This is a genomic window from Streptomyces sp. NPDC126503 (assembly GCF_040302405.1).
Lineage (GTDB): Bacteria > Actinomycetota > Actinomycetes > Streptomycetales > Streptomycetaceae > Streptomyces > Streptomyces gulbargensis.
The window spans coordinates 1-49,098 of record NZ_JBEORS010000032.1; the positions used below are offsets into that span (position 1 = coordinate 1).

45 protein-coding genes are annotated in these 49,098 nt (G+C 72.6%); 16 read left to right on the top strand and 29 right to left on the bottom strand.

All coding sequences use genetic code 11. The features are described from left to right. Window positions 1–20: 20 nt before the first annotated feature. A complete protein-coding gene (locus tag ABTY40_RS28305; RefSeq protein ID WP_352062105.1) occupies window positions 21–296 on the bottom strand; it encodes an MbtH family protein in 276 nt (91 codons plus the stop codon). A gap of 169 nt (window positions 297–465) precedes the next feature. Next, window positions 466–1,194 carry a DUF6333 family protein gene (locus ABTY40_RS28310; RefSeq protein ID WP_352062106.1) on the bottom strand — a complete coding sequence of 243 codons (729 nt, stop codon included), beginning with the start codon at window positions 1,192–1,194 and terminating at the stop codon, window positions 466–468. Between the two features lie 153 nt (window positions 1,195–1,347). Here ABTY40_RS28310 and ABTY40_RS28315 point away from each other — a divergent pair, with 153 nt between their 5' ends. Further along, the gene (locus ABTY40_RS28315) at window positions 1,348–3,705 is read left to right on the top strand and encodes a hypothetical protein (RefSeq protein ID WP_352062107.1); all 2,358 of its coding nucleotides are present in this window, start codon (window positions 1,348–1,350) and stop codon (window positions 3,703–3,705) included. 82 nt (window positions 3,706–3,787) lie between these two features. Here ABTY40_RS28315 and ABTY40_RS28320 read toward each other — a convergent pair whose 3' ends face one another. The 15 genes from ABTY40_RS28320 to ABTY40_RS28390 all read right to left on the bottom strand — a co-directional run bounded on the left by ABTY40_RS28320 (window position 3,788) and on the right by ABTY40_RS28390 (window position 18,997). Further along, window positions 3,788–4,561, bottom strand: coding sequence for a hypothetical protein (locus ABTY40_RS28320; RefSeq protein WP_352062108.1), 774 nt, complete (start codon window positions 4,559–4,561; stop codon window positions 3,788–3,790). A 150-nt stretch (window positions 4,562–4,711) separates the two neighbouring features. Beyond that, window positions 4,712–5,260, bottom strand: coding sequence for a flavin reductase family protein (locus ABTY40_RS28325; RefSeq protein ID WP_352062109.1), 549 nt, complete (start codon window positions 5,258–5,260; stop codon window positions 4,712–4,714). Between the two features lie 11 nt (window positions 5,261–5,271). Then, on the bottom strand, window positions 5,272–6,474 hold the full coding sequence (locus ABTY40_RS28330; protein WP_352062110.1) for an ATP-grasp domain-containing protein: 1,203 nt from the start codon (window positions 6,472–6,474) through the stop codon (window positions 5,272–5,274). Further along, the gene (locus ABTY40_RS28335; protein ID WP_352062111.1) at window positions 6,471–8,054 is read right to left on the bottom strand and encodes an AMP-binding protein; all 1,584 of its coding nucleotides are present in this window, start codon (window positions 8,052–8,054) and stop codon (window positions 6,471–6,473) included. Before ABTY40_RS28335 ends, ABTY40_RS28330 begins: the two co-directional genes overlap by 4 nt. Continuing rightward, entirely contained in the window at window positions 8,051–8,950 is a 900-nt protein-coding gene (locus ABTY40_RS28340; RefSeq protein WP_352062112.1) for a hypothetical protein, read from the bottom strand. Before ABTY40_RS28340 ends, ABTY40_RS28335 begins: the two co-directional genes overlap by 4 nt. Then, complete coding sequence (locus ABTY40_RS28345) at window positions 8,940–9,626, bottom strand: 4'-phosphopantetheinyl transferase family protein (protein WP_352062113.1); 687 nt, start codon at window positions 9,624–9,626, stop codon at window positions 8,940–8,942. Before ABTY40_RS28345 ends, ABTY40_RS28340 begins: the two co-directional genes overlap by 11 nt. Continuing rightward, window positions 9,623–10,741: an acyl-CoA dehydrogenase family protein gene (locus tag ABTY40_RS28350; RefSeq protein WP_352062114.1), complete on the bottom strand. Its 1,119-nt coding sequence runs from the start codon at window positions 10,739–10,741 to the stop codon at window positions 9,623–9,625. Before ABTY40_RS28350 ends, ABTY40_RS28345 begins: the two co-directional genes overlap by 4 nt. Further along, on the bottom strand, window positions 10,734–11,942 hold the full coding sequence (locus ABTY40_RS28355) for an acyl-CoA dehydrogenase family protein (RefSeq protein WP_352062115.1): 1,209 nt from the start codon (window positions 11,940–11,942) through the stop codon (window positions 10,734–10,736). The genes ABTY40_RS28350 and ABTY40_RS28355 overlap by 8 nt, the downstream gene beginning before the upstream one ends. Next, window positions 11,939–12,187, bottom strand: a complete 249-nt coding sequence (locus ABTY40_RS28360) for a phosphopantetheine-binding protein (RefSeq protein WP_352062116.1) — start codon at window positions 12,185–12,187, stop codon at window positions 11,939–11,941. Before ABTY40_RS28360 ends, ABTY40_RS28355 begins: the two co-directional genes overlap by 4 nt. 6 nt (window positions 12,188–12,193) lie before the next feature. After that, a complete protein-coding gene (locus ABTY40_RS28365) occupies window positions 12,194–13,480 on the bottom strand; it encodes a type III PLP-dependent enzyme domain-containing protein (protein ID WP_352062117.1) in 1,287 nt (428 codons plus the stop codon). Then, window positions 13,473–14,975, bottom strand: a complete 1,503-nt coding sequence (locus ABTY40_RS28370) for a class I adenylate-forming enzyme family protein (RefSeq protein WP_352062118.1) — start codon at window positions 14,973–14,975, stop codon at window positions 13,473–13,475. Before ABTY40_RS28370 ends, ABTY40_RS28365 begins: the two co-directional genes overlap by 8 nt. After that, window positions 14,972–16,162 (bottom strand): hypothetical protein, encoded by a 1,191-nt coding sequence (locus ABTY40_RS28375; RefSeq protein WP_352062119.1) that lies wholly within the window; start codon window positions 16,160–16,162, stop codon window positions 14,972–14,974. Before ABTY40_RS28375 ends, ABTY40_RS28370 begins: the two co-directional genes overlap by 4 nt. Further along, the gene (locus ABTY40_RS28380) at window positions 16,159–17,589 is read right to left on the bottom strand and encodes a TrpB-like pyridoxal phosphate-dependent enzyme (protein ID WP_352062120.1); all 1,431 of its coding nucleotides are present in this window, start codon (window positions 17,587–17,589) and stop codon (window positions 16,159–16,161) included. Before ABTY40_RS28380 ends, ABTY40_RS28375 begins: the two co-directional genes overlap by 4 nt. Further along, window positions 17,586–17,867, bottom strand: coding sequence for an acyl carrier protein (locus tag ABTY40_RS28385; protein ID WP_352062121.1), 282 nt, complete (start codon window positions 17,865–17,867; stop codon window positions 17,586–17,588). The genes ABTY40_RS28380 and ABTY40_RS28385 overlap by 4 nt, the downstream gene beginning before the upstream one ends. A gap of 185 nt (window positions 17,868–18,052) precedes the next feature. Continuing rightward, complete coding sequence (locus tag ABTY40_RS28390; RefSeq protein ID WP_352062122.1) at window positions 18,053–18,997, bottom strand: alpha/beta fold hydrolase; 945 nt, start codon at window positions 18,995–18,997, stop codon at window positions 18,053–18,055. A gap of 263 nt (window positions 18,998–19,260) precedes the next feature. Between ABTY40_RS28390 and ABTY40_RS28395 the strand changes: the two genes are divergently transcribed. The 3 genes from ABTY40_RS28395 (at window position 19,261) to ABTY40_RS28405 (ending at window position 23,433) form a co-directional block, all read left to right on the top strand. Further along, window positions 19,261–20,565 (top strand): ATP-grasp domain-containing protein, encoded by a 1,305-nt coding sequence (locus ABTY40_RS28395; RefSeq protein WP_352062123.1) that lies wholly within the window; start codon window positions 19,261–19,263, stop codon window positions 20,563–20,565. An 86-nt stretch (window positions 20,566–20,651) separates the two neighbouring features. Then, a complete protein-coding gene (locus ABTY40_RS28400; RefSeq protein WP_352062124.1) occupies window positions 20,652–21,965 on the top strand; it encodes an MFS transporter in 1,314 nt (437 codons plus the stop codon). 1,198 nt (window positions 21,966–23,163) lie between these two features. Beyond that, the gene (locus ABTY40_RS28405) at window positions 23,164–23,433 is read left to right on the top strand and encodes a GlsB/YeaQ/YmgE family stress response membrane protein (protein WP_352062125.1); all 270 of its coding nucleotides are present in this window, start codon (window positions 23,164–23,166) and stop codon (window positions 23,431–23,433) included. 211 nt (window positions 23,434–23,644) lie between these two features. Here ABTY40_RS28405 and ABTY40_RS28410 read toward each other — a convergent pair whose 3' ends face one another. The 7 genes from ABTY40_RS28410 to ABTY40_RS28440 form a co-directional block, all read right to left on the bottom strand. Further along, on the bottom strand, window positions 23,645–23,935 hold the full coding sequence (locus tag ABTY40_RS28410; RefSeq protein ID WP_352062126.1) for a hypothetical protein: 291 nt from the start codon (window positions 23,933–23,935) through the stop codon (window positions 23,645–23,647). 85 nt (window positions 23,936–24,020) lie between these two features. Further along, the gene (locus tag ABTY40_RS28415; protein WP_352062127.1) at window positions 24,021–25,271 is read right to left on the bottom strand and encodes an outer membrane protein assembly factor BamB family protein; all 1,251 of its coding nucleotides are present in this window, start codon (window positions 25,269–25,271) and stop codon (window positions 24,021–24,023) included. 584 nt (window positions 25,272–25,855) lie between these two features. Further along, on the bottom strand, window positions 25,856–27,073 hold the full coding sequence (locus ABTY40_RS28420) for an endonuclease/exonuclease/phosphatase family protein (RefSeq protein WP_352062128.1): 1,218 nt from the start codon (window positions 27,071–27,073) through the stop codon (window positions 25,856–25,858). A gap of 258 nt (window positions 27,074–27,331) precedes the next feature. Beyond that, entirely contained in the window at window positions 27,332–28,861 is a 1,530-nt protein-coding gene (locus tag ABTY40_RS28425; RefSeq protein WP_502990697.1) for an NHL domain-containing protein, read from the bottom strand. Between the two features lie 112 nt (window positions 28,862–28,973). Next, window positions 28,974–29,492: a PDZ domain-containing protein gene (locus tag ABTY40_RS28430; RefSeq protein ID WP_352062130.1), complete on the bottom strand. Its 519-nt coding sequence runs from the start codon at window positions 29,490–29,492 to the stop codon at window positions 28,974–28,976. Between the two features lie 444 nt (window positions 29,493–29,936). Next, window positions 29,937–31,778, bottom strand: a complete 1,842-nt coding sequence (locus ABTY40_RS28435; protein ID WP_352062131.1) for an FG-GAP-like repeat-containing protein — start codon at window positions 31,776–31,778, stop codon at window positions 29,937–29,939. Window positions 31,779–31,845: 67 nt separating this feature from the next. Continuing rightward, window positions 31,846–32,565: a hypothetical protein gene (locus ABTY40_RS28440; protein WP_352062132.1), complete on the bottom strand. Its 720-nt coding sequence runs from the start codon at window positions 32,563–32,565 to the stop codon at window positions 31,846–31,848. Between the two features lie 331 nt (window positions 32,566–32,896). Between ABTY40_RS28440 and ABTY40_RS28445 the strand changes: the two genes are divergently transcribed. Together ABTY40_RS28445 and ABTY40_RS28450 are read left to right on the top strand one after the other, a co-directional pair. Continuing rightward, window positions 32,897–33,991: a hypothetical protein gene (locus ABTY40_RS28445; RefSeq protein WP_352062133.1), complete on the top strand. Its 1,095-nt coding sequence runs from the start codon at window positions 32,897–32,899 to the stop codon at window positions 33,989–33,991. Between the two features lie 43 nt (window positions 33,992–34,034). Beyond that, on the top strand, window positions 34,035–34,538 hold the full coding sequence (locus tag ABTY40_RS28450) for a hypothetical protein (protein ID WP_352062134.1): 504 nt from the start codon (window positions 34,035–34,037) through the stop codon (window positions 34,536–34,538). A 144-nt stretch (window positions 34,539–34,682) separates the two neighbouring features. Here the strand turns inward: ABTY40_RS28450 and ABTY40_RS28455 are convergent, their stop codons facing one another. Further along, a complete protein-coding gene (locus tag ABTY40_RS28455) occupies window positions 34,683–34,988 on the bottom strand; it encodes an STAS domain-containing protein (protein WP_352062135.1) in 306 nt (101 codons plus the stop codon). A gap of 200 nt (window positions 34,989–35,188) precedes the next feature. Between ABTY40_RS28455 and ABTY40_RS28460 the strand changes: the two genes are divergently transcribed. Together ABTY40_RS28460 and ABTY40_RS28465 are read left to right on the top strand one after the other, a co-directional pair. Next, on the top strand, window positions 35,189–35,521 hold the full coding sequence (locus tag ABTY40_RS28460) for a helix-turn-helix transcriptional regulator (protein WP_352062136.1): 333 nt from the start codon (window positions 35,189–35,191) through the stop codon (window positions 35,519–35,521). Between the two features lie 283 nt (window positions 35,522–35,804). Next, complete coding sequence (locus ABTY40_RS28465) at window positions 35,805–36,380, top strand: DinB family protein (protein ID WP_352062137.1); 576 nt, start codon at window positions 35,805–35,807, stop codon at window positions 36,378–36,380. Here the strand turns inward: ABTY40_RS28465 and ABTY40_RS28470 are convergent, their stop codons facing one another. After that, window positions 36,381–36,503: a hypothetical protein gene (locus ABTY40_RS28470; RefSeq protein ID WP_352062138.1), complete on the bottom strand. Its 123-nt coding sequence runs from the start codon at window positions 36,501–36,503 to the stop codon at window positions 36,381–36,383. Between the two features lie 45 nt (window positions 36,504–36,548). Between ABTY40_RS28470 and ABTY40_RS28475 the strand changes: the two genes are divergently transcribed. From ABTY40_RS28475 to ABTY40_RS28485, 3 genes are all read left to right on the top strand, one after another. Continuing rightward, on the top strand, window positions 36,549–36,794 hold the full coding sequence (locus ABTY40_RS28475) for a DUF8825 domain-containing protein (protein WP_352062139.1): 246 nt from the start codon (window positions 36,549–36,551) through the stop codon (window positions 36,792–36,794). Further along, complete coding sequence (locus ABTY40_RS28480) at window positions 36,791–37,780, top strand: DNA polymerase Y family protein (protein ID WP_352062140.1); 990 nt, start codon at window positions 36,791–36,793, stop codon at window positions 37,778–37,780. The genes ABTY40_RS28475 and ABTY40_RS28480 overlap by 4 nt, the downstream gene beginning before the upstream one ends. 203 nt (window positions 37,781–37,983) lie before the next feature. Continuing rightward, window positions 37,984–38,322 carry a DUF6233 domain-containing protein gene (locus ABTY40_RS28485; protein WP_352062141.1) on the top strand — a complete coding sequence of 113 codons (339 nt, stop codon included), beginning with the start codon at window positions 37,984–37,986 and terminating at the stop codon, window positions 38,320–38,322. A 424-nt stretch (window positions 38,323–38,746) separates the two neighbouring features. On the opposite strand, the gene ABTY40_RS28490 is transcribed toward ABTY40_RS28485, so the two are convergent. From ABTY40_RS28490 to ABTY40_RS28500, 3 genes are all read right to left on the bottom strand, one after another. After that, on the bottom strand, window positions 38,747–39,943 hold the full coding sequence (locus ABTY40_RS28490; RefSeq protein WP_352062142.1) for a PP2C family protein-serine/threonine phosphatase: 1,197 nt from the start codon (window positions 39,941–39,943) through the stop codon (window positions 38,747–38,749). A 297-nt stretch (window positions 39,944–40,240) separates the two neighbouring features. Continuing rightward, window positions 40,241–40,378: a hypothetical protein gene (locus ABTY40_RS28495; protein ID WP_352062143.1), complete on the bottom strand. Its 138-nt coding sequence runs from the start codon at window positions 40,376–40,378 to the stop codon at window positions 40,241–40,243. Window positions 40,379–40,608: 230 nt separating this feature from the next. Next, window positions 40,609–40,902 carry a hypothetical protein gene (locus ABTY40_RS28500; RefSeq protein WP_352062144.1) on the bottom strand — a complete coding sequence of 98 codons (294 nt, stop codon included), beginning with the start codon at window positions 40,900–40,902 and terminating at the stop codon, window positions 40,609–40,611. Window positions 40,903–40,982: 80 nt separating this feature from the next. Here ABTY40_RS28500 and ABTY40_RS28505 point away from each other — a divergent pair, with 80 nt between their 5' ends. The 5 genes from ABTY40_RS28505 to ABTY40_RS28525 all read left to right on the top strand — a co-directional run bounded on the left by ABTY40_RS28505 (window position 40,983) and on the right by ABTY40_RS28525 (window position 48,986). Next, the gene (locus ABTY40_RS28505; RefSeq protein WP_352062145.1) at window positions 40,983–41,978 is read left to right on the top strand and encodes a helix-turn-helix transcriptional regulator; all 996 of its coding nucleotides are present in this window, start codon (window positions 40,983–40,985) and stop codon (window positions 41,976–41,978) included. A 690-nt stretch (window positions 41,979–42,668) separates the two neighbouring features. Continuing rightward, complete coding sequence (locus ABTY40_RS28510) at window positions 42,669–46,190, top strand: ALF repeat-containing protein (RefSeq protein WP_352062146.1); 3,522 nt, start codon at window positions 42,669–42,671, stop codon at window positions 46,188–46,190. Further along, a complete protein-coding gene (locus ABTY40_RS28515; RefSeq protein WP_352062147.1) occupies window positions 46,187–46,585 on the top strand; it encodes a hypothetical protein in 399 nt (132 codons plus the stop codon). The genes ABTY40_RS28510 and ABTY40_RS28515 overlap by 4 nt, the downstream gene beginning before the upstream one ends. A 134-nt stretch (window positions 46,586–46,719) precedes the next feature. Continuing rightward, window positions 46,720–47,220 carry a hypothetical protein gene (locus ABTY40_RS28520; RefSeq protein WP_352062148.1) on the top strand — a complete coding sequence of 167 codons (501 nt, stop codon included), beginning with the start codon at window positions 46,720–46,722 and terminating at the stop codon, window positions 47,218–47,220. Window positions 47,221–47,351: 131 nt separating this feature from the next. Further along, entirely contained in the window at window positions 47,352–48,986 is a 1,635-nt protein-coding gene (locus ABTY40_RS28525; RefSeq protein ID WP_352062149.1) for a trypsin-like serine protease, read from the top strand. Window positions 48,987–49,098: the final 112 nt, after the last annotated feature.

Here is a 49,098-nt window from a genome sequence, read left to right on the forward strand (position 1 = left end):
CCCGGTGTGGACGTACGCCGTCAACTCGCTGGTGGTGGCGGGGATCGCGGTCGCCGGCAACGTCGTCGGCGCCACCCTCGCCGGCTACGCCCTGGGCCCAGGCTCGACGGCCGCAGATCCGTCCAGTGCTCCTCCACGTACGCGAGGCACGCCTCCCGGCCGGAGGGGCCGTGGACGGCACTCCAGCCCGCCGGCGCCGGCACGGACACCGGCCACAGCGAGTGCTGCCCCTCCGCGTTCGACAAGACGGTGAAGGAGGCGTCCGGATCGTCGAAAGGGTTGGTCCTGTCGCGCACTTGAGCTCCTCAAGGTCGTCCGGAGACGACGACGGTAGCGGAGTCACCACCGGCTCGTCAGCAGGGCCCGGCAGGAGGCGGGCGGTGCCCTTGTCGGGGTCGGTGTCGCGGCGTCCCGCGCGGCCGTCGGCGAACCTGCCCCGCCCTCGTCGCAGAGACCGTCGCCGTACTACTCCTGGACCCAGTTCTCCTCCATCAGGTCCGTGGCGGCCCGGGTGTGGCGGACGCGGAAGACCGACGTCCGCACCCTTCGCCGGCGCCACGGGCGGTGCGGGCCGAGGATCAGTTCCCCGAGTCCGCCCCAGTAGGTCGAGGCGGGATTGTCGGGGTCGTACGCGACGTCGGCGTCCTCCGCCGTCCGGGCCGTCACTCCGCAGGCGTCCAGGACGGCCCGCGGATCGCCGCCCAGTGTCCACCGTGAGGCGTCGTCCTCGCCGGGCCAGCCCTCGGAGTGCACCAGCTCGAAGCCCGGAACCACCCACGCGGTCTCCTCGTGGGTCTCGCCCCGGTCCACCGTCGCACCGCCGACGATCTTGGCGCCCGGATACCGTGCCGCGAGGTTCCTGACCTGCTCCAGTACGGGCCACGCGTTTCCCCCGTCCGCCAGGGCGGGGTCCGAGATGCCGATCACGTTGCCCCACACGCCGACCTGGATCCAGTCGAGGTCGTCGCGGGTCCGGAGGGAGAAGCCGTCGCTGATGTTCCGTTCGCCGTGGTACTCCAGCACCTCGTCGATCGTGCCGAAGGACGAGGCGAACTCCCGCGCCTGATCAGGGTCGTTGGCCGGCCACTCCTGCGAGTGGTCGGGAAACGGCGGCAGCACCACCGTGATCGTGTAAAGGCCCGAACCCCGCACCCGCGCCTGGGGCGGGGACGTCCAGAAGCTGTTCTCCGTCATGACCGCCACCGTAATGCCACGATCCGGCAACACGCGCGCCAAACCTCGTGCGGCGACCTTGAGTTGGGGCCTACGGTGACACGGCCGGTGCCACCGACCACGGGGGCCACTGACACCGGCCATCCGATCCTGGCGCCCCCAGGAGAACACGACGTGAACCTATCCGTACGACCCTCGCGACGGCACGCCCGGGCCCGCGGCATCCTCGCCCTCGCCTGCGCACCTGTCATGATCCTGACCAGCCTGACGTCCCTCGACAGCGCCGAGGCCGCGCCGGCGCCGCTCAAGCCCGGCAAGCGCTGCGACGAACTGTGGGGCCTCAGGGGCACACCCACCAAGAGTCTTCCGCAGGGTGACGCCTCGCGCGCGAAGGACCTGTGGGACCAGTACGAGTACGTGAACCCCGGCATGGCGTTCGACGGGCTCAACCCCACCCAGGCGGAGCTGGACGCCGCCGGCAAGAACTACGAGAAGTACGGTCACGACGACCCGCGCCGCATCTACGCCCGATTCAACGCCCAGAACCGGTGGAAGAACTTCAACGACTATCTGCTCAAGCAGTACATCCCCAACCAGGGCAACGACCCGCGCGGGGACGCCTTCGAGAAGAAGGTCGTCAAGGACATGGGCCTGACCGGTCCCGACTGGATATGCCAGAAGGAGGTGTACTTCACCGATCCGGACACCGGTGAGCGTCGCAAGCGGGTCCTGGACGCGTACAACAAGAAGACCCGCGAGATCGTGGAGATGAAGTCCAACGGCAAGCCGGACACGTCTCAGATACCCGCCGACAAAGCCTGGGCCCGCCACCGGGGCTGGAGTTCCTACAAGTACACCTTCGTCTTCGCCGAAGACCAGAAGAGCGAAGCCCGCAAGTTCATGCGGGAGATGAAGGAACTGGCCGGCCGGGACGCGCTGGGCCGTGAGCGGGTGCGGGAGTACAACTTCCACTCCGACCACAAGCCACAGGCTCCCAAGGCCGCGGAGAACGGGCCCTACCGGCGCAACGACCAGTTCCTGTCCAACGGCGCCGGGAAGAACACCGGATCCCGCGGCGGCGGCAACGACCTCATCAAGCAGTCGCCGCCCACACCCCGGGACCTCAAGGAACAGCTCGACCGGATCAGGCAGAACGACCCGCAGGGCCGGATGCCCAGGGGTCCCGGCGGCATCGACTTCTCCACCCTCGACCTGCGCTACATCGGCAAGCCCGTCAAGGGCGAGGGCCTGAACTACGCCTTCTCCGCGCAGAAGGTCGCCGACGAGTACGCCGCCGGCTGGGGCGGCCAGGAGAAGGCACAGCTCATCTCGGACGCGTTCTTCACCTGGCTGGCCCTGAGCCCGGACAAGTTCTGGGTCAACCTCAACCCCGACCAGCCCGAGCTGATCATGGACTCCAAGTTCGGCAGGACCGACGCCGGCCGGGTCCTGCTCGAAGCCGACCTGGAGCTGAAGCGCGACTACGCCGACGCCATGAACCCCACGAAGCGGCCCGAGGCCGACCGGTTCTGGAAGTCGATGCCGCGCAACGCCCAGGGCGTGCCGTGCTGGTTCCAGGTCCGCAACTGGATCGAGCCGAAGACCGCCGTGGTGCGCGAGCAGGACGGCGGCATCCACATCCTCGACACGCCGCTCGCCGTCAAGGCCCAGTACCTGAAGATCGACAACATTCCCCCGGGCTCGTACCTCTGCGACTTCGACGAGGCCGAGAAGAAGTGGGCCGAGCGGCAGGTCAACACGCTGATCATGCCCGAGGTCGAGAGGCGGGTGAACAACGACCCGCGCTACGCCGACCTGCGCCGCGTCTACACCGCCCGCGTCGCCGCCGAGTTCATCCGGCAGCAGGACGCCAAGTCCCCCACCGACTACCGCAGCGTCATCAACAGCAACGATGTGAGCCGGTGGCCGCTGCGCGGGGAGAACAAGGACTGGACCCGGGAGAAGACCTACCAGGCGTACCTGAAGTCGCTGCGCGAGGGCGAGCAGAGCTGGGAGCACGACGCCGGCGGCGGCCCGTACTCCTACAGCGTCGGAGGCGTCGACTTCTCCAAGCAGCCCAAGAGCAACATGAACCCGGTCCGGTTCCGCACCGAACACCGCTACAAGCCCCGCACCACGCGGTTCGCCGTCGGACAGATGACCGATGACGCGGACAAGGACGGCTACGTGATGCTCGGCGGGAACACCGCCGGCAAGTCCGGCGGGGGCGAGGAGCCGACTCCCACCCCCACGCCGACGGACAAGCCGACGCCCACCCCCACGGACAAGCCGGCGCCCACCGCGACGCCCACCCCGACGGACAAGCCGACGGACGCTCCGTCGACACCCGCGCCGTCCACGCCTCCACCGGGCGGCGCGACCACCCCGCCCGTCAAGGGCCCCGGCGGCGACCTCGCCGACACCGGATCCGACACGCCGGTCGGCCTCATCACCGGTGCGGCCGCCGCCCTCGCGGCAGCGGGCACAGCGCTGCTGTGGTGGATGCGCCGGCGCAAGGTCACCGAGAGCTGACCGGTCGACCTCGCTGCTGAGCGGTACGACGACGGCCCCGCGTCCACGCCATGGACGCGGGGCCGTCGTGCGCGTCACGAATTCAGTCGGCCCGGCTGTCGGCCTGCGGGCCGCCGATCACGTCCACGCCGAGCGCGGCCAGCCGGCCGACGATGTACGCGCTGAGGGCCTCCCGGGCGGCATTCAGGTGCTCCAGGCGGGTCCGCGCCCGCGCGGCCAGGTCCGCAGGGAGCGGAATCCCAGCCTCCACGCACTCCGTCATGGCGTAGGTCGCCGCGGACAGGGCGTCCCCGAGGGTGGTCACGTCGATCCCGTGGTCGTTTCTTTCCAGAGCGCGCAGTATCGAACCGTTGCGGCTCATCAGAGTTTGCACGGCGCCGGCGTGTGCGAACCAGAGGCCTTCGTGGAGTGCTTCGTCGAAGGCCTCGTTGACGGCAGCTCTGGCCGCGCGCCACGCCTCGGAGAAGGCCACGCGGTCGACGGGCCGCCCGTTTCTCAGCTCGTCATAGGTGTCCAGGAGGAGCAGGTGCCACGCGCGGGTGGTGGAGCGCATGCGGTTCAGTCGTTCCGTCGTGACCCTCTGTCGGTCGCGGGTCTCGGCGGCCCGCTCGCGCTCCTCAGCCGCCTGTCGCTCCCTCTCGGCCACTCGCAACTCGAACTGCTGTTGTCGCCGCAGAAGTTCCTCCTCCCGGCGCTGCTGCGCCCGCTCCCGTTCCTCCTGCCGGAGTAATGTCTCGCGCCGCTCCGCCGCCTGCCGCCGATGCAAGAGCAAGGGCCCGAGCACCGCACCTCCCGCACCGAGGACGGCCCCGCCCACTGCCCCGATCAACCCGTACACCGCTGCCGTGTCCGCCATGCCGCACATTCTGCAGGGGAGCCGGTGACGACCGCGCGCGTGTCCTTGGGAGGCGGCCCCGGCATGCGGCGGTCCGGGTGCCGGCGGCACGCTCGACGGCCGGGGTCGGGAAGACCGGGGTCGCGGACGGCGGTCGGTGTGCTCACCGCGTCATGCGGACGGGTCGAGTCGGTGTGCGCGGTGGCGGTGGAGGACCAGGGGGTGGGCGTCCGCGTCGTGGAACGCCTCGAGGGGGCTGCCCACCAGGAGGGTGTGGTCGCCCACCTCGATGGACCTGTCGACGGTGCAGGTGAACACGGCAGACGTGTGGGTCAGGAGGGGCTGGCCGTCATGAACGGTGTACGCGACGTCGTCGAAGCGTCGCAGGGGGTCCCCCTGGGCGAAGCGGCGGTAGAGGTCCCGCTGCCGCCAGGAGACGACGTTGACGGCGAAGCCGCCGGTGCGCAGGGCGTGGTGCAGGGTGCGACTGGTGTTCGCGAGCGAGACCAGCAGCGAAGGCGGCTGGGCGGACAGCGAGATGACGGAGTTGACGGTGCAGCCCAGCGGGCCGTCCGGGCTCTGCGTCGTGATGATGCTGACGCCGCTGGGGAGATGGGTCATGGCGGCGCAGAAGGTGTCGCGGTCGGCGCGTCGCCCGTGCGGGGCACGGTCGTCGGAGGCCGGGGGCAGGGACGTGGCGGTGGGTGTGGGAAGGCCCATGGGGTGACTCCTCAGGAAGCGGACAGCAGCGGAGGGGCGGCGGGTACGGGATCAGCCGCGTGGTGGAGTGCCGGGTCCAGCGCTTCCTCCACGGCCAGCACCCGTGCGCGGAGTTCGTCGCGGCCGGCGGCACCGACGACGACGTGTCCCGGACGCTCGTGGCTGTGCTGCCAGACGGGCAGGTGGTCGCCGGGGCTCGCGCGCACCTCCAGTTCCACCACGCCGTCGAGGGCGCGGCAGCGGTCCGGATCGTTGTGGCCGGCGAGGACGGCGTCCTCCCAGCGGAAGTAGTGGACGGCCGCATGGGCGAAACGGGGACGCGGCTCGGCGGCGGCCGTGCCGGGGAGGACCGAGCGGATCGCCAGCTCGTACTGGTCGAGCCCGGTGACCAGTCGGGTCAGCAGCGGGATGCGGTCACCGCCGGCCCGGGTGTGCGTCTCGATCACCTGCACCCTGCCGTCCTCGACCTTGACCTCGGTGTGGCTGGCACCCCGGTCGACACCGAGAGCGTCGAGACAGCGGCGTACGCATTCCTCGATACGGTCGCGCGCGAGCGGGTCGACGGGTGCCGGGGCCTCGTGGCCGGTCTCGATGAAGCGGGGGCGTCCGCTGGTGCGCTTGGCGGTGACGCCCAGGACGCGGTGGCCGTCCTCACCGGACACGGCCTCCACGCTGTACTCGGGACCCCTGATGTAGCGCTCCCAGAGCATGCCGCGGAGTTCTTCGCGCAGCGCCGGGTAGTCGGCGGGTCCGGCGACGTAGCGCAGGCCCCGGCTGCCGGCGCCCCGGACGGGCTTGGCGACGAGGGGGAAGTCGTCCGCGTCCGGCTCGTCCTCGCCGACGACACCGAAGGCGGGGCCGGGACAGGTCGCGCGCAGTGCCCGGCGCATGAGGAGCTTGTCCCGGGTGCGCAGGACGGCGCCCACCGATACCGACGGCAGCCCCAGCGCCTCGGACAGCAGCGCGGCCGGGAGCAGGCCGAACTCCGTGAAGGAGAGGACCGCGGCGGTGTCACGGGGCAGCGGCACCTCCAGCAGGGAGATCGGGTCGTCGCGGTAGGGGGCGCGGTGGACGGCGAGGACGCCCGGCCCGGCCTGCGGCAGGGGCTCGCCGGGGTCGACGATCCAGACGAAGGGGATCCCCAGGCGGGCCAGGGCGGCGGGGCCCTCGGCGGGCCGGGCTCCGACGAGGGCCACGGGCGGACGGCTCGTCATCGCAGCTCCTTGACCGGTGTCACCGCGGGGGCACCCCGCAGCAGGGCGGCGAGGGCCGCCCGGTCCGTCTTGCCGTTGCCGTTCAGAGGCATCTCGGAACGGACGTGCAGGAAGGCGGGGACCATGTAGGCGGGCAACCGTTCACGGAGCGCGGCGAGCAGTGTGCCGGGGTCGGGGTCGTCACCGGTGCACACGGCGTGCAGTTCGGTGCCGCCGTGCGCGGTGGGCAGCGCCAGGACCACGGCGTCGTACACGTGGGGCTGGTCGCGCAGCGCGGACTCGATCTCGCCGAGCTCGACGCGGTAGCCGTCGACCTTCACCTGGTGGTCGAGACGGCCCAGATGGAGGAATCCGTCCCGGCCCCCCGCGCGGACCCGGTCGCCGGTGCGGTACCACATGCGGGCCGGGACCGTGCCCGAACGGCGGGCGGTGGAAGCGGGGTCGGCGGGGCGGTCGCCGTCCAGGTCCCAGAAGCGTCCGGCGTTGTCGGCGGGGTCCAGGTAGCCGGGGAAGCGCTGGGGCCCCCGCACGCACAGTTCTCCCTCGTCCGTGGCCCGTCCTTCGGCGTCGAGGACGCGATGCTCCAGGTGGGGGTAGACGTGGCCGATCGGCACCGTTCCGTTGGCGGTCGCGGGCCAGTTGCCCATGTCTGTGTCGAGGGTGAACTCGGAGCAGGTGATGGTCAGTTCGGTCGGCCCGTAGAAGTTCTCCAGTCGCGACGACGGTGCCGCCGCCTGCCATGCCCGGGCCTGCTGGAGGGTGAGGGGCTCCCCCGCGAAGAGGCTGTGCCGCAGTCCCGGCATGGCGCCCTGGCGCAGCGCCCGCAACCGGCGGGCGAAGGAGATCACCGACGGGACCGAGCACCAGTGGGTGAGGTGACGGTCGTTGACGAACCGTACGGGTGCGAGGATCTCGTCCCGGCTCGGGACGACCAGGGTCGCACCACCGCCCCACGCGGTGAACATGTCGAAGACGGAGACGTCGAAGGTGAGATCGAACGTCTGGGAGAGTCGGGAGCCGGGCCCGACCTCGTAGCGGTCGATGACATGGGCGAGGTACGGGACGACGTTGTCCTGCAGGATCGGCACACCCTTGGGAGCGCCGGTGCTGCCGGAAGTGAACAGGATGTAGGCGGGCAGCCCCGTTTCTCCGGAGGGAGCCGGGCCGCCGGAGGAGCCGCCGGCCGCGTCGGCCAGGTCGAGCGAGGGCACGGGAAGTCCGCGTGCTCCTCCGGGCTCGTCGGTCAGCACGAGATCGAGCCCGGCACGGCGGGCGACGGAGGCGTTGCGGGCGCCGGGCCACGCGGTGTTGAGCGGGACGGCTGTGGCGCCGAGTCGCTGGATGGCCAGGTAGCCGGCGTACGTGGCCGGCCGCCGGCCGGCCAGCAGACCGACGCGGTACGGCGGACCGGGGCAGGCCCGGCGGATGCCGGCCGCGACGCGGGCGCTGTACTCGTCGAGTTCACGGTAGGTCAGGGCCTGTCCGTCGGCCTCCAGGGCGACGCGGTCGGGATGGCGTGCGGCCGATGCCGCGAACCACGCGTACAGGGTGCGGGGGTGGTCCCCGGTGCGGGCGGTCACCAGGCCGCTTTCGCACTCATGGCGGCAGGGCGGGGAACGGCCGCGTCGCCGGGGCCGAGCGCGGTGATGATGCGGTCGAAGGCGGTGCGCACCAGCGAGGCGCGGGGCCGGCCGCGTGCGGCCGACTGGGCCGCGTAGCGCAGGGAGCGGGACAGCTCGCCCCACGCGGCGGCGGGTTCCGGTTCGGCGCGGTGCAGGTATTGGTGGTGGCGCGCCGTGGCCCAGAGGTCCTCGGCATGGCGGACCAGCGCTTCCGGGTCGGACGGCAGCAGGTCGCGGAGGAGGGTGAGCGAGGCGGTGGTGCCCCGGACCCAGTCGCCGGGGCGCGGATCGAAGCGACCGGCACCGTGCTCCAGCCAGCGGTGGTTCCCCGGGTCCGGCACCCAGGCGGGCCCACCGCCGAGGGCGTACACGTCACGCTGGTGCAGCACGGTGTCCAGGCCCGGCAGCGGGGCGAGCAGGAAGCGCAGTTGGGTTTCGTCGACCCAGCCGCGGTGCGGTGACTGATGCCCTTCGGGCAGCAGGGCGTCGAAGTCGTCCACCACCAGCCAGCGGTCGCCGTCGTGGGCGGTGAGGCGAAGCCAGTGCGGCACGTCGCGAGCGAGGTGGGAGGGGCTCCAGGGCAGGTTGCGGCAGCTGGCCACGGCGAGGACGTCGCCCTGGCGGGCGAACTCGCCCCGGAGGGCGGCCAGGGCGTCGTCCCAGTGGTGTGCGCCGCGGTAGCCGAAGTCGGGCGCCACCCGGTCGTGGTGGCTGAAGGCCAGGGTGCCGTCGAGGCCGTCGAGACGGAGGGAGAGGGTGAATCCGGTCGCCAGCCTCCGCTCCGCGTCGGGGTCGGTGAGACGGAGGTGTTCCTTGAGGTTGGTGGTGTAGCAGCTCAGTGCTTCAGCGGGCACGGGCATCTCCAAAGGCGCAGCTCACGGGATGAACGCTGAGGTGACGCAGGGCGATCCAGGTGAGATCGCGGACGGTGCCGGTGCGGGGCCGCACCGGGATGTCGAGGGACCAGGGGCGGCCGGCGATCCCGGTGCCGTCGGCTTTCACGCAGGCCTCCTGCACGGTCCACACCCAGGCGAATTCCAGGGCGCGGCGGTCGGCCGGCAGCGGGGCCAGTTCTTCGGCGCGTTCGCGCAGGCACCGGCGGACCAGGCCGGGCGGCACATCCGGGCCGGGGGGCAACTGGACGTCCACGCCGACACGGCGGCCGGGGGCCACGGCGGCGGCCACCAGGTCACCGCCCGTGGCGTCGGCCGCCCCGTCGTGGGAGAGGCTGACCCCCAGGTGGGGCAGTCCCTCCAGGACGGGCCGGCCGCGGGCGCCGGCGGTCAGCGCGGCGTCCTCGGTCCCGGGGCACACCTCGGCGAGCAGGGCGCGCAGCAGTCCCCGGGCGGCGAGGGACTGGCGGCGTCGCCACCGCGTCCGGCCGCTCACGGCCGCGAGGTCGGCGGGGTGGGTGCTCGGGACGGCCGCGCGGGTCCAGGCCACCCATACGCCGGGCGCCGCCTCGACCGTGTCGGTTCCGGTCCGCCGGGCCGCCGGGCCGGGGCGCGCCGTGGCCGCGGCGACGGTCACGACGCCACCTCGTGGGGCCGGGCCAGCAGTGCCTCCGCGTGGTCGGCGACGGAGGCGAGGACGGTTTCGGTACTGCCGCCGGCGATGCCGAACAGCGCGGCCTCCGCGCGCCGGTGCTGCATGCCCGCGACGGCGAAGCCGTCCGCACCGCACAGGTGCGCGCAGACGTCGAGGACGTGATCGGCCGTCTCCCCGGCCGCTGCCTTCACCAGTGCCGCGGCGGTGTGGTCGTGCTCGGCGGTGACGGCGGGTCCCAGCGTCTGGACCAACGTCTCCAGCTGGCGGGTGCGGACCAGGGCGGCGGCGAACCGCTGGCGGATCGCGGGCTGCTGCCACAGGCCGCGTCCCACCAGCCGGTCCCGGGTGTCGGCCAGCGCCCGGCGGCAGGCCGCCGCCGCCCACAGGCCGCCGGCGAGGCGTTCCACCGCGATGTGCCGGGCGAACAGGGCCAGTCCTCGCCCCGCGCCGCCGACCGGTCCATCCGCGAGCACCGGTACGCCGCCGAGGTGGACGTGTCCGGTGCCGGCCCCCGTGAAGTAGGGGCTCGGTGCCGCCTCGACGCGTACGCGCGGGTCGTCGGCCGGTACGAGGTACCAGGTGAAGTTGGTGAAGTGGGGGCCGGGGCGGCGGCGGGCCAGAACGAGCAGCAGATCGGCGTGGACCGCGTTGGTGATCCAGCGCTTGGTGCCGTGCAGAACCGTTCCGGTGCTCGTCTCCTCGGCGTGGGTCGTCAGGGCGGTGAGGTCGGAACCGGGACCGCTGTCGGTGGCGGCCAGGGCCACGACGGAGCGGCCGTCGAGCATCCGCCGGGCGACGTCCGCGGCGGCGGGCCCCCGGCGGCCCGCCTCCGCGAGGAGAGGCAGGACGGTGGCGGCCTGGACGCATACCGACAGCAGGGGGCCGGTGCCCTCCCGCGCCTCGGTGCGGGCGATCAGGTCGCCGAGCCGGCCGGGGACGATCCCGCGTTCGGGCAGTTCGTCCCGGTAGAGCCCGCGCAGAGCGCCCAGCTCGCCCAGGCGTGCCCACAGCTCGCGTCCGGACTCCCTGCCGGCCGGAGCGGGCGACGCCGCCGGCTCGGGACGGCTGCGGCGGAGGAGTTCCACGACCTCAGGCAAGGCGCACCTCCGCGTCGAGGAGGGTGAGTTTGCCGTCGGCCAGCAGCAGCCGGTCGTTGCTGAAGTTGAGACTCGCCGATCGCAGGTCCCGCAGGGCGCGTTCCAGCGCGACGGGCGAGTCCCGCAGGTAGCCGTGGCGCAGTCCGACCGCGTCCACCAGTTCCTGCACCGCCGCGTGGCACTGCTCGGACGCGGTCACCTTCAGTCCGTTGACCAGGAGCTGGACGCGGGGCCGGGAGGCGTCCTCGTGCGTGACCGTGTCCAGGGTGCGGTCCAGCAGCGCGGCGACGGCCTCCAGGCGGTGCCGCACCCGGGCGAGCCGGGTGAGCAGCAGCTCGGAGTCGAGGGAGGCGCCGCCGCGGGTGCGGGCGGAGCGGAGCATGCCGACGGTGCGGGCCAGCGCGCCCTCGGCCGTGCCCAGCCAGGCGGCGCTCCAGCCGAGGTGGGCGAGGGGCCCGAAGGTGTGCGTGACGATGTCCCGGAAGCGGCCGTGCTCCCCCACGACCTGGTGGCCGGGAACGGCGCCGCGCAGGTGGAGCGCTCCGCTGTGGCTGGCACGCATGCCGTGCGGGTCCCAGCCGCCGGCGGAGGCCACCTCGAGCTGGTTCCGGTCGGCGTACACCAGCGACACGGCGTGATCGTCCTCGGAGTCCGGGCTGCGCATGGTGACGAGGAAGCCGTCGGCGTGGGCGCCACCGGTGACGATCGGCGCGAAGCGGTCGAGGAGCAGGTGGCCCTCGCTCTGTCGGAGGGAGGTGGTGGCGGTGAGGAGCGCGCCGCCCTTGCCGGCCTCCGTGGTGACCGAGGCCAGGTACACCTCGCCTGCCCCGATCCGGGGCAGGAGTTCCTCGCGCAGTGCGCCGCCGGCGTGCTGGACCAGGGCGGCCACCTGCTGGCAGTGCATCGCGAAGATCATGGCGAGCGACATGTCCTCGCGGCCCAGTCGCCGAGTGGCGGTGAGCACGTCGGCCAGGTCGCCGCCGAGACCGCCCTCGGCGGCCGGCACGAGCAGGCCGAGCAGCCGGGTGCGGCGCAGCGCGTCCAGGGCCTCGACGGGGAACGCGGCCTCGGTGTCGGTACGCCGCGCGTGCACCGCGGTCACCTCGGCGGCCTCTTCGACCAGCGGTGCGAGGAGGAGGGGGGCCGCGCCCCGGTCGGCCGCGTCGGTGACCGGGGCGGGTGCGGCAGAGGTGGTGGTCACGCGACCGCCTCGGAGGTGCGTGCGGCGTCGACGGCTCGCCACAGCGAGCCTGCGGTGGCGAAGGTCTCCTCGTTGAGGTCGTCGTCGGGCAGTGAGACGCCCATCTCGTCCTCGATGGCGAACAGCAGATCGACCGACTTCATGGAGTCGAGCCCCAGGTCGTGCAGCCGGGTGTCGTCGGTGAGGGGCCGCTCCTGGAAGCGGGGCAGGTGGTCACGGAGCACTTGCTCGAACACGGCGTCCATGGCGGTTCAGTCCTTCCGGGTGAGCGTGAGGCGGGTGACGTGCGGTGCGGCGTCGCCGTCGACGGCGACTTCGAGCGGGGCCGGGTGGCCCAGGAAGGCGAGCAGGCCGGCGGACAGCCCGTAGGCGCCGACGTTGGGGACGGCCAGCAGGTCGCCGGGGTGCAGCGGGGGCAGCGGCGCTTGGCGCGACCAGGTGTCGAGCGGGGTGCACAGGGGTCCGGTGACCATGGTGGGCCGTGGTGCGCCGCGTCCCGCCGCGCTGGTGAGCAGGGTCGGGTTGAGGGGTGGCAGGCGGCGCAGGCCGGCCATGCCGCCGAGGTGGTTGATGCCCGACTCCAGGACGGCGACGTCCCGGCCGTGCGACCGCTTCACGTCGAGCACCCGGGTGAGCAGGGTGCCGGCGGTGCCGACCAGGTAGCGGCCGGATTCGTACGCCGGGCGGGGCGCGCCGTCGCGCCAGCCGGGTGCGGAGGTGTCGAGCAGTTCGGTGAGCCCTTCGCGCAGGCCGGCCAGGTCGGCCGCCTCGCCTTCCTTGGCGAAGGGGGCGCCGAAGCCGCCGCCCAGGTCGAGGGTGGTGTCCAGCCTGGCGGTGTACCGGGCCAGGAGGGTACGGATCCGGGCCGCCGTGGTGAGCGACTGCCGGAACTGCGCCAGCAGGTCGGGGACGTGGGTGAGGTTGGTGCCCATGTAGAGGTGCAGGCCGGTGACCTCGACGTGGGTGCGGTCCCCGAAGCGCTCCGGTTCGTCGGTGATCCATCCCGCGTCGGCGCCGAACTGGGAGGCGACGCCGGTCATGGCGAGGCCCTGTCCGGCCGCGGGCTGGTCGTCGTTGACACGCAGCAGCGTGCGTACCCGTACCCCCGCCCGGCCGGCGAGCCGGTCGAGCTGGTCGAGGGCGGCCGGCGAGTCGGCGCAGAATTCACGGACCCCCTTCTCCAGGGCCCGGTCGATGTCCTGGTCGCGTTTGCCGGGCCCGGTGTAGAGGACCTGCGTGGCGTCCCATCCGGCGGCGAGCGCGGCGTCGAGTTCGCCGGGTGAGCACACCTCGGGCAGGGTCCCGGCCTCCTTGAGGGTGCGCAGGACGCCGGGGTGGGAGTTGGCCTTGAGGGAGTAGTAGAGGTCGGCCGGTTCGGGGAGGGCTCCGCGCAGCCGGGCGGTGTTGTCCCGGACGCGCGCGAGGTCGTACACGTAGGCGGGTGTCTCGGCGCCCGCGTCCAGTGCGGCGGAGACGGCCGCGGGCAGGGTGTCGGGAAGGGTCCCGGCGTCGGGCCGGGCGGTGACCGTGTCAGACAACTTCGGCCACCTCCTGGGCGATGGCCTTGCGGTCGACCTTGCCGTTGCGGGTCAGGGGCAGGGCGGGCAGCGGCACGCAGCGGCCGGGCACCTTGAACTCCTCGATCTCCTCGCGCATGGCGTCCAGGACGTCCGCGGGTCCGCGGTGGGAGACCACCACCAGGATCGCGGGCGAGCCTTCGGCCGGCGGCAGGACGGCGGCCTGTTCGACGCCCTCCACGCGGCGGGCGGCGGCCTCCACCTCGGTGGCGCTGACCCGGAAACCGCGTTCCTTGTAGATGTCGTCGCGGCGGCCGGAGAAGTGGACGAAGCCGTGTCCGTCGAGCCATCCGTGGTCGCCGGTCCGCAGTTCGGGGAAGAGTCCGTCCCGGCGCGGGAACCGCTGGGCGGTCAGCTCGGGGCGGCGCCAGTAGCCCGCCATCACGTGCGGTCCGCGGACCACCAGTTCGCCGATCTCGCCCGGGGGCAGTCGCTCCCCGTCCGGGCCGGCCGCGAAGATCTCGGTTCCGGGCAGGGCCCGGCCGCAGCTCCCGGGGTGCTCCAGGTCCGCGTCCGGCGGGTTGATGGCGGCGCGTTTGCACTCGGTGAGCCCGTACATGAGCTGTACCCGCAGCCCCGGGACGGCGGCCCGCAGTACAGCGAGGGGTTGCGGGGGCATCGCGGCGCCGGTGTTGGTGAGCAGCCGCAGCCGCAGGCCGTGGTCGGGCGAGCGGCGCACCAGCTTGGCGAGCGTGTCGGCGACGGCGGGCACGGAGGCCAGGACGGTGGCGTCCGCGGCCTCGATGTTGCGCAGCAGGGTGGCCCCGACCTCGGCGGGCAGTCCGAGCCGTACCGCCGCCCCGCTCAGAGCGCCGAGGAACAACTGGTAGAGGCCGTAGTCGAAGGAGAGGGGAAGCGGGCTGTAGACCACGTCGTCGGGCCGGTACGTCAGTTCGCCCTGGATGGCGTGGAGGGCGAACAGCGCCTGCTGGTGGGTGCTCACCACGGCTTTCGGGGCCGCTGTGGTGCCGGAGGTGTAGATCAGGCAGACCGGGTCGACCGGGAGCGGAGCGGGCGCGCCGGTCTCTTCGGCGGCCGGCCCGGGCCGGCCGGGGGTCGGGTCCGGGCCTCGCGGGACGTCGGAGAGGCGGGCGGTGACGATGCCGCGTTCGGCGGCCAGGCGCCGGGCGTCCTCGTCGTCGGCGAGCAGGAGCACGGGTTCGGCGTCGTCCAGGACGTGGGCCAGGGCTCGCCCTCGGGTCTGTTCGTGCAGCAGCGCGAAGGGGGCGCCGATCCGGGAGGCGGCGTAGACGACGACGGCGACCTCGACGACCGAGGGAGCCACCACCACGACGCGCTTCCCGCGCCGGACGCCAAGGGTCCGCAGCCAGCGGGCGGCCGTACGGCTGGCGAGGGCGAGCTCGCCATGGGTGAGGGAGTCCTGCGAGGTGGTGACGGCGGGCGTGTCCGGCGCGCGGTGCGCCGCGGTGTCGATGAGATCGTGCAGCAGGATCACGGCGTCTCCCGGTGGGCGCGGGTGGTGATGCGGCACAGGCCGCTGAGGTCGTGCAGGTTCTCGGGGACGAGATCGTCGGCGTCGAACTCGATGCCCAGCCGTTCCTCGATCCGCTCGACGATGTCGACCATGCGGAACGAACTGAAGCCCGGTACCTCGCTCAGCGCGCGGCCCGCCAGCAATGCGGCGGCCGGGACGCGGAGCACGGCGGCGGCCTCTTCGGCGACGGCCGTGCGCAGCGCGTCCGCGTCCGGGGAGCCGGTTCCCGCCGTCCCGGTTCCGCCCGTGGCCGGGGTGGTCTCCCCGGCCGGTGACGGCGTGGTGAACACCCGGGCGTCGGTGTGCAGGAGTTCGGCGAGCCGTTCCAGCGGGCCGATGGGCTCCGGCCGGCCGCGCTGGACGCGGCGGTGGGCGAGGAAGGTCTGTTCCGTCAGCTTGCCCCAGGCCGCCAGGTGCTCCTCGACCCCTGCCGCCGGGCCGTCGGTGGCGGCCCTGTGCGCGGCGTGCAGCCGCCGGGCCCGGGCCAGCAGCCAGGTCTCCAGGGTGAGCTGGGCGAGGGCTTCCTCCCGGTCGGGGTGCTCCCGGTAGGCGCGCACGTACGCCGCGACAGCTGCTTCACGGGCCGGTACGGCTTCGGTGACGGCCTGCGGGATTCCGGCCCTGGTCGTGCGGTGGAGGCGTGCGCCGTCCGGCAGTGCCTCGCCTAGCTCTTGCTCGGTGAGGGTCCAGGTGCCCGGCCGGGCGGGGCCGTACGGGGTGTCGTTGTGGTATCCGTCGCGCACCTCGGCCCGCCCGGAGGCGTCCCTGCCGAGCAGGAAGCTGTGGTCCATGTGGGCGTGGCCGTGATACGGCACCCAGGGCAGGTGGTAGGCGTCGGCGATCACGTACACGGTGCCGGGGCCGGCCGGTGGGATGCCGGTGCGCGGCGGGAGGGTGTGGCGGTCCGTGAGGGACAGACCGAGTGCCGCGGCGGTGCGCTCCACGTGCGTGCCGGTGTCCGCCTCGACCGTCGGCAGGCGACCTGGCCCTCGGTCACGGGGCGCGAACTCCAGCCGGGCACCGAGGACGAGCGGCGAGACGCCGTATTCCGCCCGGGCCAGCCAGGCCAGGTTGACCTGGAGGCAGTCCATGAGTTCGGCGCGCAGATCCTCCGGCGGGGCGGCCCGCGGAACGACGGGGGCGGTCATCGCGCCTCCTCCAGATCCACGGTCCTGTCCCCCGGCCGTACGGTCGCCGCGGCGGGCGAAGCCGTGATCCGGCCGGGTACCGCGCCGGTGTGCCCGGGGGTGTCGATGCGGGCGAGTCCCGCGACGGCGTCGCTGATCGCCGCCGGGTCCGGCGCGCGGTCGGCCAGCTCGCCCTCGAGGAACTGCTGGTAGGCACCGAGGTCGAGGTAGCCATGGCCGCTCACGCAGACCAGGACTCCGGCACGGGCGCGGGGGGCGTCGCCGTCCGCGCCGCCGTCACCCGCCGCTTGGGCGGCAGCGGCCAGGGCGTGTCCGGACTCCGGTGCGGGCAGGGTCATCTCCGTCGTGGTGAAGGCGCGGCCGGCGGCGAGGGCCGCGACCTGGTCGACGGCGGTGGCGGAGACCTGTCCGGCGTGGCGCATCGCGGAGATGAGTTTGGCGGCGCCGTGGTAACGCAGGCCCGCCGAATGGGAGTCGGGGATGGCGTATTCACTGCCGACGGTGTACATGGCCTCCAGTGGGGAGGACTCGGTGGCGTCCGTGCGGTCGTAGGCGTACACGCCGCGGGTGAGCTTGGGGGTCGTGCTGGATTCCGCCGCGATCAGGGCCGGCGGTTCGGTGCCTTCGGCAGCGGCCAGGGCATGGAAGGGCAGGGCGATGCCGCCGAAGTTGGAGCCCGCTCCGACGCAGCCGACCACGGCGTCGACCTCGCCCCCTTCCTCCGCGAGCTGGTCGATGGCCTCCAGGCCGATGACGGACTGGTGCAGGATGCTGTAGGTCTCACCGCTGCCGATGCAGAACGCTGCTCCTTCCGTGCGGGCGGCGTACTCGACGGCCTCGCCGATCGCGAGCGAGAGGCTGTTGCCCGCCGACCGGCCGGAGCGGGCGACCTCGGTGAGGGTGCTGGGGCTGGAGATGACGCGCGCGCCGAGCATCCGCATCAGCACGCCCCGGTACGGCTTGCGTTCCAGGCTGCCCCCGACCATGAAGACGGTGCACCGCATTCCGAAGCGGGCGCAGGCGGCGGCGAGGGCGGTGCCCCACTGGCCGGCTCCGGTGCCGGTGACCAGCTCCCGCACGCCCGCCCGGTGGTAGTAGTAGGCCTGGGCGAGCGCGGTGTTGAGTTTGTGGCTGCCGGAGATGTTGCCGCCCTCGTACTTCACCCAGATCGGCACGCGGGCGCCCACCGCCTTCTCGAAGGCGCGGGCCCGCCACAGCGGAGTGGGACGGAACCGCCGGTAGGCGTCCACGACCTCCTCGGGAATGTCCCAGTACTCGCGTGACTGCACGCTCTGGCGGACGAGTTCCATCGGGAGGTTCGCCTGCACGCCGCCGCCGTTGGTGGCGGAGTGCTGGGTGCGGTCGGCCGGCAGCGGCTGCGCGAGGTGAGGGAGGACGCTGCGCCACTGGCGGGGGGTGTCGATCACGCGGCGGCCTCGCTGCTCTGCTCGACGATCGCGGTGATGTCGGCGACGGTGGCGAAGGACCTGCCGACGAACAGTTCGTCGGAGAGCGCCACGCCCGTCTCTTCTTCGACCTGGACAAGAAGGCTGATGAGGGAGAGGGAGTTGATGCGGAGACGTTCGCCGTTGAGCGGTTCGTCGTCCGACAGGCCGCGCGGATCGACGGGGGGTTCGGAAGCCGCCGCGACGACTTTCTTGACGACGCTCGTGAGGTGGTGCGGCGTGGTCTGTACCTGCTGCATGCCATTCCTTTGCGGAAGCGGGAGGAGGGTGCGCGGAGCATCCGAGAACACTGAGCGCATGGCCGGACGCGGAGAGTCACCGCCCGTGGGCGGTCGTGTGGGTCGTCCGGGGAAGGGAAAGGAGGACCGGCCGCCGGGGCGGGTCGCGCGGTGAGGCCGTGCGTACGCCTGCGGGGCGGGGTCGGTCAGCGCACGGGAGCCGCGCCGGCTCCGCACCGTTCCGCGCCGGGCGAGCGGCGCCGGGCCCGGCCGCTGCCGAGCGCCTCCATGAACCGCTCGATGTGCGAGGTGAGTTGCCGCAGGTGCGGTGCGCGCAGGACGCCGAAGTGGTCGGTGTCCAGACAGTGGACAGAGACGTCCGCGAGGTGCGGCGACCAGCGCTGAGCCTGCTGTGGGTCGTCACTGCCGGTGCAGGTGATCAGGAGGGTCCGGCCGGGATGCCGCCCTTCGGCTCGGTAGCGGGTGCGAGCCTCGATCTGGGCGTCGACGGTGCGCTCCGTACGGGCGAGGGCGTCCGGGGCCAGGTGGGCCGCGGCCTCGCTCAGCACCTGACGACGCACGGTGGCGTAGGCCCCGGGTTCGGTGCGGAGGGGTGCCGGACTGCTGTCGACGAGCACCAGATCGGGTGTGCGCCCGCCGGGCAGCCGCCGCGCCGTCTCGAAGGCGAGCAGTCCGCCGAGCGACCAGCCGACGAGCAGGGTGGGGAGGGTGGGGAGGGCGGTCACGGCCCCGGCGTAACGATCGGCCATGTCCGGTATGCGGGTGTCCGGTTCCTCGCCGTCCTCCAGGCCGAGCGCCCGTATGCCGTGCACCGGGCCGTGGCGGGAGAGGTGGGCGACGAGACCCAGATAGGGAAGGAGGCCGCCTCCCAGGGGAGGGAAGAGGACGGTGCTGATGGGGCCGGCCCGCTTTCCCAGCGGTAACAGCAGCGGCCTGGATAAGCAGGGTGTTGTTTCGGTCTTCGCGCTGTGGTTCACAGATGTCCCCGGCTCGAAAGCGCGGGCGGGACCGGTTGGTCTCGACCGATGGTGCGTGGGGGGCGCCGAAACGCCGTGGGGCCCTTTGGGTGATGTACCGGCTTCGGGCAACCCCGGGCTTTCGCTGGTCCGGTTAACCAGTGACACGCGCATCACACACGTCCCAGGGGAATGTGACCCATGTCATATTCCCTGAGGAGGATGAATGGCCTGCTCTCCTGCGCGATCCCGCATAAGTCCACGTCACGCACCGCGGCTGGGGTCCGGTGCCCTCGTCCGGCCCCCGGGTGAGTTCATGCGGTGCCCGGGTCGCCCGGGCATGAATCCCGCTCAGCGGGAACACCTAAACTCTCCGGCGCCATCTCGCGTCCGGTCGCACCGATCCCCCCGCCGCAGTGCGGCGAGGAAGGGCCGCAATGTCTCACCTCCTTTTCGTGGAGACCACGGGTCTGGGTGTTCAGGCACTCGCCCACGCGAAGCGAAGCGGTCACACCGTGACCTATCTGCACTGCCCCCTCTACGATTTCACCGCCACCCCGGCCCAGCGCGGGGAGGCGATCCAGCTCGCCGACCATGCCGCCCCGTTCGCCGACGCTCTGGACGGCGACGCCGTGCACGGAGCGCTGCTCGCCTCCGGAGCGGACCCCGGGAGCGTCGACGCGGTGCTCTCCACGCTGAGCTACGGGGCGCAGGCCGCGGCGGATCTCGCCGCCCGCATCGGGGCACGCGGCACCTCGCCGGCCGGCACCCTCGCGGCCCGGGACAAGGGCGAGTGCCGCCGCATCCTGCGTGAGCGCGGGGTGCCGAGCGTCGGCTTCCGAGTGGTGACCGACGCCACCGAGGCGCTGGAAGCCGCCGAGGCGATCGGCTATCCGGTGATCGTGAAACCCGTCCTCGGAATAGGGAAGGCCGTGACCTCCATCGCCCGCGATCCCTCCGCCGTGCAGGCTCACTTCGCCGCCGCCGCCGCGGACCGCGACGGGCTCGCCGGGGGCATGGCCCGGCAGCTCGACGAGCGGTACCTGGTGGAGGAACTGGTGTCCGGGGACCTGTACTCCGTGGAGGTCGCCGCGTCCGGAGGACGTCTGGTCCCCCTCGTGTGCGCGAGCCGCAAGGTGAGCGTGGAGAACCCGGTGCTGGAGCTGGGGTGCACCGTCCCCTCAGGGCTGCCGGCGGCCGACGAGGCCGCGCTCGGTCGCTACGCCGTCGAGGTGTGCCGCGCGCTCGGGCTCGACCTGGGCATCTTCCACGTGGAGGTGATGCACACCCCGTCCGGTTTCCGGCTCATCGAGGTCAACCCGCGCCTGACGGGCGGTTCCCTGCCCGACACCATCAGCAGTGTCGCCGGGGTGGACGTCTTCGCGCTCCTGGTCGACCTGTTCCTCGGCGGTCCGCTGCCCGAGGGCCCACTGCCGCTGCGGGGTTCGGCGTCGCACTCGTTCCTCGCCGCCCCGCAGAGGTCGACCGTCCCCGCCCGGCTTCCCGATGACTGGTTCGCCCCCTTCCTCGCCCGCCTTCACTCCGGCTACGCGCGGGTGGGAGCCGGTGACGTGGTGCCGACCATGCGCACCAACTTCGACTCGTTCGGCATGCTGCGCGCCCTCGCCCCCACCCCTGCCGAGGCCGAAGCGGCGTGCTCGGCGGTCAAGGCCGGCATCGAGGGCCTCTTCGGCTTCCCGCTGCTGGCCGAGCGGACTCGTACACCGGCTCCGGTCGCGTGAGGCGCGGCGGCCGGCGGACCACCGCGGGCACGAACGGCGACAGCGCGTCCGGACACCGCGGCCGGACCCCACCGAACGGAGAAGACGTGCCCGACCGTCGCAAACGCGCCGACGACGACGCCACGTCCGGCGCCCCGCGGACACCGGACGCGCCCGGGGCGCGGGGAGAGTTACGGCGGCGCCGGGGCCTCTCGCTCGCCGTGTACCTCACCGCGGCCACGCTCGTGCGCTCGGCGAGCGGCGGTGCTCCCGTCGCACTCGTGGCGCTCACGCTCGCCCGGCCCGGCCACGGCGGGGCCGCGCTCGGCGGCGTCCTGGCGGCCCTGCTCACGCTGCCCAACATCGCCGGGCCGTGGATGGCACGCTGGCTGGAGGAGGCCCGCGACCCCCGGTTCCGGCTGGCGGCCGCGTTCGTCGTCTTCGGGCTGATGCTCGCCGGCACCGGTCTGACGCTGGACCGTCTCCCCATCGTCCTGGTGGGCCTGCTCGTCGTCATCGGGGGCCTCTGCGATCCGCTGATGACGGGAGGGCTCAGCAGCCGGCTCGCGCTGATCGTCGGCGAGGACACCCGCGCCCAGCGCCGAGCCGAAGGGTGGGACTCGGCGACCTACGGAAGCAGCAACATTCTCGGCCCGGCCGCGGTCGCCGCGATCACCGCCCTGTCCGGGGCCCTGGCCGCGGTCGTCGTGCTCGGCGCGGCCGGTGTGCTGGCCGGCCTGTTGATGTTCGCGCTGCCGAGGGAGCACCGGACCGCCGCCGCCAGGCAGCGTTCCATGCCCGTACGGGACGCACTCAAGGTGATCGTCCGGCGGGGTCCGCTGCGACGCGTCATGGTCGCCACGATGATCACCTCGGTCAGCACCGGCGGCGTGATGGTGATCGCGGTGGTCTTCGGGCACAACCTCCAGGGTTCGGCGGGCGCTGGCGCCGCCCTCGGCGCGGCGTACGGCGTCGGCAACCTCGGGGGAGCGCTGCTGACCGGCGTGTTCCCGCTCACCGGGGAACCGGAACGCTGGGTGCTGCGGCTGATCGCCGCGAATGCCGTGGCCGTCGGCCTGTGCGCGCTGGCACCCGGTTACGTCCTCGCCCTGGTGACCTTCGCCCTGGCGGGAGCGACGAGCGCGGTCCTGTTCACCGCGTCCCTGGCCGTGCGGTCGGTGTACTCCCCGCCCAACGCCCGGGCGCAGGTGTTCGTGACGATGGCCGGGCTGAAGATGGCCGCCGGCTCGGCCGGCACGGCACTGGCCGGCACCCTGGTCGGCGTCGGCCCGCGCCTGGCCCTGTGCCTCAACGCCCTCGTGGTCGCCTCGGCCGTCACCATCGCCCTGACCGACCTCCGTCTGGCCCGCCGTCGATCGTCCGCCGCCGGTCCCGGAGACACCCCGTCGCCGACGGGGTGACGAGATCCGGGGAACGGGCAGCTCACCGCGGCGTGCCGGGCGCCCGCGGGTTCGTCGGGCTCGGACGCGCGGCACCTCGTGCAGCGTGCGGCGCGTGTGCGGCCAGGGTGACCCACGCGGTGGCGACACGCGCCCGGCCGGCGTGGCAGGTGTCGAAGGCGGGGCGCCCGGTGCCGGCCGGTGTCCGCGCCGCGACGCTCGGCGCGGCGCCCGGTACGGACCTTCCCTCGGGCCGCGGCGTGGCGCAGAACGTCGGCCCGGCCCGGGTCGGACGGCCGCCCGCGAACGGCGTCGCGGTTCCGCTCCGTGGTGAGCGTGAGCTTGTCGGCGGGCCGGCCGACCCGGAGGACGTCCTGCACCTCGCGTCGTTCCGGTGCCCCCTCCCCCGCCGGCGCCCTCCGGCCTCCAGGGCACACCTTGCCCCGGGACCGGCCGCCCGGCAGGCGGTGAGGAGCGACGGGCCGAAGGGAGCGTGGGAGCCCGAGGCGCGCGGCGGCAGGACGGCCGAGGACAGCGGCCACGAGGGCATGGCCGCCGGGCGCTGCGCATCTGGATCAGCGCGCGAAAATCATGATCAGGATGCCGGTCGCGATCGCACTGATGAGCAGGGAGCCGAGACAGCCGATCCGGTTGCTGAAGAAGAACATGACGTGCGCCTACCCCGAAAACGCCTGATGGCCGCAGAACCGGTCGCGGACAGGCAACGGGCGAGCCGCAACCATCCGCGCAGGTGACCGGCGGAGGCCGTACGCCCGCAAGGCGGCGGCCACCGACGGGCCAGGGACCGGGAAGGCCCCGGCAGCGGTCATCCCCGTGGCCACCTCGGCCACCAGAGCCGTGCGGCGCGGCGGACTGTCGTGGTGCCACCGGTGGAGCAACGGCTCAGCCGCCTTCCGGTACGGCCCCCTGCGCCGCCTTCGCCGGTCGCCGCAGCCACGGCGCGGGCCAGGACCGGCCGCCGCTGCACCACCCGGTGGTCGCCCCCCAGCGGTGCCGCTGCCGGAGGCCCTCAGGGCGTCCGGTGCTGGGGGCCGCCGTGGTGGCGGTGGCCCCTGTCGGCGCCGGCGAGCAGACGGCGGAGACGGCCCTTCCCACCGGCCTGCGTGGAGGCCGATGGGGAACAGCAGGTTTGAAAGCCGTCCGATCGCGCAGACGCCGTACTGACACAGGCTTTATACGAGCAGGTAGGAGACGCATCATGGGCATCATCGCGTGGATTCTCATCGGCCTCATCGCCGGCTTCATCGCCAAGGCGATCATGCCGGGTAAGGATCCCGGCGGCGTCATCATCACGATTCTGATCGGCATCGCGGGCGGCCTGCTGGGCGGCTTCCTCGGTAAGGTCATATTCGGCGTCGACTCCATCGACGGCTTCTTCGAGCTCTCCACCTGGATCGCGGCCATCATCGGCTCCGTCATCCTCCTGGCCCTCTACCGCCTCGTCACCGGCAACCGACGACACGCCTGACGGCCACGCTCGCAGTGGCGAGGGCCGCGGTGTCGGCCAGGATCGGTCACACCTGAACGTCTGGGCAGCGGACGACATGGATCGTCCGCTGCCCGACGCGTGCTCGACCGGTGTGCCGGCGCCGTCACCGTGACGGTTACATGCTTCACCGGGCAGTGATCATCCGCTTACGATCACAGCCATGTCGCCCCCGCCTCCGCGCATCCCCGTGCTACGCGGCAGCGGCGGCGTCGTCCTCCGTCACGAGGACGACGCGCTGACACTGCGTCGTGGAGACACCGAGACGCGCGTACCCCTGCGGGCCGTAAGGGATGTCGTACCGGACGGCCGGGCCGTGGTGGTCGAGCTGCGCGCCCCGGCCGGCAGCACGCCCGTCGCGCACCGCGGGCGGGAGCCCCGGGCCCGGGCGGCGACGCGACCGGCCGGCCCCGGCGGCGGGCACGGGGACCGGCAGACGGGCGAACTCCGGGTGGCGGGCGAGGAACAGCCGGCCGGCGTGCACGTCAGGGCCGGCGGCGCCCCAGGGGGGCGAGGACGGTGGCCTGCCAGGCGGCGATCGCGTCGGCGCCGGGGTGGCGCGGCCGGGGTCACCAGCGTTCGTACACGGAGAACGGCGGCATGCCGTCGTCCGCGTGGGCCAGGATCACCAGGTCTTGGTGGGTGAGCACGCCCGCTACGGATCGCACCTCGGCGTCGCGGAAGGGCCGATCGTCCTCCTCGTCCCCCGTGGCCGCGTCGAGGACGGTCAGCAGGTCGCCGTGCCGGTGGGCCCGCACCGTCGTCACCCGGCCGTCCCTCACATCGAAATCGTCCCCCGCGACCTTCGTCCGCCACAGCTGCTCGCCGCTTGCCAGGTCGAACGCGACGATCCCGCTGAAGGACGTGCTCTCCCCGCTCCCTGTCCAGGCGCTCGCGAAGAGCCGCCCGCCCTCGACAGACGTGCCCATCAGCCTGCCGTAGTCGCCCGCGCCGGCGATCCTGGCCCGGACGCGGCCGTCCGTCCCGTAGGCGAGGACGGCGCTGGTCTTCCCGTCGGCCTCGAAGACGCGCACCGCCGGCGGATCCGCGGACAGCACACGCAGTTCCGCGTCCTTGTCCACACCGTGCCGGGCGTCGACGGGCACGTTCCACCGCGCCGTGCCGTTCGCGGGGTCGTACGCGATGAGCCTGGCCTCGGTGCCGCACATCAGGGCGGCGACCACCTGCTTCGGGGCGAGGGCGAGGTCGTGCGGGTCGCAGTTCTGCGGCAGGGGGACCGTCCAGCGAGGGGCACCGGTCTTCAGGTCGACGGCGCGCAAGCGATGCCCGTCGGGAAGCACGCCGAGTCCGCCACCGGCGGTGACGACGTTGTCCAGGAAGTCCGCCTCGACACCGTCGGCGCGCCACCGTTCTCGGCCGTCGGCGAGGTCGACCGCCGCGACGGTGACGCAGTCCTTCTCCTCCGGCCTCGCCTCACGGTAGGCGACCAGGACGACCCCGGCAGCCGGGTCGGAGCTCATCGCGCAGGTCTGCGCCCGGTCGGGCACGGCGTACTCCCAGCGCTTCTTCCCCGACCGGACGTCGAAGGCGGTCACGCCATCGGAACGGCCGCGGACCACCGCGTCGCCCGCCAGCCGGACCTCCCCTCCGTCGTCGGTGGCATCACCCTCGTACGGCGCGTCCCAGACCTTGGCCATGGAGAACCCGGGGGCATAGCCCGAGTCGGGCAAGATGACGGCGGCGATGACGCCGCCGATGAGAAGGAGCATCCCGAGGAGACCCGCGAGTGGCTTGAGGCACCCGCCGACGGCCCCGGTTCCCCGTCCGGCGCCGTCCGTACCGTTCGTTGCTGCCGTCATACGATTCCCACCCCTGGTTCGACCGGCGACGAGTCAACACGCCGGGCGATCAACGGTCAACGTCGTCATACGGCCCGCGACGCTCCGGGCGGGCAAGGGGTCGGGAGTACGAAAACGGGGAAGGCGAGTCGTCGGACGTTCGGAGACCGCGCCACGCCAGGCACCACAGGGCGTCGCACCCGCGAGCCGAACGCCGGACCGGATCGACCTACCGCTGGACGCTCACCAGCACGCGTACTGGATCCTGCCCCCAGCCGAATGAGACCCGGACCCGGCAGGGGCGGAGCGGGATTGCACCACCGTCCGGACGGCGTCGGGGAGATCTCGCGGACGTGGAGACCGCTGGCGGGCGGCTGAGCGGCGCGGTGGACGACGGAGGCCGCGGCGCACGGAGCGATGAGACCGCAGGCGACCCAGAGCAGGACGGCGAGGGCGACGGGCGTGGCTGATCCCCCGCCCAGGGCGTGGTCGTAGGGAAGGGTCCGGGCGCTCTGGTCCCGGCCGTCGCGGAACGAACGGCCTGTGCCGCACATGAGGCGGCGCAGGCCGTTCATTCATGGAACGGGTCACCCGTGGCCGAACGGTCAGGAGACGGTGACCGTCGCCCAACCGCGGTAGAAGGTGTGCTCCGACAGCTTCAGGTACTTGCCGTTGGCGTCCTTGGCGGCCGCCTCCGGCTTGTGCGTGATGACCGTGCGCGCGGCATCGGCGAAGTACATGGGGTAGGAACCACCGCTGAGTGTGTCGGTTGTGGTGGCCTCGGAGAAGAAGAGGTGGTCGATCTTGCTGTTGCGCTGGTCGAGCTGCGCCGGGGACAGGTCGACGGTGGTGGACTGGCCGCTCCGGCAGGTCTTGGCGGGGGCGACGCAGTCCGGATCCGTCATGGTCCAGTAGCCGGGGTCGGGGCCGGCGCTGCCGTCGGGGTCGTTGTCGTCGGTGGTGTCGGCTTCGTAGAACCGGCCGATGCCCCCGCCCGGCGCTGCGTCGGGGCGGTAGAAGCTGTCCAGGACCGGGCCCTTGTGCGGCTGCGGGACAGCGTTGAAGTCTCCGCCCACCACGACGACCTTGCCGGCGTCGATGTCCGCGTCGAGTTCGGAGGCGAGGCGCGCCGCCTGGGCGGAACGGGCCCGGTCACCGACGCCCTTGGCGTCGTCGAAGGCGCGCAGGTGCACGCTGCAGCCCTTCACCTTGCCGGGGACGCCGACGAGGGTCACGTCGTGGCAGAGGGCGTTGAACGTCCGCGGCAGGGGGAGCGGGTTGCCGTTGTTGTCGATCTGGCGCTTCTCGCCTCCGAGGGGGATCTCCTCCTTGGGGCCCAGCGCGCCACGGGCACCGAGGACCTGGCCGATCCAGCAGCGCGTGTCGTCGTTGTTCGGGTCGCTGTCCATGTTCACCGAACAGTCGGACGCACCACAGGACGGGTAGTTGGTGAGCAGGGGCGTGAAGCTGAACTCGTAGGTGCCCGCGTACTTGCTCTTGAACCACTCGTACTGCGAGTGGCACACCTCCTGCAGCATGAGGAGGTGCGGCGACGGGAAGTCGGCGATCTGCTTCTCGATGTGGTGCAGCAGGTCGGTGCCGCCCTTGTTGCAGAAGCCGCCGCACATGTTGAAGGTGACTGCCCGGAGCTGGACCTGGGTACCGGGCCCGGCGTCGGACGCCGCGTCCGCCGTCGTGCGCTTCGTGTCCGTCACCGCCGTGCGGTCCGCCCGCAGCCGGTCCACCCCGCTCTGGGCCAGACCCGCCATCAGGACGACGGAGAGGGCGACCACGAAGGCCGCCAGAATCCCGCGTACTCTCATCGTTCTCCTTGTGCCGAACGTGTCAAAGGCGATGATCTTAAACGCCGCGTGAACATGTCACGCGAGGCGGCCAGAACTCGGGCCGTTCATGGTCGTCCCGGCTGCTGGGGCATGGTGAAGGGCTCCAGCTCGTCGAGGGCACGGCCGGCCCTCGAAACGCCGGAGGCGCAGGTCACGCGCGACACCGACAAGCTCGCAAGCCAAGAAGGCAGGGGTGGGAGCGACCATGCCGCTCCCACCCCTGCCCCTGCTGGTGCGTCACACCGGCAGCAACTCCCACTGCCTGCCCCGGTGGTCGCCCTCCGCCCGGCGCTGCGTGATCACCACTGGCGCGTTGGTTTCGACGCCCAGAAGCAGACCGCTGTTCCGGTTCACGATCTCGTAGACCCGGGGGCCGTCGGTCACGGTGCCCACCGGGATCAGCCGCCACTGCTGATGGTGTGCCTCGTCGCCTTCGTACGCGCGCTGCGCCACCACCGCCCCGGCCCTCCCCCGGGCTTCGTCGACCTCCAGGACCTTCCCGCTGCGCACGTTTTCCATCGTGTACACCACGTCGCCGCTGTCGCTCTCCCCGGCTACGACCAACCGCCACCGCTGTGACGGGCGGGGAACGGCGAGCGACTGCCGGATCGTGGCCCCTTCCTTGAGCGACTCCCGCGAGACCCCGATCCTCAGCCGGCTGCGGACGCTCGCCCAGGAAACCACCGTGCCCGAGGCGGGCAGTTCCGCCATGGCGGCGGTCGCGACCTTCCGGACGCGGTTGTTGACGTAGTCGGCGATGTAGAGGGCGCCGACGCGGTCGACCGCGAGCCCGAACGGGTAGTTCAGCTCTGCGGAGGTGGCGGGGCCACCGTCGCCGCTGAAGCCGTCGGAGCCGGTGCCCGCGACCGTACTGATCGTGCCGTCCCCGGCGACCCTGCGGACCCGGTGGTTGTTGTGGTCGGAGATGTAGAGGGTGCCGGTGCTGTCGGCCACCACGCTCAGGGGGAAGTCCAGCTTCGCGGAGGTGGCGGGGCCGCCGTCGCCGCTGAAGCCGTCGGTGCCCGTGCCCGCGACCGTACTGATCGTGCCGTCCCCGGCGACCTTGCGGACTCGGTGGTTCTCGGCATCGGTGATGTAGAGGGCGCCGGCGCCGTCCACCGCGACGCCGTACGGGCCGTTCAGCTCGGCCGCGGTGGCAGGCCCGCCGTCGCCGGAGAATCCCGGGGTCCCGGTCCCGGCGACCGTGCGGATCTGCCCGTCCGGTGTGATCCGTCTGACCCGGTGGTTGTCGGTATCGGCGATGTAGAGGTTGCCGGCGCGGTCGACCGCGACCCCGTACGGACAGTTCAACTCTGCGGCGCCGGCCGGACCGTCGTCCCCGCTGAACCCGGCGGTGCCCGTGCCGGCGACCGTGTCGATCTGTCCGTCGGCCGTGACCTTACGGATGCGGTGGTTCTCGGAATCGGCGATGTAGAGGTTCCCGGCGCGGTCGACCGCCACCTCGCGCGGGCTGTCCAGCTGTGCTGAGAGGGCAGGGCCGTGATCGCCTCCGAATCCAGCGGTACCGGTCCCCGCCACCGTGCGGATCCTGCCGTCCGTGGTGACCTTCCGGACTTGGTGGTTGTTGTGGTCGGAGACGTAGAGGGTGCCCGTGGTGTCCATCGCGAGGCCGTAGGGACGGTCGAGGCGGGCCGCGACAGCGGGCCCGTCGTCTCCTGTGGCCCCGGCATCTCCGGTACCGGCGACCGTGGTGATCTCGGGGGCGAGGTCTTCGCCCTCTGTTGCTGCTGTCGGGGCCTTGCTCATCATCATCTCCTCACCGTGTGCCGGCCGGCCAGGACGGAGGCCTCGCCGATGGTGTCCGAAGGCCGCAGGAGCGGCAGGCGGTGAGCGCGCACGCGCGGGGGCGTCGTGGCGATCACGCGTCGACCGTGTACTGCAGGGTCATCTGGGTGCCGTTGCGCGTGATGACGACGGGCACCGGGATCCCGGCTCGCTTGCCGGCGAGTACCGCGCCGAGGGATGCCGCCGACGTGACGGGCCGGCCGTCGACGGAGGTGATGATGTCCTTGTCCTTGAACCCTGCGGCGGCGGCATTCAGATCGGGATCGACGAAACGAACCCGGGCGCCTCCTCCCCCGGGGACGCTGCTGACATACCCGCCGAAGGCCCCGGGGGTGCCCTGGGTGATGTTGACGGTCCAGTCCACCGTCACGCCTTCGAAGGTGAGAGTGCCGGTGTACCGGCCGCCTGCCATGGGCGCGTCGTCCGTGGCGACGACGTCAACCTTGAAGGGCCGGCTCCAGATCCAGTTGTTGCTCTGCAGCGAGAAGCCGGCGGACGAGCCGTCGGGGGCAAGGGTCACGGGGCAGCTCATGCCGCTGCACCAGGGGTCCACCCGGACGATGCGCGTGTACTGCGGAGCTTGGATCCTCACGTGCCCCGGGCTTGAGCGGACCCGCCCGTCCGGCGGGAACTCGACCGTCCTTGCCGGGCCCGGGGCATCGAGATCAGGGACGGACGACGGAGGCGTCGGCGCACGGAGCGCCGTGACCGTACCAGGGGCGGCCTCGGCAGTGGCACCGGGGGCCGGCCCTCCGAGGAACAAGGTCGCTCCCAGCGCGAGCACCGTGCATGCCGCCGTGGACCTGCGCATGAATTCTCCTCACTTCGAACGCACAAAGCAGTTGATCGATGACCGGGTGGATGGGCGTTCCGCCTGCCCGAACCGGTGCCGCAGCACGGAGCCGGCCGCCGGGGGGGGACCCGGGTTACCGCGGTTGCCGGGTTCCGCACCCGGGCCGCATCCGGACGCCGTACACCGGACGGCAGTTCGGTGACCCGTTGCGGAGAGGCCGCTGTCGTTGTTTCAACCCAGGACTTATCGGGTTCGGAAGCGGCGGTGGAGGTTGCGGGCCACGTACACGCCCGCTCCTCCGAAGCCGATGATGTCGACGCGTCCGTCGCCGGTGACGTCGGCGAGGAAGCGGGGGTGGTGGCCGACCCGCCAGGCGCCGGCGTCGTCGTCGTACCCGAAGCCCCTGCAGACGAATTGGGCCTGGTCGAACGTGCCGTCGCCGCGGTTGTGCGCCACCCAGACTCCTTCGTCGCCGAAGCCGACGATGTCGGGGGCGCCGTCACCGGTCACATCGGCGAGGAAGCGCAGGTGCTTCTTCGCCGTCCATCCCTGTGCGGTCCCGAAGTCGTTCAGGACGAGCTTCGGGGGCTCGAAGGTGCCGTCGCCGAGGCCGCGTGCGACGACGACTCCGTGGGGGCCGAAACCGACGATGTCCGTCGCCCCGCCGCCGGTGGTCCGCAGCAGGAACCGGGGGTGCTCGTCGGGCGAGGCCCATCCCTGGTCGGTGCCGAAGTCGTCGAGGACGTACAGGGGCTCGGCGAAGGTGCCGTCTCCGTCCTGGAGGGAGATCCAGACGCCGTCGTCGTGGCAGCCGACGATGTCGAGCCGGCCGCTGCCGGTGGTGTCCGCGAGGAAGCGGGGGTGCTTGTCCGCCCGCCACCCGCCGGCCTTCTCGTCGTGGCCGAACGCCCGGAGCGCGGGCTCGTCGGGCAGTGGCGCGAACCTTCCGTCTTGGCCTTGGAGGGAGATCCGGACGCCGTCGTCGTGGCAGCCGACGATGTCGAGCCGGCCGCTGCCGGTGGTGTCCGCGAGGAAGCGGGGGTGCTTGTCCGCCCGCCACCCGCCGGCCTGATCGCCGTGGCCGAACGCCTTGAGGGCCGGCTCGCCGACGGCGGGCGCGAAGGTCCCGTCCTCGTCCTGGGGGGACACCCGCACGCCATCGGCTGCCAGCACCACCATGTCGGGCCTGCCTTCACCCGTGATGTCGGCGAGGGTCCACAGGTCCGCGGGACTCGGGGAGGACGCGGGCGGGTGCAGGACGCGCTCCTCGTCCTCGAACGTGCCGTCACCTCGCGCGGCCGCCGTCACCACCCCCTTGGCCGGCTTGAGCGCGACGATGTCCGCCGGCGCCTTGCCGGAGGTGGCGGCGAGGAACCGCGCGCCGATCCCGGCCCACGAGTCCGGCTGTCCGCCGGGCCGGGGCGCGGCTCCTTCGCTCTTCCAGCCCCCGGCGTCCTGGTCGCTTCCGAAGCGGCCGAGGACCAGCAGCAGGTCGCTGAACGAGGGCGTCGCGCCGGGTACGGGCCGCAGCGCCGCCGAGGGAGCCAGCCGCCAGGACCGCCGGCCGTTCCAGTGCCCCAGTCCCGCCCAGCGCAGCACAGGGTCGCCGACGCGCTCGGGCTCGGCCGGTACGAGACGCCACCGCTGGCTCTCCGCGTCCTCGTCGTACGTGCGGAGGACGACCGGGGTGCCGTGTTCGGCGGACGCGCCGGAACCGGTGTCGAGGTCGAGGACGGTGTCGTCGGCCGCGCTCTCGATGAAGTAGAGGGCGGCTTCGCCCTCGACGGGGACGAGGCGCCACTGCTGGGTCCTCCTGCCGTCGGCCGCGTCCTGCTGACGGACGCCGCCCGCGGTGGCGGGCCGCTCCAGGACCTTCCCGCCGCTCGCGTTGCGGATCACGCAGACCCGCTCGTCCTGTGCGGACGGAACGGGGACGATTTGCCACCGCTCCGCGGCCGGACCGCCCTCGGGGTGGTCACGGACGACGAGCGCCCCGTCCACACCGGGCACTCCTGGGGCACCGAGGGTCTTCCCCGTGACGGCGTTGACGATCTCCAGTTTCAGTTCTTCCGTGGGCACGGGCATCGTGGTGCCTCTTCCAGGCGGTGCGGACGGTGGCTCGGGACGGGTGTCGTACGGCGAGGGCCGCGCATCACGTGAAGACGTGGTGGTACGGGACGTTCCACTCGCTGGGCAGGCGCGGGTAGAACGTGTTGATGACCGTGCCGGTGAAGTCCCCGCCCCAGTTGTAGGTGAGCCGGACCTCGCTGTCGGTGGTCACCGCGTGGTCCTCGAAGCCGAGGATGGTGTCGGGATGGGTGATGGGCACGAAGGTGATGCCGCCCCACGGCGTGACCGTGACGACCCAGAGCTGGGTGTCCTCGGGTGCGCCGTTCTTCCCCCGCCACTTCTCTCCGACCTTGTCGGGCAGGCCGACCTGGACGGTGTCGGCCGTGCTCCGGGGCGCGTCCTGGTGGACGGTGATCCGCCTGCGCCGCGGCTTGGGCGTGCCGTCGTCGCCGCGTCCGGTGTCGGTTCCGCCCGCGCCGGCGGGCGTCGGCGTCGCCTGGCCGGCGGCGCTCTCGATGAAGTACAGGGGCCGCTGTCCGAAGAAACCGGCGGGAGTGACGTGCCAGAGGTGACCCTTGGCCTCCTTGACGGTCTCGTCGAGGGCCGTGGCCAGCTGGACGCCCTTGTCGTGGCTCTCCTCCCCCAGCTCCGTGGGTCGCAGATAACCACCGTTGAAGGCGTGGACGAGCATCACCGGACGGTTCTCCACCAGTGCCGCCACGATCGCGTTGTCATAACTGTTCACCGCCACCGGGCCGCCGACCACCAGATTGGACATCGCCGTGCGCTCTTGGGTGTACATCGCGAAAACCTCACCTGTTCTGACTGGGGGAGAACAATGCCGGAAACAATCGCCGCAAGAAAGGCAGCCCACGGCAATGCCCGAGGCCACGGTACCCACGGCACAGAGCTCCGAAAACTCCTCGATGGAGTGATACCTCTTGCAGAAAGGTCACTTCACCGGCGTTTCGGAAGCGGTTTCCGAAAATCGATCACTCGATGGAGCGGGACCCACGAATACGTCTTCTCGACCTGGTGGAGAGGGAGGTAATTTCGCGTGCCGGAATACGTGCGTTTCGGTTCGCATTTCACCGAGCGTCGCGGTTCGGCCGAGGACATTCAAGGACGGGTAGATGCCTTCCACCGCATACAGCCTGGTCGACGCCAAGCGTCAGCCGCTGACGAAGAAGAACCTGCGGGAACTCGACATCGAGCAGATCTGGCAGGCCATCCTGAACCATCCCAACCTGGTCTACGTCGACCCCTCCGGCGTGAAGCACAAGCCTGTCGGGTTCTCGGTGAACAAGTCGAGCTTCGGCACGTTCTCGGGGACCGCGTTCGAGCGGGGCTGGCTCGCCTACATGAACCTCGGGGAGCCGCTGATCGAGGTGCGGGGTGACATCGCCCAGCCGCCGCCCGACACGTTCTCCTCCCGCACCTACGTCAACCGCAGCAGCGATGAGATGACCTTCACCGACTCGGTCGACTTCACCGTCTCCAACGGGGTCACCTGGTCACTTCACGGCGACGCCAAACTCACCTTCGGCGGCAGCATCGGGGCCTCGCTCCAGCTGCAGCTGCAGAACCAGCTCCGCCTGGACCTGCAGTCACAGCTCGCGGCGTCGTGCCAGAACGGGACGGCGAACAAGAACGCGAACACGGTGACCAACAAGAACAGCAAGGACAGTGTCGGCGTCGACAACGCCAACACCACCGAGACATCGGCGAGCAGCTCAGCGACGAACTCCTCGTCGAACACGATGACGAACTCGGTGGGCTTCACGACCACCGGCAGCGCCACCGGAAACGCTTCTCTCAACGCCCAGTTGGCCCTGGGCATCGCCGCCACCGTCGGCGGTTCGCTCAACACCAGCTGGGCCTCGAAGTCGCAGATCTCCGGCAAGGTGCCGGCGAACTCCCGCGTGCAGACCATCGTCACCCAGCGGCGCACCCGCAAGCAGTACACCTACGAGATCCCGGTGACCTTCTCCGGACTGATCGCGGTCCAGTACGCCGTGCCGGTCGCGGTCCTCTCCCCTCCGCAGCCCGGCACCTATCCCGGCCTCAGCCACATGGTCGCCCGCGACATCGGCGACATCGACCTGGCGCCCGGCGGCTTCCGCATGAAGGGCCTGGCCGAGGTCGTCTCCGCCCTGGACGTCCACCACACCCTGCTCGACGTCGAGACCCTGACCGTCAGCCCGCAGACCCTCTACAAGCAGCCCTGACCACACGGCACCGCCGCCACGACGACAACCAGAGGTGACGATCATGGTGTTCGACAACATCTTCAACTCCGCCGGCAAGGGCGCGGGGCTCTTCTCCGTGACCACCGACAGCACGAAGCCCCGACCTGGTGAGGACGTCGACTTCGAGGACTCCGACGACACCACGTACGACGACACGAGCACCAGCCTGTTCGACAGCGCGATCCACGGCGCCTCCTCCCGCGCGAAGATCGTGCAGGAGACGTCGCCCGAAGCGCGGGCCGTCCTGGGCTTCCTCGGCTCCCTCGTCCAGACCACCCAGGCGTCCGCCGGCGAACAGGCCCGCTACGTCCAGGACCCCGGCTCGGTCACCAAGGCCGCGTCCGCCGGCATGAAGGACGCGAGGACGACGGTGGAGAACGACACCGACCTGCAGAAGGACGCCGACCTGCGGAGCAGGCCGACGAAGAGCGACTTCACGGCCCCCAGGACCCCGGAGGCACCCAGGGCCCCGGAGGCACCCAAGGCGCCCAAGGCGACCGCGGACAAGCCGTCCCGCTCCGAATAGGCCGGACGCGAGAGACGGGACGCCCGGACCGGGCCGGCGGTCCTCCCCCGGCGGGAAGGAGCTGCTCGGCGTCGCGGGCAGGATGTCGCGTGCTCGGCGAGACCGCTCGCGGCCCTCACCGGCGGGGGCGGGCGGAGCCGGCCGTCACGAGAGGGCGGCGTCCTCGACGGTGGGGTGGATCTCGAGCAGGGTGTCGAGTCCGGTGATCTCGCAGATCCTTCTGACCTGGGGCGAGGGACTGACGAGACGGAAGGCGCCGGCCCGGTGGGTGAGGACGAGCAGGTTCAGGAAGGCGGAGTCCGCGAAGGTGACGCCGGAGGCGTCCAGGACGACCTTGGGGTAGGTCGTGATCGCGTTCCGGAGCGCGGTCGCCAGGGGCGTGATCGAGTCCGTGTCGTAGTCGCCGCGGGCGGTGATCACACAGGCTCCGCCCCATTCGCGCCGCAGCACGCCGTCATCCTCCGCGGCATGCCGAGCAGAGCCTGCCGGTTGCGGTGTCCCGCCGGAGAGGGTCGGCAGGCCGGCGTCGTCCCAGGGCACCTTCGGGCTCCTTCCCGTGGCTCCCTCGAAGGAGCGACACGTCATCCAATGCATGAAAATTATGTCATGTAAAAGGTTTCCGGCAATGCCGGTCTCCTACAATGGCGGTCATGGTCGGAGTGCCTGAATCACATACCGGATGGACGTTCATCACCAGCCACGCCCGCGTCCTCGCGGCGATCGCCGACAACCCGAACGTGCGCGTCCGCGACATCGCCGCCCGCTGCCGGCTCACCGAGCGTGCCGTCGCGCGGATCATCTCGGACCTCGAGCAGGACGGTTACCTCTCCCACACCCGCGAGGGGCGCACGAACACCTATCGCATCGAGCCCGACAAGGTGCTGCGCCACCCGGCCGAAGCGGGACTGACCGTGGCCTCCCTGCTCTCCCTGCTCGTGCAGGACGAGTCCGACCGCGCCAACACACCGGCCGCCCAGTCCTGAGCAGCGCCCCCTCCCGGCCGTCGGCGCGGGCGGACGGCACGCCGGCCTCCACCCCCTGCCATCACGGGTATGGAAGCCATCGCCAGGACTTCGAGCAGACGCCGCCCGCACTCCGGGGAACCAGCCCCGTACACGCCGAGGCCCGCCCGCAGGTTGCTCCTGAGGCCGGGGCACCTCGCGGCGCACCAGCCGGACCGCGACAGACGTCAGGTGGTCGGCCGGGTGAGGGCGTCGATGGCGATATGTGGTGGCGGACGGAGCCGACGCGCACAAGGATGCGATCATGGACTCGGACGAGCGGACCAACGAAGCAGTGCCGACTCGGTGGACCCCTTCCACCGTCCACCCCGACATGTGGGTCGATCCGGACGACGACCCGCGCGAGACGGAAGTCGAGACGCTCGACGAGCGGGGCAAGCTGCTGGAGAGCCTGCGCCACTTCCGCCTGACCATCGAGATGAAGTGTGCGGGCCTGGACGCCGGGCAGATGGCCCGGCGCTCCGTACCGCCGTCGACCATGTCCCTGCTCGGGCTGGTGCGGCACATGGCCGAGGACGAACGGCACTTCCGCCGGATGGCCGGCGAGGACTCGCCCAGGATCTACCGCACCCCTGAAGACCGTGACGGCGACTGGAACGGCGCGGTCGCCGACCCGGCGGTCGTGGAGGACGCCTGGCGGCAGTGGCGAGCCGAGAGCGAGGTGACCGACCGCTTCATCGCGAGCTTCGACGCCCTCGGCACGCGGACCGGGGAGGCGCCGCTGCGCGAGATCCTGGTGGCACAGATCACCGAGTACGCGCGGCACTGCGGCCACGCCGACCTTCTTCGCGAGCGGATCGACGGCCGAGTAGGCCAGTGATCACGTCCCGCCGGACAGATCCGGGCGGCGGGAGAAGACGGCCTCGTCGAGGGAGCGCAGCACGGGCGGCTGCGGCCGCCGGAGGTGCCGGTGATCCCAGGCCTGCCCCACGGGCTGAATCATGGCTTCCACTTGAACCGAAAATCGAACATATGTTTTGGTGGGGGTGTGAAGCAGCGACCCTTCCCCCTCGATCTCGTCCAGACGCAGACCGCCTGGTCGGCCACCTACCGCGCCCTCGCAGCAGTGGGGCCGGGGGCGGGGACGGCGGTGTTGCGGCGGCGGTTGCTGCGGTTGTCCACCCGGCTGTGGTGGCACCCGTACTGGACGACGGCGGGAGCAGGGCCGGCGGCCCGCGTCGACCTGCGCGAGCACGCCCGCGGCGGCAGCGGGCGGGAGGCGGGTGCGGCATGACGGCGCGCAGTGTGATCATGCATGTACGGTGCCGGCCGGACGCCGGCGCCGAGACCTACCACCGGCTCCTCAAGGTCCTGGGGGCCGTCTCCCCCGTCGTACGGCCGCTCCCGCCCGGTGCCGCGCTCGTTCAGGCGGGCGGGGCGCTGCGTCTGCACCGCACCGATGCCGGCGCGGTGGCGGAGCGGGTGCGCGTCCGGGCTCTGCTGTACGCGGGCGCCGACGTACGCATCGGCGTCGTGGACACGTGGGCGACGGCCGCGACCGCCTCGGCCCACACGGGTGAGAGCGGGGTTCTGTGGCTGCCCGACGAGCACGCCGTACGGCAGTTCCTCGCCCCGCTCGGCGTCGAGGAGCCGCACGGCGTCGGCAGGAGATCCGCGCAGGAGCTCCGCCGGTACGGCCTCCACGCGATCGGCGCGCCGGCCGCGCAGCCGGAGAGCGTGGTGTGCCGGCTGCTCGGCCGGCAGGGCGGTGTGCAGCTCCGGGGGGCCCGCGGCATCGACCCGAGGGCGGTCGTCGCGCGCCGGCTGCCGGAGATCAGCTCGGTGTCACACGGGTTCGACCGGGACATGCTCGATCCGGTCCTGCTGCGTGCCGCGCTGCTGGACCTGGTCGTCAGCCTCGCCGAGCGTCTGCGCGCCCGCGACCAGGTCGCGGGCGGGCTGTCCCTGTCGGTGCGGCACGCCGGCGGCGGGACCGTGGAGAAGACCCGGCGCCTGCCTGCCGCGTCGCACCACACGGACGAGCTGCGGACGGTGCTGTGGCAGATCTGGGACGCGCTCGCTTTCCAGCGGGCCCGGATACGCGCCCTGACACTGACCGCCGAAGACCTGGCCTCCGCCGACTCCGGGCCCGGCACGCAGCTCTCCCTCGATCCGGCGCGGGAGGCACGCCACCGCGTCGAGCCCGTCCTCGACCGGATCAACGCGAAGTTCGGCCGCGCCGGCGTCCGATCTGCCGGCGCCTACCGCAGAGCCGGGTGACCCCGATGACCAGTCCTATCCCTGCGAACCTGCCGCCCGAGCTCTGCCCGGACAGCCGGCGCGGCCTGTGCGCCCGCTGCCGAAAGACCTGCCACCGCTACGGCCCCGGCGGCCGCCCCCTGTGCCGGCAGTGCCGGGCCGCCCTCCCGGCCCCCGTGCATCGGGTCGCCGCGCGGCCGCAGCCGCTCTCCCGGGCCTGAACGGTGCTCGACCTGCCCGACGATCTCAGCCGGCTGCGGACCCTGGAACGGCTGGCGCAGATCATCCTGCGCGACATCCAGCTGAAGATCAGCGAGGTCACGCGACGGGACGCGGAACTCCGCGCCCGGCGCCCGCTCCGAGAACGGCCCGCATGGCTCCTGTCCTACCGGCGCGAAGCCGGCCGGCCGGTACCCGACAGCATCCATGCCGGTGATTGCCCCCTGGCCGGCCACCACACCCGGCCCGTCACGCGCGACGAAGCCCGCCACGCGCTCGCCGAGGGCCACGTCACCGCGTGCGAGGTCTGCCGCGCCGACACCGAACTCGGCCTCCTCGGCTGATCACCGCAGGCGCCGGGCGCCCGGCCACAAGAGGGACGGGCCCGCTGCTGCTCCTCACGGCGGGGGGGAGAACCGTGAGGAGCAGCAGAGGCCCCATGCCACCATCCCGACACCCGTCTGCCCACCAACCCGCCCGTCATGCATGCCGCATCACACGGGTCCGACATACGCGCGTATCCGGCGTCGGCGCGCGAACCGTCACCGGCTCCGGCAGCGCACCGCCACGATGCTGAACGGCGGGCCGGAACAGAGCTGCTCCGCAAGCGCCGTCACCGGCCGGGTCCTCTTCGGGCCCGCCTCACGCATCGCCGCGCTCTTGCTCAGCGGCGGATGAACGTTGCCGCAGCAGCCGGTCGCGCCGCGGCCCTCCAGGGTGACGTCGTCGTAGCGGAACGGCCGGTCCTCCGGGGGCGGGGCTGGTCCGTCACGTGTCGGAGCCGGCGTCCGAGGTGCGTCGAGGGGCGCTGGTGCCGTGCCAGTCCAGGACGAGCGTGGTCGCGTCGTCGGGCAGGTGACCTTCGTAGGCGTCGTGGATCGCTTCCGTCAAGGCCTGTACCACCTCACGGGGATGGTCCTCGCGGGTGGCGTGGAGGAGAGCGGGCAGGTCCACGGCGCGGGCGCCGCGCTCCTGCATGCCGTCGGTGACCAGTACCAGGCGGTCACCGGGCAGCAGCTGAAGCTCCTGTGCCCGGTAGGTGACGGGGACGGGGATGCCGAAGGGGAGGTCGATCTTCATCGGCACTTCCTCCACCCGGCCCTCCCTTAGCCGCAGGGGCCACGGGTGGCCGGCGTTGACCAGTCGGCAGGTGCCGGTGTCCAGGGTGACGCGCAGCAGCTGGCCGGTGGTCATGCCGCGGCCGTAGGCGCGCACGGCCTCGTGCGCGGCCCGTGCCTGCCCGGTGATGTCGCTTCCGGCGCGGCGTGCGCCCCGCAGGGCGTTGACGGTGAGGGTGGCCAGCAGTGCGGAGTCGGTGTCGTGGCCCATGGCGTCGGTGATCGACAGGTGCAGGGTGTTCTGGTCGAGGGCGTAGTCGTACGTGTCACCGCCGATGTCGTCGGCCGGAACCAGACCGCCGGCCAGGGTGAACTGCGCCGCCTCGCAGCAGGGCGCCGAGGGCAGCAGCTGGTACTGGATCTCCGCCGCGAGGCTGGTCCGGGTCGTCCGTCTGCCCCGGTGGTAGAGGTCGGTGAAGCGGCGGTCGGTGACCACGATGTACGCCAGCGCGTGGGCCGCCTCCGCCAGCTGGTGGCGGGTGTCGTCGTCGACGGTGGGCAGGGACAGCTCCAGGACGCCGATGCAGTCCCCCCGGTTCGTGACCGGAGCGACCAGGCGGACCCCGCCGTCCTCGTCGGGTGCCTCGTGGATCCGCTGCTCGCGCAGGACCCGGTCGTACACGCTGCCCCGCAGCTGTCTGCGCTCCGGTCCGCCGTCCGCGGGCGGTTCGCCTGCGCGCGGCAGGCGGACCATCTCCCTCCCCATCAGGTCCACGAGCAGGAACGACACGACGCGCGCTCCGAACCGCTTCTCCAGGTTCCGGGCGACGACGTCGACCGACTCCACCGGCGAGGCGTCCTCCGCCGCGCGCAACACCCCGTCCAGTTCCACACGCCCACCGTCCATCCCGCACACCTTCCCCGGCTGGTCGCCCCCTCTTTCCCCCGAGCCGCCCACACCACTCCACTGCCGCAGCCACGGACAGCCATCCGCCCCCGGGGCCCCCGCCCGCGCCCCGGGCCCGTCGGAGCGGAGCCTGACGATCACGCCGAAGGTGAGGTCGTCACCGATCGTGGGCCGCCTGCCGCCGACCGACACCGTGGAAGAGGCCATGCCCCGGCGAACAGCGGAGCGTGGGGCCCGGGCGGACAGGGTGTGTCAGGTGAGGCCGAAACCGGCCCGGCCGTGCGCCGGGGGGAACTCCTACTGCCAGCCCATGTTGCCCTGCGCCGTGGTGGCGACGGGGGCGGATGTGGCAGCTGCCGTCGAGGCGGCGAACAGGGGGGCGACGAGGGCGAGCACGAGGACCGCGGTGGCCTGGGTGACGCGCATGCGAGACATGGGGTTCTTCCGTTCCTGAGCGTTGACGGTACGTCGGACACGTGTCCGGACGGGTGGCGCCCCGCGGTGGCGCTTTCCGGTCCGCGTGCCTCCGGGAGTGGTGTCCCTTCGGACAAGGACCACTTTCGCCGCACGCCGGTGGAGGTGAAAGGGCCTGCGCGTGGACGGAAACGGCAGCGGCCGTTTGTGTCCACCTGGAGTCGGAACCCCGGACGGTGTCAGGTCGCCCGTCACCGTCCGTCGAGGACGATGAGCGGGGCTTCCGCGCGCAGGAGAGTCCAGCCCGACAGTTCGGGGCGGCTCTCCAGCAGCCGGGCGCAGACGGCTGCCGCGCTCGTCTCCGCCCGGGCCAGCGAGTCGTTCAGGAGGAAGAGACCCAGCACCGGTGCCTGCGCGTCGCCGTGCACGCTGACGTGCTCCAGACCGTCCTCGGGGAGGGCGCACCCGTACACGAGGGCGCGCACGTCGGGTGGCAGTCCGCCGCCCTGGTCGGGCGGTTGCAGGTGCGCGTGCACGAGGTACATAACCCCTTCCTTCTTCCCGCCCACTGCGGGCATATGATGATCTTTTTGTGCTGGGGATACGTACTTCCGGGGGGAATTACATGCTGTCTGCACTGGGGCTCGACACGATGGCGGAGGCCGTCTACCGGGCCATGCTGGCCGCTCCGGGGGGCGGGGTCGCGGCTCTGGCCGCCCGTGTCGGCGCGACGGAACAACAGGTGCGGGACGGACTCGACGTCCTCAGCGAGCTCGCGCTGGTCCGGCCGTCGGCCGAGAACGGGGGGCTGCGCGCGGTCTCGCCGGACCTCGGGATGGAGGTCCTGATGGCCCGCCAGCAGGCCCGGATCGCCGCCCAGCAGCAGCGGCTGGAGGCCTCCCGCGCGGCGGCCGCCCAGTTGATCTCCGAGTACGCCGACCTGCGGCCGGCCGGTGCCAGCCCGGGAGTCGAGCAGTTGATCGGCCTGGACCGGATACGGGACCGTCTCGCGCGGCTGACGCGTGAGGTCCGCCATGAGGTGATGACGTTCGCGCCCGGCGGGCCCCAGACGGAGGAGAACATCGCCGCGTCCCGGCCGTTGGACGCCGAGCTGCTGGGGCGCGGGGTCCGGACCAGGGTGGTGTACCTGGACAGCGTCCGCCATCACAGGCCGACGGTGGAGTACGCGCGCTGGACGGCCTCGCTGGGCGGAGAGGTGCGCACCGCGGCTTCTCTGCCCACCCGTCTGATCATCGTGGACCGGTCGACCGCCGTGATCCCCGTGAGCAGTGAAGACACCGCGGGCGGCGCTGTCGTGCTGACCGGGCAGGGAACGCTGACCGCGCTGTGCGCACTGTACGAGAGCGTGTGGGCCACGGCGCACCCGCTCGGGGAGGCACCTGTCCGTGACGTCCACGGCCTGAGCGCGCAGGAGGCCGCCCTCGTCTCCCTCCTCTCCGAGGGGCACACGGACGAGACGATCGGCAAGCGGCTGGGGGTGTCCACGCGGACGGCCCGCCGCATCGCGAACGACCTCATGGAACGGCTGGGCGCGCGCAGCCGGTTCGAGGCGGGTGTCCGGGCGGTTCAGCACGGATGGCTGCCCGCGCAGCCGGACTGAGTGCGCCTCGCCCGGGGGATCGCTCCGGCCGGCCGGCGAGGGGACCGTGCGGACCGCTGAGGGGTGAGCAGGCATCGTGATCCCGGAATGGGTGGTGGCGGAGAGAGCGGTTCGTGGGGTGCGGAGCGGTGGTGCCGTCTCGTCGGCGCCGCCGGGCGACCCCAGTCTTTCCGCGTCCCGCCGCCGGGGGAAGCCGGGCCTCCTGGCCTGAAGAGGCCTGGACCGCAAGCGGCCAGACCAGCCGGTGTCCCGGCCGCCCCCCGGCACGGCCCGGTGACTCCTCGTACGGCGCGGCGGTGAGGAGCGTACCGGCGTATCGAGCTCTCCCGCCGACCGCCGACGCATCCCGCGCGTTCTCCCCGACCGAGCGGTCCTTCCCCGACCCTGACACCTGTTCAGCAGCCCGAGGCGCCTCGGGAGAGTGCGCCGGGAAGCCCACCCGGCCAGATCAGGCCAGGGACGCTTCCGGCCATCCGTACCCCCTTCCCCTCGCCTTCCCCGTGCGCCGAGAGTGGTGATCGCCGCCAGGGAGCGCAGCGTGACCCGGCCGGCACGCCGCAGGGCACGTCACCGCGGGACCCGTATCCGGAGTCCGACGCGACGTACCGGATCGCGGCCACCGACCACTTGGGTCCGTCGGGCCGGGAGCACGTCCTGGCAGGGATCACACCGCAGGGGAAGGGAGTCGTGATGGCTCAGCGTTCACGACAGTTCAGCAGACGTCAGATACTCGCCGCTTTCACGGGGGTGGCAGCGGCATGTGTGCTGCCGGAGTGCACCGTACTCAGCCGCCCGGCGTTCGCGGCGGACGGGGTCGCCTCCCTGCCCGCGGGATCCGGCCTGCCGGACACCGACCGCGGGCGGGTCGTCTGGGCGTACCGGACGGGCGGGCGCGCCGTCCGGGCCGCGGCCGCCGCGGCCCTGGTGGGGAGCGCGGCGGACGTGGCGGCGTTCCTCACGGAGAGGCTGCCCGCGGCCAGGGCCGAGGACAACCGGTTCACGCTGACGAGGTCGCTGGTGATGGCGGGCAGGGCGACCCGCGAGAGCATCGGCGCGGCGCTGTCCGGCGGCGCGGCGGCGGTCGAGGCCTACCTCATGGGCGGGTTCCAGAGCGCGGTGCGTGAGGATCTCAGGGTGGCCGTGACCACGGTCATGGCGCACGGTGGCCGTGCCGTGAAGCGAGAGGGCGCCGCCGCGCTGGACGCCGGCTCGGACTTCGCGCTCCGCGCCTTCCTGAGTGGGCGGCAGTTCACCGCTCAGGAGGAGGACGAGCGGGTGCGGGTGACGTCCATCCTCGTGACGGCGTCGCCGCAGGTGCGGGAGTACGCGAAGCGGGCGCTGGACGACGGGACGCCGCGGGCGATCCGGTGGTTCCTGGAGACGGGCCAGTACATCGCCCGTGCCCGTGACGAGGAAACGGCGACGATCCAGCAGCTGGTCAAGGTGGTCGAGGCGGAAGGGCAGCGCGCAGGCCGCAAGACGGACGAGGCCGTCGAGCTGTCCCAGCAGGCGGTCAAGGCCGCCGAGAACGCGAAGAAGGCGGCGCTGGAGGCGAAGGCCGAGGCCGAGGCCGCCGAGAACGACGTCCAGCGTTCCGCCAGGGCCGCGAACAAGGCGGCTCAGGCCGCCAGGGGCGCTGCGGCAGCCGCGGCGACCGCGGTGTCGGCCTCGCGGACCGCGCAGGCCGCCTCGCAGCGCTGCGTGGCCGCCGCGCAGGCCGCTGCCGCTGCGGCGGCGGCGGCTGGGCGGGCCGCGGCTGCGGCCTACCGCGCGGCGATCGGGGCCTCGAAGGACGCCGCGATGGCGGAGGCGGCCCGGACGGCGGCGCGGGCGGCGACGGCCATGGTCCAGTACGTCCGCACGGTGGCCCAGAAGGCGGGCCTCGCGGCCGTCGCCGCCGAAGCGGCCGAGGCCGCGGGCGCGGCCGCCGCCGGATCGGCGCTTAACGCGGCGTCGGCCGCGAGGGCCTCGGCCGACGCGGCCCTGGCCTCCGGCGCCGCGCAGTCCGAGGCCGCCGTCGCGCAGCGGGAAGCCGCCGTGGCGGAGGCCGCCGCCGCCAGGGCGACGCAGGCCGCGGCCAAGTCCCGCAGCCTGGCCGGGCAGGCGGCGGCTGCCGCCCACGTGGCGCGCGAAGCGGCCGAAAGCGCCGCCGACCACGCCGAGAAGGCTGCCGCGCGGGCTCTGGACGCGGCGAACCACGCCGGTCAGGCGGTCGACTACGCGAACCGGTCGACCGAGGCCGCCAACGCGGCCGTCGACGCGGCCACCAAGGCCGCCGCGGCGGTCGACAAGGCGCGCGAGGTGGAGCGGGCGGCGCGGGAGGCCGAAGCCGCCAGGCTGGCCGAGGAGACCGCCGAGGCGATCGAGCGGGCGCGGCTGGAGGCGGACGCGGAGTCGGGCCGGCTCGAACGGTACAACCGGGAGCGGACGCAGGAGGCGCGCCTGTCCGCGGATCTGCTCGCGCTCATCGCCTCCGCGGAGGCCGCGCTGCGGGACGGCAGGACCGCCGAGGCCGTGGCGGCCGGGCGCAAGGCCGCGATCGGCCTCGTCGACCGGTCCGGCACCTGGACCCGGCAGGCTGCGGAGTTCGCGCTGGCCGGCTCGGACGAGGACGTCGTCCACTGGATCGACGCCGACCGCCTCATCGCCCTGCGGCAGGACAACATCGAGAACGTGGCGGCCATGGCCGCGATCTCCACGAAGAACGTGGCGCTGGCCGCGGTGGACGTGCTCAGGACCGAGGACCACGCCAAGGTCCGGACGTTCCTGGAGAGCGGGGCGATCGAGGCGGCCAAGGAGGACAACCGGGTCGAGGTGACCACGGTCCTGGCCGACGAGACCACCGGTTCCGCGGTGCGGCGTGCGGCCGTGGCCGCACTGGAGGCCGGCACCGCCCGGGCCCTGCACGACTTCCTGCACGTCGAGCGCGCCAGGGCCGTCCACGAGGACGATCGGGTGGCGGCCACCACCCTGCTGCGGAACGGGGGCCCCTACGTCAAGGCGGCCGCCACCATCGCCCTCGAGGGCGACACGCACATGCTGCGCCAGTTCATCGGCACCACGCAGTACGAGTTCGCGCGGATCGACCACGACCACGCCACGCACATCAGCGCGGTCCGGGCGATGATCGCGGGCGCCGCCAAGACGGCCCAGGAGGCGCAGGAGAACGCGGCACGGGCTTCCGAGGCCGCCGCCCTGGCCCGTGACGCCGCCGCCAAGGCCACCGAGTGGGCCGAGCTCGCCAAGGGGTACGCCGCGGCCGCGAAGCTGTCCGCCGAGGAAGCGCGCAAGAACGCCGAGGCCGCCGAGGGGTCCGCGGCCGAGGCCGCCCGGTCCGCCGAGACCGCGCGTCAGGCGGCCGCGGCGGCACGTCAGGCGAGCAGTGTGGCCCGCAGCGCGGCGACCCGCGCCGTGCGATCGGCCACCGAGGCCGCTTCCCACGCCGCGAACGCCGCGGCTTCTGCCGCGGCGGCCCGCCAGGCGTCGCTCGCGGCGGGAGCGAGCGCCGACGCGGCCGCGCAGTCGGCACTGCGGGCCAAGCACCTCGTCCTCGAGGCCGCGAGGCAGGAGGCGATCCAGAAGGCGCTGGACAACGCGACGACCCCCATCAAGCCGGGCACGAACGGCCTGCCCGAGGGCGCCGAGAGCTGCCTGACGCCGTTCGGCAGGCCCATCGAGTCCGGCAACGGCAACAACCCGTGGGAACTGGGCTGGAGCTGGCTCACCGGCAAGGGCCCCACGTCGCAGTGCTTCGGCCCGAACGACGACTTCACCCGCGTCTACCGTGAGCACCAGCACACCCAGGAGGCGCTCGCCTTCTTCGCCAACCGTACGCGCACGGGTGAGTACGAGCTGGGCCACACGCTCAAGTACGACTACTCCCTCGGCGGGTTCGACGGTGCGTGGAAGTACCTCCAGGACTACGGGACGCTGTCCACGGCCGGACTCACGGGAAATCTCGCGTACACGTTCCTGGGGTCCCACCAGGTGCGGATGACGCCCATCCGCAAGAACGCGGACGGCTCCGTCGTGTGGCGGTACACCGCCTACAACGAGTCGGACATCGAGTCCGCGACCCACCCTCCGGTCATCGGCTACACGGACTGGTGGAGCAACAGCGTGGGTTCGCTCGTCGACAAGATCGTCGGCGACTCCGGTCCGATGTCACCCAAGACCCAGGTGATCGAGTTCGACGTCACGCTGGGCCCGTGACGCCCGGGAGGGCGGGTGCCGGGTGGCTCGCCGCCCTCCTGGCCGCCGCCGTCTCGCTCGTCTCGGGGTGCACGGCATCCGTCGACCCCGCCGAGCTGCCCGGCGTCTACCGCGACGACGGCACGGGTGCCCAGCTGCGGCTCGCGTCCGACGGGACGTTCTCCGCCGTGGACGTGGTGACGGACGGTTCCTCCGACCCGGCCGACTTCAGCGGCCGGTGGGAGTGGCTCGGTGACCGGGCGGGCGGCGACTTCGTCTACCTGTCGGTCGACAGCGGCGGGCTCGGCCCGGTCGCCGGCCTCCAGCTCTACCCGAGCGGGGGGAACACGGTGGAGTTCCGCCCGGACCCGGACGGACCGCCCTCCCTGAGGCTCTCCAGAACGGCGGCACCGTAGCGGCTGCCCGCCGCCCACCTCCCCTTCTTCGCACCAGCTTTGACCAAGGGGTCGCGGAGAACGCTCCCCCGACCCCGCCCCCGACGACACCAACTCCGACTCCGACTCCGACTCCGAGGAAATTCAGGACTGTGATGACTTCACGCAAGGCATGGACGCGCACGCTGGGAACCGCGACCGCGGCCGGTGCGCTGGCATGGGCCGTGCTGGCCGCGGGCCAGCCGTCCGCCGCCCCCACCAGCGAGCCCGTCGCCGAGACGGGCCCCGGGTACGCCATCGAGGACTACAACTATCCCGACGCCGACAAGATCCTGGCCCAGCAGGGAATCGACCTCAAGCGGGGCGACGGCCACATCGTGCTCGCCGACTGCCTCAGCGAGGAGAACCTCCTCAGGTTCCTCGCCCGCGGCCGGGCCGACGTGTGCTTCAAGGTCACCGCCGACGAGGGCTTCCTGACCCTGGAGCTCCCGTCCGTGCACGGGGTGCGCACCGACGATTCCGTCAACACCCACCTGGCGATGACCGCCGAGGAGGACCGCGTCGAGTACGACATCCCCGCGAAGACCTGGGAAGGGGTCGGCGAGTCCGTGGACAGCCGGGAGCACGTCCTGGTCGAGATCCGGGTCACCAAGTAGACCGCTCCGACCGCGAGGCACTCCCGATCCCCGTCGTGCCCCGTGTCACCGGCCGACCACGGGCCCCGTACCCGCCCGGCCGAATTCCGGGGCATGCGCCCACCGCATCCCGTTCCCGAAGGAAACCGCACATGTCTGCACTCCGTCCGCGCACCGCCCGCATCCCGGGTCTGCTCGTCACCACGACCGCCGTCGCCGCCGGCCTCGTTCCCGCCGGCGCCGCCCAGGCCGTCTCCGGCCCGGAGGCGGCGGCCGGCCCGTACGCCTCCGTCGTCAAGCTGACCATCGGCGACGAGGCGACCGGTCGCGGGTGCACCGGCTCCCTCGTCGACGCCTCGTGGGTCCTGACCGCTTCCAGCTGCTTCGCCGCGACGCCCGGCACCACGCTGCCGGCCGGTGTCCCCGCGCTGAAGTCCACCGTGACCCTCGGCGACGGCAAGCGGATCGAGGTCGCCGAGCTGGTCCCGCGCACCGACCGGGACGTCGTCATGGCCCGCCTCAGGACCCCCGCCACCGGCCCCGCCGGCATCACGACGGCGAGCGCCGCCCCGGCGGCGGACGCCGATCTGACCGCCGTGGGCCTCGGGCGGACGAAGACCGAATGGGCGCCGGGCAAGGCCCACACCGGCGCATTCACCCTGAACGCCTCCGACGCCACCACCCTGACCGTCACGGGGAAGGGCACCGACGCCATCTGCAAGGGCGACACCGGCGGGCCGCTCCTGAACGCCGCCGGCGAGCTCGTCGGCATCAACAGCCGGTCCTGGCAGGGCGGCTGCCTGGGCACCGACCCCGCGGAGACCCGTACCGGCGCCCTGGCGGCCCGCACCGACGGGCTGCGCGAGTGGATCGACGGGGTGCGGGCCACGACTCCGGGCTGGCAGACCAAGGCACTCGTGCAGGCGGGCACCAGCCTCTACCAGGCCGCCCGGCTCCCCGACGGCTCCTGGACCGGATACACCGACCTCCAGGCCAAGGTCGGCGGCCTGGGCGGGATCCGCAGCACCGCCGCCGCCGGTGTCAACGGGGACACCCACGTACTGGCCATCAGCACCAGCGGCGGCCTCTTCCACACCGTCCGCAGGCAGGACGGCACCTGGACCACCTTCGGTGACGTGTTCGGCGTGGCCAACGCCCTCGGCAACCTCACCCAGGTCTCCGCCGTCTCCATCGGCCACGACCTCCACGTCGTCGCCGTCGCCGACGGCAAGGCCTTCCACACCGTCCGCAACGGCGCGGGCAGCTGGACCCCCTTCCGCCAGATCAACGGCTCCCTCACGGGCGTGACCGCGGCGGCGACCGCCAGTGTCCGCGGTGAGCTCCACGTCGGCCTCGTCAGCGGCGGCAAGCCGTACCACACCATCCGCCAGACCAGCGGGACCTGGCTCGGCTGGGGCAACGTCGCCCAGGCCGTCGGCCCCACCGGACCGGTGACCTCCCTGAGCATGGCCGGCACCGGCGACGAGACCCACCTCGTCATCTCCACCGACAACGGCACCCGCCAGTACCACACCGTCCGCCACTTCAACGGGACCTGGGCACCCTGGGGTGACCTCAAGGGCATCCTGGGCGTGGTGACGGCCAAGTCCGTCTCCGCGGCCGCCGTCAACGGCGAGGTCCAGGTCGCCGTCACCACCACCGACGGCAAGCTGCTCCACACCACCCGCCACACCGACCGCACCTGGGACGCACCGGTGACGGCACCCCTCGTGGGAGTGCCCGCGGCCCCCGGCAATCTCGCCATCACCGCCACCTACACCGGCTGATCCCCGGGGCGGGCAGCACGCGGCCCCGAGCCGTGTGCCGGCACGCCGTCACACGGGGGCGGGCCCCCCCCCCGGGGGGGGGGGGGGGGCCCCCGCGGGCGGGTGCCCCCCG

What these genes read in the sequence shown, in the direction of transcription:
- ABTY40_RS28440 (WP_352062132.1), bottom strand. Translation starts at nt 32,565, where the DNA reads ATGTACACCCAAGAGCGCACGGCGATGTCCAATCTGGTGGTCGGCGGC.
- ABTY40_RS28320 (WP_352062108.1), bottom strand. Translation starts at nt 4,561, where the DNA reads ATGGCGGACACGGCAGCGGTGTACGGGTTGATCGGGGCAGTGGGCGGG.
- ABTY40_RS28310 (WP_352062106.1), bottom strand. Translation starts at nt 1,194, where the DNA reads ATGACGGAGAACAGCTTCTGGACGTCCCCGCCCCAGGCGCGGGTGCGG.
- ABTY40_RS28405 (WP_352062125.1), top strand. Translation starts at nt 23,164, where the DNA reads ATGGGCATCATCGCGTGGATTCTCATCGGCCTCATCGCCGGCTTCATC.
- ABTY40_RS28415 (WP_352062127.1), bottom strand. Translation starts at nt 25,271, where the DNA reads ATGACGGCAGCAACGAACGGTACGGACGGCGCCGGACGGGGAACCGGG.
- ABTY40_RS28450 (WP_352062134.1), top strand. Translation starts at nt 34,035, where the DNA reads ATGGTGTTCGACAACATCTTCAACTCCGCCGGCAAGGGCGCGGGGCTC.
- ABTY40_RS28435 (WP_352062131.1), bottom strand. Translation starts at nt 31,778, where the DNA reads ATGCCCGTGCCCACGGAAGAACTGAAACTGGAGATCGTCAACGCCGTC.
- ABTY40_RS28330 (WP_352062110.1), bottom strand. Translation starts at nt 6,474, where the DNA reads ATGACGAGCCGTCCGCCCGTGGCCCTCGTCGGAGCCCGGCCCGCCGAG.
- ABTY40_RS28520 (WP_352062148.1), top strand. Translation starts at nt 46,720, where the DNA reads ATGACTTCACGCAAGGCATGGACGCGCACGCTGGGAACCGCGACCGCG.
- ABTY40_RS28395 (WP_352062123.1), top strand. Translation starts at nt 19,261, where the DNA reads ATGTCTCACCTCCTTTTCGTGGAGACCACGGGTCTGGGTGTTCAGGCA.
- ABTY40_RS28500 (WP_352062144.1), bottom strand. Translation starts at nt 40,902, where the DNA reads ATGTACCTCGTGCACGCGCACCTGCAACCGCCCGACCAGGGCGGCGGA.
- ABTY40_RS28505 (WP_352062145.1), top strand. Translation starts at nt 40,983, where the DNA reads ATGCTGTCTGCACTGGGGCTCGACACGATGGCGGAGGCCGTCTACCGG.
- ABTY40_RS28325 (WP_352062109.1), bottom strand. Translation starts at nt 5,260, where the DNA reads ATGGGCCTTCCCACACCCACCGCCACGTCCCTGCCCCCGGCCTCCGAC.
- ABTY40_RS28465 (WP_352062137.1), top strand. Translation starts at nt 35,805, where the DNA reads ATGGACTCGGACGAGCGGACCAACGAAGCAGTGCCGACTCGGTGGACC.
- ABTY40_RS28360 (WP_352062116.1), bottom strand. Translation starts at nt 12,187, where the DNA reads ATGGACGCCGTGTTCGAGCAAGTGCTCCGTGACCACCTGCCCCGCTTC.
- ABTY40_RS28525 (WP_352062149.1), top strand. Translation starts at nt 47,352, where the DNA reads ATGTCTGCACTCCGTCCGCGCACCGCCCGCATCCCGGGTCTGCTCGTC.
- ABTY40_RS28495 (WP_352062143.1), bottom strand. Translation starts at nt 40,378, where the DNA reads ATGTCTCGCATGCGCGTCACCCAGGCCACCGCGGTCCTCGTGCTCGCC.
- ABTY40_RS28480 (WP_352062140.1), top strand. Translation starts at nt 36,791, where the DNA reads ATGACGGCGCGCAGTGTGATCATGCATGTACGGTGCCGGCCGGACGCC.
- ABTY40_RS28510 (WP_352062146.1), top strand. Translation starts at nt 42,669, where the DNA reads ATGGCTCAGCGTTCACGACAGTTCAGCAGACGTCAGATACTCGCCGCT.
- ABTY40_RS28445 (WP_352062133.1), top strand. Translation starts at nt 32,897, where the DNA reads ATGCCTTCCACCGCATACAGCCTGGTCGACGCCAAGCGTCAGCCGCTG.
- ABTY40_RS28490 (WP_352062142.1), bottom strand. Translation starts at nt 39,943, where the DNA reads ATGGACGGTGGGCGTGTGGAACTGGACGGGGTGTTGCGCGCGGCGGAG.
- ABTY40_RS28390 (WP_352062122.1), bottom strand. Translation starts at nt 18,997, where the DNA reads ATGCGCGTGTCACTGGTTAACCGGACCAGCGAAAGCCCGGGGTTGCCC.
- ABTY40_RS28375 (WP_352062119.1), bottom strand. Translation starts at nt 16,162, where the DNA reads ATGACCGCCCCCGTCGTTCCGCGGGCCGCCCCGCCGGAGGATCTGCGC.
- ABTY40_RS28470 (WP_352062138.1), bottom strand. Translation starts at nt 36,503, where the DNA reads ATGATTCAGCCCGTGGGGCAGGCCTGGGATCACCGGCACCTCCGGCGG.
- ABTY40_RS28385 (WP_352062121.1), bottom strand. Translation starts at nt 17,867, where the DNA reads ATGCAGCAGGTACAGACCACGCCGCACCACCTCACGAGCGTCGTCAAG.
- ABTY40_RS28460 (WP_352062136.1), top strand. Translation starts at nt 35,189, where the DNA reads ATGGTCGGAGTGCCTGAATCACATACCGGATGGACGTTCATCACCAGC.
- ABTY40_RS28420 (WP_352062128.1), bottom strand. Translation starts at nt 27,073, where the DNA reads ATGAGAGTACGCGGGATTCTGGCGGCCTTCGTGGTCGCCCTCTCCGTC.
- ABTY40_RS28425 (WP_502990697.1), bottom strand. Translation starts at nt 28,861, where the DNA reads ATGAGCAAGGCCCCGACAGCAGCAACAGAGGGCGAAGACCTCGCCCCC.